The organism is Paenibacillus sp. 7541 (assembly GCF_002276395.1).
Taxonomy (GTDB): domain Bacteria; phylum Bacillota; class Bacilli; order Paenibacillales; family Paenibacillaceae; genus Paenibacillus_AQ; species Paenibacillus_AQ campinasensis.
The window spans coordinates 115,344-163,565 of the sequence record NZ_NQLZ01000024.1 but is presented as its reverse complement, the minus strand read 5'-3'; the positions used below and the strand labels follow the sequence as shown (position 1 = coordinate 163,565).

The window sequence follows — 48,222 nt, the reverse complement described above, 5'->3', positions numbered from 1 at the left end:
AGACATACACCGGCAGCCCGCATGAAAAAACAAACGGCTTAACGCCTGGATGAGGAGCTTGATCATCCTCGACCCAGGTCAGCATAAAGTGTAACTCCCAATCTTATACTCCCCCGAAGGTGATCGAGACAACTTCTCGATCACCTTTTATATTAGGGTGGGCTACCATCATCACCAACCGAATGCCTATTAATCGGAAGTCGAGCCGCCTTCGCAGTGCTGAACACGCATTGTTCCGTAAATTACCCAGTTCGGCCAACTCCCGCTCCTTACGCGCACAACAAAAGCCGAGCTTGGATAACCAAGCCCGGCGCCTTATCATCTCTTATTCAAATGACCAGCAGTTCAAGCTCAAACTGCCATATTGGTAAGATTGGAACAATCGCTTTGCCTTGCGGCCATTATCGGCAGCTCCCATCGCATAGAACAGAGGAACAAAATGCTCCATTCCGTAAGAAGGCACGGCGTGGCGGGCATGGGGCGCTTTTTTGTCATAATTAAACAGTGAAGGGAGATTCCAGCTAGCCAGCTGCTCCGCAATCCACTCATCAAATTCCACTGCCCAGTTATCCGGCTCCTCGCTCTCATGGATCATTCGCAAATTATGAACCAGGCCGCCGCTCCCGATAATCAGGATGCCTTCCTGCCGCAATTCGGACAGCATTGCGCCAATATCATATTGCTCCTTCGGAGAACGCTTGGAATCCACCGATAAGGCGATAACCGGGATGTCGGCCGCCGGGTACATCTTCTTCAGAACCACCCAAGCGCCATGATCCAGTCCCCTGCCGGTTACGGTCTTGGCATGCAGATTGCCTGCCTCGAAACAGGCGCTGATGCGAGCCGTCAGTTCCGCGCTTCCTGGAGCTGGATACGTCAGTTGGTACATCTCCTCCGGAAAGCCGTAAAAATCATGCATGGTCTGATGCTGCTGGTCTCCGGTCATTCGTTGATCCGCATCATCCCAGTGGGCCGAGAAGACGGCAATTCCTTTTGGAGTCGGCAGCTCTTGGCCCAGACGTTCCAGAAAACGGGTATATTCGTTGTTCTCAAGCGCCATCATCGGCGAGCCGTGGGCAATAAATAAAGCGGATAACGTCATCGATGCCACCTCCAGCTTCATAATCAAGGGACAACTCTATTGTAACCGTTAACCGCCCGCCATGCCAAATACGTTTATATCATCCAGTGCTGCCATTCCTGCTGGGCCGACTCAAGCCCGTTCAGCCACGCTGTCGTGCGGTTGAGAAGCTGCTCCCGCTGCGGGCCCGCCGAGAATGTATGGTCGCCCTGGAAGATGATCTCTTTATCGCACCGGCCCTCCTGCCGCATCCAGAATACCTTCTGGTACAGAAATGCGTAGTCGACCGGAATGATTTCATCCGACGTCCCGTGAATGACCAGCACATTCCCCGCGAATCGCACCGCTTCCTGGAACGGCTGCACCGTTGCCAGCGATTCGAAGAATACCGGCGTCAGCTCATAGCCAAGGTAATCCGCTTTGCCTTCCTTCACGGACGTGTCGTAGACGTCGCGTCCCGTGATTTTCACAATATCGTTAAACGGATAGCCTACCGCCGCCCAGAGCACCAGATTTTTAACCCGGCGGTCTCTGACCGCTGTGTGAATCGCCACCGCACCGCCAAGACTGTGTCCGATCAGTGTCACGCGGGTCGGATCGACATCGGCGCAGCTCACCCCGTAATCAAGAACGCTTCGCGTCTGGGCAATCATCGACTCCAGTCCTTCGCTGCCATAGCAGCCCGAGCTCTCGCCACAGCCGATGTAATCGAAGCGGATCACCATATACCCCTCCGCGGACAGCTGGCGTGCCGTCTTGACGAACAGCCGATCCACCCCGATGCGGCTCCCGACGAAGCCATGGCAGATGACAACCAGCGGAATGCGGCTGCATCTGCCTGTCTTCTCACTTCCCCCCGCAGCGGGATAATGTATCGTTGCTGTCATTTCCTCCTGATTGTGCCGGATTGTAATTTGCCGCTCCATGCCGAATCCTCCCCACGATCAACTTCAATTTCCAATTAAACAAATTCCGATAAGTTTAATAAGATTAATATTTGAACTTATCTTAGCATTGGGATCGCGGGATTGTCAATGCGGAGGGTTATGCCTGATGAAACGACGGCCTCTGCTTATTCATAGCTTTGACGGAACATGGCGTGTGTCTCTTCGCGCCCGTTCCATTGTCTCATCCAGCTTTCGTCATTCTCTCCGGCGTTGTCTTCCCCCCACAGCGTTTCTTTGGCGAATTCCGTGTCTTCGATCTGCTCGACATCGCCCTCCACCGGCCGGCCAACCTTCCAGTCGCCGGTATTGCTGCGCCGTGCATCCGCCGAGCTGCCAGCCTGCAAAGTGTTCAAACCTTGCCCGGTATCCTCTCTGCCTGGAAAACGCTCCTGGTGATTGTGAAACTGATCGTTGTCATTGTCAGCCATGTTAATCCTCCTTTACCGCCCTGTAACTTAGGGCTTTATCATGATTCCGAATAGTTATTATTGTGAAGTAGGAATGTCGGAATTATACTCCGTTCACAAAAGTGACACCCTCCCCGCCTTCGGTCCTCGCCTACCATCTTGCATGGCAGGACCCGATCCCATTATGCTATTACAGGTCGCTTCAAACGCCCTGACGAAAAAAGGAAACGCGTCGCCCCGGCCATTCCAGGAACGCTGGGGAACGCTTAAAACAAGGATAAAACTCATTTTACACCGTGGAGGACAACAGCCATGAACATAAGACAGATGATACAAGAAAACAACAAGCTTCAGGAAGCCATGACGCCCTCCAACCTGGCGTACTATACAGATATGGTCGTATACATCCGCACCACAAGAGGGCAGGAAGCAAGGGGCGAGGCGCTTCTGCTGGACATCGCCAAGCAGCTGCTTGAAGCACAGGCTGAAGGCAAAACAGCTGAAGAAGTGTTCGGGGAACATCCGGAGGCCTATTGCCGCAAGCTCGCCCAGCAGCTCCCGGAGAGAAAGAGCATGTCCCGGCTTCAATACCAGCTCATGATTCCCTGGATCGCATTGACGTGGTTTTTTCTCATTCATGCCTTGATCGGCTTTGTGACGTTATGGATCGGCGGTCCGCTTGAGCGAGCGCGCCAAATTCCGATTTCGACCCTGATCCTGCTGGCAGCGGGCGCTTCCGTGCTGATCAATCTCGTGATGAATGGACTTACAAAAAGCAGTGCTCAGACCGACCCCAAAACCAAGCCGACGGTCCATGTGCGCGGAATCGCCATCTATGCCGTTATCGCAATCGTCATTATTGCCATAGGCTTCTGGCTCGATCAATGGCTCCCGGTACTGAGCCTTCATCCCGGAACCAGTCTGCTCCTCTTCCTGATCGGACTTCTGGGCACGAGACTGCTGTTCAGAAGAACCTGACCGGTGGCATGACTGCATCCGACAGAATGACAAAAAGTTCAACTTTTGTCACCCACATTGTCATCTTCTTAAGCTAAGATAATGTTAAGATAGGGGAAATGTGGAAAATAGGGAGTGTTCCATGATGAAATCAAAAATGTCAGCAGCAGCCATGATTGTTGTACTCGCCTTATCTTTTCAGACTTTCGCTGTTTCCGGTGCTGCAATAGCCGCATCCGCCACAGATCAGACGACATCGTCGTCAAGCAAAGCAGCAGCTTATGCCAAGGCCGTATATAACAAAGCGGTCAAGCTGCTGAAGGAGAAGGACATTCCTTACGCCAAAGCGTATATTACGAAGCATATTCGAAGTGTCAGCCAGTACCAGGCTACCCTGCTTGTGCTGAGGCTTGAGAATGCCATGAATGCAAAGCTTGGCGCATATACCGACAGGATGTTCACCCCCGGCACCCAGGAAACGATTATGAAAGTGTACAAGTACGGGGAACCGATCAATACAACCATCAGCAAAATCAAGGACACGAACCTCCGCAGCCTGCTAGCGGATTTGAGGGATAGCGGCTATCGGCTTCATACCGCCGAGGGGGTTGTGTTCCCGATTATCGACTACAAAACCTTGCTGCCCTACAAGCCTTATATCAGCAAGGATATTCAGGATTACATCGACATCATGGTGGTGGAATCCGAGAAGGTCGCCGTGAGTGATGCAGCGCTGGTCATCCCATGGTCGGAGGTCATTGAGCGCGCGCTTGCGCAGGAGGTGTTCCTGAAGAACCATCCGAACTCCAACCGTGCCAAAGACGTGAGACAGATGCTGAAATTCAACGAGATCAGCCTGTTCTACGGCTATAACAACACCCCGCTGTTCCAGTACACCTCCAACACCGTCAATCCGGAAGCGCTGGAAGCGATCCGCAAGGCGGTCAGCGGCGATCTATCCGGCAGCAGCTTCCTGACCAAGCTGAAGGGCTGGTATGATATCCTGAAGGACAATGACGGAAAGCTGACCCAAGAGGTATGGAAGTATCGGGCCGATCTGGTACCGAACAGCTAAGCGGCAAACCAACTCATACGTAAAAAGCGATCTATCGCGCCGGAAACACCCGGGGGCGATGGATCGCTCTTTTTTCGTTCAAGAAATCCCTTGAATCCGCATCGGAGACACCGCGTCTCAGATGAGCAGATTGAACAGATTCATATTCTTGTTCAGTTCCGTATATTGAATGCCCTTGCGCTGCATGCGCTCGATCAGCGGCTCGTAATCCTCCGGCCGAAGCAGCTCGATGCCGACAAGGGCCGGGCCGTTCTCCTTGTTGTGCTTCTTCGTATATTCGAAGCGGGCGATGTCATCATCAGGCCCAAGCACTTCCTCCAGAAACTCGCGGAGTGCCCCCGCACGCTGCGGAAAGTTGATCATGAAGTAATGCTTCAATCCTTCATAGATCAGGGAGCGCTCCTTGATCTCCTGCATCCGGTCGATATCGTTGTTGCCGCCGCTGATAATGCAGACGACCTTCTTCCCTCGAATCAGCTCCCGGTTCAGGTCAAGCGCCGCCACCGCCAGCGAGCCGGCCGGTTCCACAACGATGGCATTTTCGTTATACAGCTCCAGAATGGTTGTGCACGCCTTACCTTCCGGGACCGTCACGATATCGTCCAGCAGCCCGCTGCAGATGTCATAGGTCAGCTGGCCGACACGCTTGACGGCGGCGCCATCGACGAACTTGTCGATTTCGTCCATCGTCACCACTTCCCCCTGCTTGAGCGCCTCCATCATGGAAGCCGCACCGGACGGCTCGACGCCGATCAGCTTCGTTGAGGGACTGACTGTTTTCACATACGTAGCGACTCCAGCCGCAAGCCCGCCTCCGCCAATCGTCACAAACATATAATCCGCCGGCGTGTCCATATCTTCCATGATTTCCATGCCAATGGTGCCGTTGCCCGCAATGATCTTCGCTTCATCAAACGGATGAATGAAGGTCATCCCGTGTTCATTGCACGCTTTCATCGCTTCATGGTAGGCATCATCAAACGTGTCCCCGATCAGAATGACCTCGACATAACCGCCGCCAAAACGCTTGACCATCTTCACCTTCTGGTTCGGGGTTGTGCTCGGCATGTAGATTTTGCCCTTGATCTCCAGCGCATTGCAGGAAAAGGCCACGCCTTGGGCATGATTCCCCGCACTGGCACACACGATGCCCGCCTCCCGCTCCTGCTCGGACAAGCTGCGGATCATATTGTAGGCCCCTCGAATCTTGAAGGAGCGAACAACCTGCAAATCCTCGCGCTTCAAATATACGTCACAATCATACTTGGCCGACAGCACGGCATCTCTCTGAAGCGGCGTCCGCACAATCACTTCGCGAAGGACGTGATGGGCGCGCACGATGTCTTCCATGCTGACTAGCCTTCTTGATGTATAGGTTTCTTCCATTTCTCCTGATCACACTCCACTTCGCCGCCATGTATGCATGAAGCCATGTTGCAGCCTTGAATCGTTCTTTCCTACCATTGTAACACTTTTCATGAAAATTTCTCGCCCTTTCTGGCATATTCCCGCCAGATCATTGCCGGATAGCCTAAGAGTACCCCACCACGATACACAGAACAGCGCACACCTCGAGGTGCGCGCTGGTTCTTAGCGTCCTTATGATAGAAGAGCGGAACCCTTAATTCCGGATGTCCACCTTCAGCGGAACCGACTTCTTGCCTTTGTCCGGTTTGAATTCAAAATGCAGCACATGATTGCCGTTCTTCAGGCTGTCCAGGAAGCTCCGGGTCAGATCAATCCGCACATTGTTCACCGTGTAGTCTACCCCTTCCCGGAGATCGGCGCCCTTGTATTTAATGCCTGCAAATTCATTCCCGTTCTTCTCCAGGAACACCTTCGTGGACGTATTCCGGTCCAGGGCGCTCTTGGAATATTCCAGCTTCGTGATATCGAGGCGCGGCGCCATCGGCGTCCGGTCATACAGCTCCACCTCGTTGAACGGAAGCGAGCCCCGAGCGCGGGCCGACGTCACGTTCAGGCGGAAGTACCGTCCCTTCACATTGTCGAAGTCAAGCACATAATCCCGGATATTCACGAGCGTCCCGGTTCTCACCGTTGTCCACGCATTGCCGTCTGCGGAATACTGCAGCTCATAATCGCCAATTCGCGGCTCCTGCTGGCGAATCACGAAGCGGCCAAACGTCTGAGGCGAGCCTAAATCGAAGGTGATCGAGGTCGGCGACTCGACCGTCGGCACCCGGTCTGACGTCTGCCATCTCGTGTCCAGATCCCCGTCAATCAGTAACTTTTTGTCCTGCCCAGGCGCCTCATGCGACACCGACACATCCTCCGCATTCAGGCTTAACAGCAGATTGTCCGGCCGGGCATAGCTGAGCTGCGGCTGATAATCATACACGACCCGGTCTTCCGGAGCCGCGTAGCTGCCGATCTGCACCTCATGAATCCCGATATCGATGCCGCCATCGCGATAGTTCGGATTACCGTAATAATCGACCGTCCCCACCTGCGGAACATACCGCCCTTGATTGATAAGCGGGGACGTTTCCTTCAGCTTGAAGCTCTGCGTACCCTCGTACAAGCCCGTGCCATATTGGGTCGGATCACCCACGAATTGCGGATCAACCGTGATTTTGTACAGATCCACCGGCTCATGCTCCCCGCGAAGGCCGCTCGCTTCATAGATCGCATTGTTCTGGAAGATCATGTTCTGCGTGCCCGGGATGCCGCCGGAAACTCTGCGCGCCCAGGTGGTCGGCGTCTCCGTATTGTAGTTATAGAAGATGTTGTTATAGAAATACATCGGCGATTTGATCTCTTCATCATGCACTTCCGCAATCGCCCCGTCATACACAAACACGTTATTCACAAAATAAGCCGGGGTCCAGTTCACATGCAGCTGATTCTTGATCAGCACCCCGTTATCGTTGACACTCAGGTTGTATCTGGCGACATTGCCGGCCGCCCGTCCCATGTAGGCCATCCAGCCAGCCGGATTGTCATGGGTGTAATTGTATTGGTACACCACGTTGCGGCTCGTGAACTCGAAGTCAAACGCCGTCCCGTCATAGAATGCCGAGGTGCCGCCGTACACTTCGTTGAACTGATGCACGACATCCTGGCTGCACCAGGCGTACAGGCCAGCTGATATCGAGTCATACCGCTGCAGAAATCCGTTCACGACGTTGTATTCCACCGTCATGTTCTTGGTGTTGGCGAGCTGGATCGCCCCTTGGCCGATACTTTCCGCATAGTTGTGCCCGATGTAGACGTCGCGGCTGTACATGTTTTTGCTCCAGATCCAGTCCTGCTCCCAATTGCCAAGGTCATCGAACCAGTTGAAGGCGAACTGAATGGCATGCAGCTCTGTTTTGTAGAAATGGTTATTCTCGATTCTCACATCCTGAAAATAGTACGCATCATCCTCATACGCTGTGTAGGGCTTGGACCCGAACACCTGAAAGTTGATCCCGCCATAATGCATGCGCTGCCAGGTCGTCACCCCGTCAATATCATGGATGTAGTTATCCGAGATCCGAAAATAGTTCATCACCTTGTCGTCCCCGTCTTTCAGCAAGTCCGCATGGATGGAAATGCTGATCCCGTCCCGCACCACCTGCCGCTCCGTTCCCGGCACGTTAATATCATGCTCGAAATCATCATCATTGGAAATTTCCAGATTGCGAATTTCGTAATACTGCTGATTCATCAGCACGACGGCTCCCGTGCGTCCCACCTTGTCATAATCCTTCTTCCAGGTGGTGCCCTCCAGGTAGACCGGTGTCGGCACGTTGCCGTTGATCGCAATGTACGGCTTGCCAAGCTCCGGATCGCCGTACATATCAATGATAATCGGCGCGCCTTCCGCTCCGCTGCCCTTCGGCCACAGCTGCTGATTCTCCCACACCTCGCCGGCCTTCAGCAGGATGCGGTCTCCCGGCCCAAACGTCTTGGCATTGACCGGCTCGAACGAGCGCCATGCCCGCGCCGGAGATGTTCCGTCATGACTGTCGTCCCCGCCGGTGGCGTCCACATAATAATCGGTACCGATCGTGTTCACTTCATCCTTCACCGCAGACGGACCCTCCTCCGCATAGGTGGCCCCCACCGGGGCGAAGGCGGCGGTGGACGTAGACACAAGGGTGATCATTAAGATATAACAGAGCCATTTTCTCAATCGTCTCATTCTCCCTTCCATGCGTTTTCATAGCGTTCATCCCGAATTTCAACCATTGCCGTGTGCATGAGTTCCTCTACGTAAGCTTCATACTTCTCATCAATAACGCTCCTTCGGACAGAATCAAGCCTGCGCTGGTGGTCATCCCCCCCTTCACTGCTTCTGTCGGTCAACTGCACAATGTTCCAGCTGCCGCCGCTTTCCACCGGCTCCGGGCTGTATTGCCCCCGATCCAGCCCCTGGGCGGCGGTCAGCAGGTTATAGGAAGCCCGAATATCCTCCTTGTAGGTATCCGGGGTGAAACGCCGGGTCAATATCTCGCCTTCGCGGTTGTATTTGCGCGATACTTCCTCGAAGCTGATCCCCTGCTCCAGCTCCTCTGCCGCGCTAAGCGCTGTCTCGTAGGACGACGCCCGCTCCTCTGCCGTATGGTACGGCACCGAAATGATGCGGATCGTTATCGACTCGGACGTGGCATCCCACTGCGCCTGATGGGAGAGGTAGCTCGCCTCCGCTTCGCCATCAGTTACATAGAGCGGATCGTCCGGCGATTTGCTCATCTCCGATTTCAGCCGGATGCGCACATTGCTGATCAAGTAATTGGCATACTCGATTTCGCTATAGGTTACCGGGCCGTAGATAACCTCCCCGCGCGCCACCGCCTCCTTGCGGCGTTCGTTCTCCTGCTGGTGGGCCTGCTGCAGCTCCGCATAGGTCGTGAAGCCGATCAGCCCATATTGTTTCGCCAGCACCGTCTCCAGCTTCCGGCGGACCGCCTCCTCCATCGCCCGCGCCCGCAGCACCTGGATCGGCTGCTCCCCGCGATGCTCCTGCTCCCAGAACGCCGCCGAATCCACCTTCAGCCCCTGCCGGCTGAAGTAATTCCGCACCTCCGGCTTCAGCCGCTCCATCAGGGCTTCCACCTCGCCCTCGGCAATCGGCTCGCCGTTCACCGTGGCCACTGTCCGGTGTTCATCCCGGGACGCCGACAAGGTCAGGCTGAGCCCGGCCGAAGCCGCGAGAACGATCAGCAGCAGGGCGCCCCATAAAGCGCCCTTGCCCAAGATCGGCCTTCGGTCCCGAATCGGAGTGCCGCTATGAAGCGGTGTGCGGTCCCGAATCGGGGTGCGGCCGTGGACCGGGGTGCGGCCCTGCAGCGGCCTCCACCCCCGAGCCCGCGCGGACAGCCCCGTCCCCGCCTTCGTTCCGTCCGTGCGCTTCCGGGCAAGCCTCTTGCCCTCGGCGCGTCCGGAATCGCTTCCGGCAGTCCCGGCCCGAGCCGCTTCGGTGCGTCCGGCCTGAGCCCGGCCTTCGGTCTCCATCCTGCCCCCGGCCGGCCCGCTGCTCGGCGCACCGCTGTGCTTCCTCGTCTGTTTCGCACGCGACATAAGCGATCTCTCCCTTCTGCGATTAGATGATCAAGTCTTCCTCACCCTTTCAGTCCGCCCATATTGAGTCCGGCGGTGATGCGGTTTTGCAGCAGCGCGTAGATGAGCAGCGTAGGAACCATGACCAGCACCAGCCCGGCGAACAGCGCGCCCCAATCGGTCGCGTAGCGCTGCACCTCCATCAGATAAGCCAGCCCCAGCGTCAGGGTGCGCTTGCCCTCCGAGGAGATGAAGGACAGGGCGTAAATATATTCGTTCCAGAAGCCCATCACATTAAAAATCGTAATCGTAATGATCCCCGGCTTCGCCATCGGCGCAATGATCCGGATCAGTACGCCGAACAGCGAGCAGCCGTCGATGGTGGCCGACTCCTCATAGTCCTTCGGAATGCTGGCCAGAAAGCCGGACAGCAGATAAATCGTGAACGGAATCGCACTGACCGCGTATACGATGCTGAGCCCGGCGCTCGAATCGAGCAGATGCATCTGGTTCAGCAGCATAAACAGCGGCACAATGCTGAATGCGGCCGGGAAGAACAGGCCGGCGATATAGAATCTTTTGATCACGGCGAGAAAGCGGAACCGATACCTTGTCATCACATAAGCTGCGGCGAATCCCGCCGCATTGCACAGGATAAGCGCCAGCACAGTCACCACAACCGAATTGACAAAATACTCCGCCATCCGCGACCGCGCCAGCGCGTTCACATAATTGTCCAGACTCAGACCCTGCGGCAAAGCGAAGGGACTGGCATAGAACTCCTCTGTCGTTTTGAAGGACGAATATACCGTCCACACGAGCGGATACACGACGACAATGGTATACAGCGCCAGCAGCAGCGTGGTGAGAATACGCCAGCCTTTGGCTGCAATCGCGTTCGTTGTCATATCAATCACCTAGTATTCAACGGAATCCCTTTCCGTAAGTTTTTCGCTGATCAGTGCCAGGCCGACCGTAATCAGCAGCATAAATACGCCGATGGCCATCGCATATCCGAAATTGCCGTTGTTGAAAGCCTGGGAATACATATACGTCATCAGCACCTCCGACCCGTGGTTCGGTCCGGCATTGGTCATCACCTTGATAAAGGCAAAGCTCCCGTTAAACACGCCAATGAGGAAAAATACAATCGTCACCCGCACCACATTCCAGATCAGCGGAAATGTCAGGCTGCGAAATTGCCGAAACGCCGACGCCCCGTCGATGCTGGCCGCCTCATACATATCGGTCGGCACGCCCTCGATGGCGGCGATGTAGATGATCATGTAATAGCCGATCGACTGCCAGATCATCGGGAACGCGATTGCCCACAGCACCGTGCTGCTGTCGCCGAGCCAGGCCCTCGTCCAGCTCTCCAGCCCGATCAGCTCCAGAAAGGAATTCAGGATGCCGAAGGTCGGGTGGTACACAAAGGACCACAGTACGGAAATGACAACAATCGACAGCACGTTCGGAAAGAAAAACACGGTGCGGTACAGCTTCTTCCCCTTGATCTTCCGCTGTGTCAGCAAAGCCGCAAAGAGCATCGAGGCCCCCATGGTCAGCACCGGAACAACCAGCAGCAAGAACAGATTGTTCACCAGCGCCTTCCAGACGATATCGTCCTGCCACAGCGTCTTGAAATTGTTCAGTCCGATATAACGGGCATGCTCGCTAAGGCCGCTCCAGTCATAAAAAGCCATCACAAACGCTTTGCCAAACGGGTACAAGGCGAATACGGCAAACAGGATCAAGGCCGGCAGCGTACAGGCCGTAATGAATAGATTGCGCTCGCGGTGCTTCATCACTCCACTCCTAACCGGGCGGCTCGCGATGCAGAAGGGGTGCAACCAGGCGCCAGAGCTGCCGCCCTGACCGTCCGTTGCCGCCCTTCCAATCTCTCAAACGCCCTCAATCTGACCCTTGTACACTTACGACTGATTCAGCAGGTTTCTCAGCTTGGCGGAAGCCTGCTCCACTTTATCTGCCCACTGGTCTGCCGTCATTTTTTTGTTCATCACATCGCCCAGCGGATTAAACAGCTCGTCATTGATGATGACCTCGGACTTCGGCGTCTGCTTCCACTGCACCATCATCGGCAGCGCCCCCTCGTCATACACCTTGAAGGCTTCATAGGCGGAGGCCGGGATATAGTCCTTGGCCAGCTCCACCGCGCCCTTGACCGCCATCACGCCATTCGATTTCTCCGCATTCAGTTGCACGATGTCGTCATTGTACTGGTAGCGCAGAAACTCCTTGGCCAGCTCGGGATTTTTCGCTTTGTTCGGGATATACATCGCCTCGAAGCTGCTGAGCACATAGGCCTGGTCACCCTCGCTGAACACCGGCACCCCGAGGAATCCGAACTCGAATCCTTCCTCTCTTGGCGCATCCGCCATCTCGCTCTCGAACCAGCTGCCGTTCGGAATGAACAGCGCGCCGCCTTTCAGGAACTCCGTTTGCGCCTGAGTATGATTGAGCGCCACCGTGCCTTTCATCACGTCATCGTTCTGAGCCATGCGTTCGAACACACCCATCACCTGCTTCACCGCGTCCTGCGTGAAGCCGCCTTCTTCGTAAGACAGCGCTTTGTTCATCGCCTCCAGTCCTCCAGCCGAAGCGACCGCCGGCCAGAAAACGCTCTCATTATAGCTTGGGTAAATCCCTTGATAGGTGTAGAGCGCTCTTCCTTCCGCCTTAGCCACCTCTCCCAAGGCGAAGAAATCCTCCCAAGTGACCGGCACTTCCCATCCCTTTGTTTCAAACAGATGCTTGTTGTACCACATGCCGAGCACGGACATGTAGTTCGGCGCGTAATAGATGTTGCCGTCTCCGTTCGGCTGCATATACGCCATCAGGCCGTCGGTCAGTTTGTCCTTCAGCGGACGGTCCGAATCCAGCGCAGGGCCATCAAATACGTCATTCAGCTCCATCAACGCCCCTTCTTTCACCAGCGCCTTGATCGTTCCGGTGTTCTCGTCGGGGCTGACATAGATGAAATCCGGCGGGTTGCCCGCGACAAGCTGAGGCTTGATAATGTCCATAATTTTAGGATTGGAGGTCATGTTCACCTTCACACCGGGATAATCCGCTTCGAATCTTTCGATGACCGCCTTCCAGTATTCGCTGCCGTATCCGCCCTCGAACACGGCGATGTTCAGCTCCTTATTCTCAAACGTTGTACCGCCGGAGGCCGATTCCTCGTTCGGGGCAGAGCCCGCCTCTCCTCCGGATGCCGCAGGCGTTCTGCCGCTCCCTGAACTGCACGCCGTCAGCATGACGGTACAGATCAGCACCCAGGCCAATTGCCTGAACCCCCATTTGCTCAAGCCAACACGACTCCTACGCATACGCAAAGCCACCTCATTTCTTATATTTGGACTTATCCACAATTATAGGGGGCCCCTATTCCGGCTGAAATGAACTCCATTTACTTTTTCATATCTTTTATTGATAACTTTGCAGGGGGCGGGCATTCGAGGGAGGGCATTTTGCTATACTGGGGTCAAAAACAAAGGAAGGGGCCCGCCATATCAGATGAGCCGACATTGGAATGCGCTTGGCAAGTGGATTCGACGTATCAAAATCAGGTCCAGACTGCTGTACTCCTTTCTCATCCTGTCACTGTTTCCGCTGATCACCATCGGTTTCTTCTCGATCTCCAAATCCAGTGACGCCATCTTCACCAAAATGAACACCTCCTCCTATCAGATCATGAGCCTGCTCAAGGACAAGGTGCGCGCCGAGAATCAGAAGTTCGTGCTGCTGTCCGAGCAGCTTACGCTGAACCCGGTCATCCAGTCGGCCATGCAGCATTACTTGAGCTATGACGATACCGCCAAGCGGGATATTGCCGTGAAGATCGACGCCATCCTTCGGGATAAATACGAAATGCTTAGCAGCATCAAGAATGTGATCGTTACAACAACGGCGGGCGACACCGTGTTTGATCTCGGCTACGATGCGGTGGATGTCCGCTATCTGACCGCCCAGAACGAGATTATCGACGCGAGCGGCAATGGCGGCTATGTGCTTGGACATGCCATGACCAAAAGAGGCGTGCCCTGCATCCTGCTGTCCCGCCCGGTCAATTCCACCTCCAATTGGTCGCAGCGGCTGGGCTATGTCCATATTCTGATCGACGAAGCCTTCTACTCGCAGAAGCTGTACCATGAGCTGGATATGGGCGAAGGCTCCATGACCTTTATCACCGACAGCGAGGGCCAGATTCTGTCGAGCCGCAGCTCCGCGCTGCCGGTCGGATACGGGATTGTAGACGATGGCCTGCTCGAGCCCATCATCCGCAGCGCCATGGACACCGAGCAGATGCATTCGGTGGAGTTCATGTCCGGAAAATATCTGGTGTCCGCATCGTTTGATATTTTTGCCGATTGGTATCTCGTCAGTCTCATTCCTTACGATTACTTGAACAGCGAGACCTATGCGATTCGGCTGGACATCGCCGTCGTCTGCCTGATCGTGCTTGTGCTGGCCTGCGGCTGCTCCTACTACCTCTCCTCCACGATACTCCGGCCTCTGGCGCGGCTCGTTTCCTCCATGAGAAGAATCCAGGACGGAGAATTGTACGTGAAGGCCAAGGACGACAGCCGTGATGAGGTGGGCACGATCCATCAGATTTTTAACGACATGGTGCTGACAATCCAGCGGCTTCTGGCGCAGACCGAGGCAGAGGAGAAGGCCAAGCGGGAGACGGAGCTGCAAATGCTGCAGGCCCAGATCAACCCGCACTTTCTGTTCAACACGTTGAATTCGCTCAAATGGGCGGCCATGATCAGTCAGACCGGAGGCGGTGTTGCAGATGGTCTTGGCGCGCTGGCCCAATTGCTGCGCAATACGATTGTGGACAAAGCGGAGTTTGTTACCCTTGAGGAGGAACTCGACAATATCAAGAACTACATCATCATCCAGAAGATTAAATACGGCTCCTTCGAGGTTCATTATGAGGTGGACCCGGATCTTCGGCATTATCGCGTGCTGAAGTTTCTGCTTCAGCCGATTGTGGAGAACAGCATTATTCACGGACTAAGCGAAGCGGAGGGCGGCGGTGAAATTCGCATCATTTGCCGCAGCCGGGGCGGCTGTGCGGAGATCGTCATTATGGACAACGGTGCAGGCATGAATGAGATGCAGCTGTCCAGGCTGCGCCGGGAGCAGCGCGGGCATGGAGAGCGGCTTGCGAATATCGGCATCCATAATGTGGAGGAGCGGATCAAGCTCTATTTTGGCAAGGAATATGGATTACACATCGAGAGCGAGGCGGGACGGGGAACAACCACAACGCTGACGCTGCCCCTGAACCCGGACATGGGCAGGCCGGTGCAATACGGCACGTCATGATGCACTTGACTGCACTTGGCTTGGATGCACGTTAGCGGGCATCGGGATATACGCAGCAACCTACCGCAACCTCCCCTTAGCAAGCGCGGCATATCATCCCGCCACGGCCGCCGGGGCATGGCAGGACGAGCTGCCAGATGACTGCACCTGGCTTAGCTGTGGCTGCCTCGGTATTGGTTGGGGCTTTGCCCCACTCTTTTTTTGAACAGGCGGCTGAAGTAGAAGGGATTGTCAATGCCTACCCGTGCCGCGACCTCCTTCACGGACAGCGCCGTGGAGCGGAACAGCCGCTTGGCCTCCTCGATCCGAAGGTCGCTTAAATACTGGAAGAGGTTGTGTCCGGTCTCCTGCTTGAAGAGGCGGCAGAGATAGCTCTCATTCAGCGCCGCCACCCTGGCGATGTCCTCGAGCGTAACTTTGTCCTGCAGGTGGGATTCCATGTACAGGATGACATTGCGGATTTCCTGACGGTACTGTCCCCGGAACTGCTCTTTCCTCATCGCAAGCAGCTGTTGAACCGCATCCTGCCAGTGCTGCTCCAGCTCCTGGACAGTGCGGGCTGCCTCGAGGGACTGCTGCACCGATTTGAGCCATGCGCCGTCAGGTTCCGAAGCACCGAGCATCAGCTCCCTGGCCGCTGTCACCGCATTGACGGCACACTGCTTTAGCTGCCTGATCTCGGTCCGCTCCGCCGCCGCCAACGCACCTATTTGGCTTATCACTGTCTGGAAACGTTCTGGCTCGGACGATTGCAGCATCTCCAGCAGCTCCTTAACAAGCTTGTTGAAATCGCTTTCGCGGAAGGATTCGGCGCTAACCGCCGGCTCCACAAATCCGTATCCCTTGTAAAAGGTGACCCGCACCGCTTCCCGGCACTGACGAAACACCTGCCTGAGCTGATCCAGGCCTTCGGTGGAAACGCCGACGACCGCGCACGGGTTCAGCCCGGTATATAAGCGGGCCGTGTCGACAAGCGACCTGGCCATCTTCATGCCTTGGGCATGGGAATCAACGCCCATTGGCACCACGGCGAGCCACTGCTCAGGCCCAAGTTCAACCAGCTCCGTCCCGCTTCGGCCCGCGAACACCTCATCCGCAATGTTGCGGATGACCAGCGACAGCAGCTTGCGCTCGGCATACTTCCCTGATACGAGCACCGGATCCTGACTGTCCAGCTCCAGATAGATGACGGATACCGGCCGTTCTGCCAAGACGATGCCCAGCTCGGCCGCCTCCTGCTCCGCAGATGCCGCCGAAGTCTCGGGACGCAGCAGAAATGTTCTAAAAAACATGTTCTTCATAATGGCCTGACGTTCTCTTTGCGTCATTTCCTGCCGGATGTCCTCTTCGATCTGTCTGCGCTCATCAGACAGCTTTGTCATCATTTTGTTCAGGACGACCAGCAGGTCATCCGGATTCAAGGCAACCTTCAGCAGGTAATCGGAAGCTCCAAGCACCATCGCTTCCCGGATCAGCTCGTATTCGGCATAATTGGTGAGCGCGACAATCTTGCCTCTGTAACGTCGCCGCTTCAGCTGGCGAATCAGCTCCAGACCGTCCATCTGCGGCATTTTCAGATCGGTGAACACGATGTCCGGGCTATACTGCTCGACCATATCGAGCGCATTCGCCCCATTCTTGGCCGTCCCGACCAGCTCGAAACCATGCTGGTACCAGTTGATCATCGATTTGAAACCGATCCGTACAATCCTTTCGTCATCCACAATGAGCACCTTGTTCATTGGAAGTTCCCTCCCTTATCTTGGGCTAGCCTGTTCGTCTGCCTATAGAAGAGAAATCAGTGACCTGTCTCGCTAAATTGCGGTTATTATATCATAATTGTCTTCGAAAATACGTAGGCTTGACGCACTATCCATCGAAAAAAATCCAGGCTTAGCAGCCGTTCACAGATGGGTCCTGGCATCATGAGCGAAGATGTGAACAGCAAAAAACGGAGGCGAATTTCTCGCCTCCGTCTTCGCCATCCATGTGATCGGCCCATCTCTCACAATCGCTTGTCAGCTCGTGAATGAATAGGGGCCCCTGTCAGAAATCCGTTGTTCCATTTCCAGCAAAGTATGCCGCTGCGCGGAATGAAGGGTCCCTACGATCACTTCAACAAAGCATGGGTTGAGCCAACATGATTATGCTTCAAACTTCTCCTGAAACCATTGTGCTGCCGCCTCCACTTCGGTTCGGGTCAGCTGATGTCCGCCATTCACCCAGTACAGCTTCACATCCGCGCCTGCGCCCGCCAGCAGCTCGTTCAGATCCTCCGACTCCTGCGGAGGGCAGATCGGATCCCGCTTCCCGGCCGCGATGAACACCGGCACGCCGCCAAGCTCCGGCAGCTCCTTGTCTCTCAGCGGCACCATCGGATGATGCAAAATCGCGCCCATCAGCGCATCCCCTTGATGAAACAGCAGGCTGGCCGCAATGTTCGCCCCGTTGGAATAACCGACAGCGACGACACGACGGCGATCAAATCCATATTCCTCCGCAGCCGAATCGAGAAATGCACTCAAATCCCATGTCCGTTTAACAAGATCCTCGATATCGAAGACCCCCTCAGCGAGCCGCCGGAAAAACCGGGGCATGCCGTTCTCAAGCACATTGCCGCGTACCCCAAGCACGTTCGAGCCGGGTGAAATCATCTCCGCCAGCGGCAGCAAGTCCCGCTCGTTCCCTCCGGTCCCGTGCAGCAGCAGCAGTGTAGGGGCATCGGGGGATGACCCCTTTTGGTAAATATGTTGATGTTCCATCTGTATGATCTCCTTTCATCGATCAGGCATATTGAATAAGCCCAAGCCCAATCCATCCTTAACACCAGATTCCTTCTTCTCATTCCCGTTACGGTACTTCTTATACCACTCGACATATTTATCTTAATTTCGAGATATTCAACAACATGTTACCATAACGGTTCCCGAAAAAGCAAATTCCGAACAAACGAAAGCAAGGGAGCTTCTGAGCAGAAGACTCCCTTGCTTGCTGTTCTCTATATAGTCCGTACGTGTTCCCCCGTAACAACACTCATTATACCAAAAGACCTATAGGTTGTCAGCGGATCATTTGTTATTTTTCACAATTTTTTTCGATGTTTTTAGTCAATCCTCCAGTTTTAGCAGCATTCTGGCAGCTGAACGGGCATGACCTTCATATTGTGGTGTGGTTGAACTTAGATGATTGATGTAACTTTGCGGTACATATGACGTCAGAAGAGTATTACCCCTGAATGATATGGAGGAACAATTATGAGCCGAAAAAGGATCTGGATAGTGCTATGGGGAGTTATCCTGACGTTAGTCGTTTCTTGTGGCAACGCATCAGACACGACAAAGCCGACTTCAGAAGAACCGGTCATACCTGAGTTCAACGTCCCATTACAAGATGTAGCTGCTGTAATCATCTTAGGTGCTGAAGGAAACGAGACAGAAATGACCAATCCGGATGACTTACAGACGTTCATTAACTTCATAAACACGGCATACCATGCAGAGAGTCCGGGCGCGGTAACGGAAGTAGGTTATCGAAATGTCATCATTAAATTGAAGGATGGGACCGCGAAAACTCTTATTTTTGGCGGGTATGGAAGCTACTTTGTCGTATCAGATACGAATTTTTCCTATTTTCTTCAACCTGGGCAATCCGCTGATGCCCTGAGAGACCTGATAGATCGAATTGAGGCAAAGGAGTGAGGAGAGGGAAAATAAATTACCCCCCATTGGCTAATAATAAGCCAAAAATTAAGGGGAGTACGATTATCCATGAAAATTACAGCGGCAATCACACCGGATCAAGGTAAAGATTTTGTATTAGATGAGATCGAGCTTGCAGAGCCCAAGGCCAATGAGGTATTGGTCAAAATCGTTGCTTCCGGCGTATGCCATACTGATGCCGTGGCACGTGATGCGGCCATTGCCCCGCTTCCAGCCGTATTAGGCCACGAAGGAGCAGGCATCGTGGAGAGGATCGGTGACAATGTTACCCAATTCAAACCAGGAGACCACGTCGTTCTCTCCTTTGCACATTGTGGTCATTGCCGCAACTGCCTTACCGGACACCCAACGGTCTGCGAAACCTTTAATGATCTTAATTTTGGCGGCGTGCATGATGATCATACCCATCGGTTGTCGCAGGATGGACGGCCGTTATCGACATTCTTCGGCCAATCGTCATTTGCTACCTTTGCCATATCACACGAGCGCAACATCGTGAAGGTTGATGAAGATGTGGATTTAGCCCTCCTAGGACCGCTTGGGTGCGGGATCCAAACCGGTGCGGGAACAGTATTAAACAAACTTCAGCCTCCATTTGGATCATCGATCGCGATTTATGGTACGGGCGCTGTCGGATTAAGTGCCATCATGGCTGCTAAAATTGTGGGCTGCAAAAACATCATCGCTGTGGATGTGCACGAGAATCGGCTTGAATTGGCTAAGGAGCTCGGTGCCACCCATTCGCTTAATGGCAAAGAAGTTGATGTCGTCAAGGAAATCAAAGCCATCACGCATGGAGGAACCGAATTTGCCATCGATACAACCGGGGTTCCGCCTGTCGTTCGTCAGTCCTTGCAAGCACTCCGACCGCTAGGAATTTCCGCCATTGTTGGCGTTACGCCCGAAATGACGATCGATGTGCATAATGATATCATGGCCGAAGGAAAAACCATGCTGGGGGTCATTGAAGGCGATGCCATTCCTCAAATCTTCATCCCTCAGCTCGTCGATTACTATAAAAGAGGGCTGTTTCCTTTTGATAAGCTCGTGAAGTTCTTTGATTTCAATGAGATTAATGAAGCATTCTCGGCTTCCAAATCCGGTGAGGTCATCAAACCGATTTTAAGGATTCAGTAAAGCCCATCCTCTAATCTGAATTAGCAAAGCACCCCTTCCACACCGTTTCAAGTCTTTGCACTTGAAGTCCGTTTGCTGTGCTGGAAGGGGCCGCTTTGCCTGTACTCTCTATTTCATTGAACCGCCGTAACTATCCACGAGTCACTTGAAGTCTGCGAAAGCAGCCTTACCCCTTGCTCGCTCCCGCCGTCATGCCGTCTACAAGCAGTCGCTGCAGGAAGACAAACAGAAGTGTGATCGGCAGCGCAATCAGCACCGATGCTGCCGCGAACAAGGTGAAGTTGCTGTCCTGCATCGAATTGACCAAATCCCACAGTCCGACCGCCAGCGTCCAATTCTCTTTCGTGCGCAGCACGAGCCGGGCAAAAATAAAGTCAACCCAAGGCCCGACAAACAGCGTAAGCGACATATACGTGATCATCGGCTTTGACAGAGGCAGAATGATCTGGCGGAAAATCTGAAAGTTCGTCGCCCCATCCATCTTCGCCGCTTCATCCAGACTTCGCGGGATCGTGTCCAGGAAGCCCTTCATAATCAGCGTACCGCCAAGCGGCGCCCCCGCGGAATATACGATGATCAGCGCCATATGCGTGTTCAGCAGATCCAGGGAATGCAGCAAAATATACAAAGCGATCATGCTCATGAATCCTGGAAACATCCCGAGCACCAGAATGATGGACAGCGCGTTCTGCCGTCCCTTGAACCGGAAACGGGAGACGGCATAGCTTGTAAGCAGCACCAGAATCGTCCCGATCACCATCGAGAAAAAGGCGATTTTCAGCGTGTTCATATACCAGGTCCCGAACAGAAACGACTGCGAGGTGAACAGTTCCCTGTAATGATTCAGCGTGAACGTCTCGGGAATCAACGTCGGGCTGTACAACGATTTTCCCGGACGGAGTGAGGACAGCACGATCCACAACGCCGGGTAAATGCAGCCGATCGCCAAGATAACCAATGCAATATAGCTCAACGTCAATCGAATGGCATTTCTCATTTTCATTCCCATTATTGAATCATATCCTCCTCTTTAAAGGATCGGGTTCGACGATAATTGTAGATCGAGAAGGTGGCAATAATCAGGAAAATAATGATCCCGATCGCCGAAGCCATATTGTATCTCTGCTGATCCAGCGTCAGCTTATAGAGCCAGGTTACGAGCAAGTCGGTCGCCCCCGCGTACTGATAATCGCCTACCGCCGGATTGCCGTTGGTCAGCAGGAAGATCAGGTTGAAGTTATTGATATTCCCGGCGAACTGCGCGATCAGAATCGGAGCTGTGGAGAACAGAATCATCGGCAAGGTAATAATCCGGAACTTCTGGAAGCCCGTCGCTCCATCCACCTCCGCCGCCTCATACAGATCCTTCGGAATCGTAGTCAGCACACTCATCACCAGCAGCATGGATACCGGAATGCCGACCCACATGTTGACAAGGATGACCGTCACTTTCGCCCAGAACGGATCGGTCAGCCACGGCAGCCCGCCAAGACCAAAGTAACCCAAATATTGATTGATCGGGCCGAATTGACCATTGAACATATTCCGCATCACGAGCAGCGAGATGAGCTGCGGGATCGCATACGGGATAATGAGGATGACGCGCCATACGCTTTTGAAGCGGATGCCCTTTTGCTGAATTAGCAGTGCAACGAGAACCCCGCCAAAATACGTCGTCACCGTTGCCAGTACCGCCCAGATGAGCGTCCAGGTTAATACGCCGAAGAAGGTATGGCTCCATGATTTCAATGCCACCAGATTTCTGAAGGTTTCAAATCCGACCCAATCCACCAGCTTGGCCGGCGGCAAATTGTTCGGTGCCGAATAGTTAGTGAAGGCAAGCAAAATCATGAAGATAATTGGCATGATCGTGAAGAACAGAATGCCCGTGGCCGGAAGCGTCAGAAAAGACTGGGCAAACTTCTGTTCAAAAATATAATTCAGCGTCTGTCTGAAATTGTTCGGCGCGATTCCTTCTTCTCTCTTTCTGCCGGTATTATACGCATTTCGAATATTGGCATAATGTCCGATCAGGAAAATAGCAAGCGCCATTAAGGTGATCAACCCTTCAATCAGCAGATTGATCGAATGGTCTCCCGGGACCATCTGGGTCAATCCGTTCACCTTTTCCAGCCGGCTGCCGTGCTCCCCAAGCGTAATCATTCCCCGGATCGCCGGCCCAAGGTTGTTGGCAAAATAATACGTTGCGTATCCACCGACCAGGACCATCATAAGGCCCTTGATCCATTGACGATTGTACAGCTGGCCCAGCCCCATGCAGAAAGCCGATAAGACAGCTGCTATTGTTCGATGCTGACGCATGCTCCCTCCATTCTCCTTCCCATCCATCGAGGAATCACCCGCCTGTTCCAGGCGGGCGCGATTCTTCCTATTCATTATTGGCGAATGGTCTGTTATTTGGCGGCTCCGCCGCTATTCAGATCCTTGATCTGGGATACCGCTTTATCGAGCGTTTCCTTAATATCCTTGTTGTTGTCCCAGATTTCAGCCAAAGCCGCGCCTACAGGCGACCAGACGTTGGCCATTTCCGGGATAGACGGCATCGGCACAGAGGAACGGAACTGCTCCGTAAAGGCCGAGATATACTCGTCATTCTTGATCTGGTCATCTTCCTGCGCCTCATTGTTCGTTGGCACCGATCCGACCAGCGCACTCAGCTTCAGCTGGGCTTCCTTCGAGATGGCAAAGTCGGCGAACAAACGGGCCGCTTGCGGATATTGGCTGTATGAGTTGACATACCAGGCTTTAATTCCGGATAGGGATACGGCCGGCTGCCCGCCAATGCTCGGGATTGGAGCAACACCCAGATTGTCGCCGAGCGCATCCTTGTAGCCGCCAAGCTCCCACGGACCGTTGATATCCATCGCCAGATCACCGGATGTGAACAGACCGCGTTTAATGTCCGGCGTGATGTCGCCTGACTTCACCGGCAGAATCTCCCGCAGGCTGGCGTAGACCTCCATGCTTTGCAGGGTCTGTTCGGAGTTAATGCCGATGTCGTTAATGTCCGTGCCACCGTTTCCATAAATGTAGCCGCCAGTGGAAGCAAGGAACGGATAAGCAAAGTACAGGTTGCCGGTTTCGAACATGAAGCCGTACCGGTTTTTGGACTTATCGGTAAACGTCTTGCTGAACTCAATGACTTCTTCCATCGACGTTGGCGGTTCACTCACCAGCTCCTTGTTGTAGTACAACAGGTATGTCTCTGCCGCGCGAGGATAGCCATACAGCACACCGTCATAGGATACGCCCTGAATAGCCGCCTCGGTGTTGTTGTTTCTTGTCTTCTCCTCAAAAAAATCATTAGGCATAACCAGATTAGAGGTAACCGCCTTACCTAGGCTATCATGTGGAAATACGACCACATCAGCAGCCAGTCCCGCTGGTCCGTCCTGTCCCAGCTTGGTCAATTGGTCGGTAGGGTTAACTTCCTCAACCAACACCTCAACGCCATATTTCTCCGTGAATTCCTTGGCCACAGCGTCCGTGTAGGCGCGTTCATCGCGACTCTCCCACACGACCAGCTTGGCTCCTTCTTCCGGCAGAAGCTCAGGTACTGCCGTCTCGCCCTGCGATTCCTGAGCAGGGGGAGTCTCCGTATTCCCAGGTGATTCCGGCTGTGCTGCTCCTCCGCCACCACCGCATGCCGTAACCAATGCCAGCGTAAACGTTGAGATCAGCGCCAATATCTTTTTCATCTTCATTCCCCGATACCCCTCTCAATAAATATGAATAAGTTCGAATTCAGCGCAAACGATTTCACAAAAAGCCAGACGTATTCTGTCAATATCGCTTCAATGTGGATAACAGCCGAAAAAACCGATCAAGAAAGCGCTTCATTCACTGAAATTATCATACAACATTCCTTTCAGTTGTAAAAACGTTTGCATAAGGCAGAAGTGCTTGGTTATCTGCTGTTATCTTCCGTTTTCTTTTAATATCTGGCTTTTTCGTATACTACTTTAAAAATACCGCGTTTGCACAAGAAATATTGCATTCGGCTTGGACTCCTATGTTTCCTCATTGCTTATGGTTTGCACAACATAACGGCATAACCCCGGCGCATCGTCGCACCGGGGCTTATTACGGCAATATATTCAGACTATAACCAGTCTCTTCGCTCAAAAAAACGCTGGCCCAGCCACAGATACAGGCCTCCTGTGAAGAATACAATCGCCCACAGGCTGTACGGTTCAACTCTTGGTGCATAAATGGCCTCTTGCGGCATCATTACATAATAGGGAATCGTGAACGGTAGCCAGGCACCGATGGTGGAGTGAAAGCCTGTGAATACAATATTGGGAACAACATAACCAATCGCCAAGGCCAGCGAGGCTCCGAAATTCCGCACCTTGATCGACACGATCAGCTGCAAGGCAGCAAGCGGCAGAATACCCAGCCATCCTCCGAACCCCGTGTAGGCCAGCGTGCCCCAAGGAATGCTGCCTGGCGCATGAGCGAGCTTCCCGGCTGCCAGATAACCCAGCATAAACACCAGCTGTACCACCGCCAATATGCCGATCAACACCAGGTATTTGGCATAAAATATGTGATATCTCGGGCCAGGAAAGGCCAATGCGATCTTCCACCCCCCGTCCCTATGCTCGTACATACACAGCAATGAGGCGATTATGCCGCAATAGAGCGGATAGAAAAACATCGCGTGAAGATTGACGCTGTGGATATACAGACTCATCCAGCTTGGCGGGAAGAATTCTTTTAAGCTATCCAGCTGCTCCATCCCCATCAATGCGTTAATCAGCGTATCCAGCAGAATGAGCAGTATGACGACTCTCCATTGCGTTTTCATCGTTTCTGCACGTAACAGCATGTTCATGGATCCCGCCTCCCCTATTCAAACTCTCTTCTGGTAAACATCAGCGTTCCCAGAATCGATAGCATGAGTCCTACACCAAGCGAAATCCCGATCCACTGCATATGGCCAGGGATGAGCGGGCTCGATAACGCGGGATAGGACCAAGGAAGAAGATGAATGACCGGTGAACTGCTGCGGGCCAGAAACAGACTGGAGACGGAGCCGAATATTCCCAGAGCGAGCGGCAGCGCCTGATTGGCAAACACAGTGGACAGCCACAACTGGATCGCCATCATCGGCACGGACGACAAGCAGACGAACAGCGGCTGCAATATCATGATTTTCCACGGGATCGGTTCATTGGTATACAGCACCCAGATGACACACATGCCCACAACCGTGATCACCACGGTACATAGCTGCAACAGAAAGATCCACACCAATTTTGCTAAGTATATTGATCCCTTAGGAACAGGCATAGCGAGCAGCTGCTTCCACGCTCTCGTTTCATGCTCCGTGCCTGCCATAATGCTGGCAAGCAGCGTAATGCCTAGTAAAAAGACAAACGACAAAAACATATACATCACCGCAAAGCCTGCATAGACTCCCCCGGGTCCTTGACGGAAATACAGATACCACTCCAGCGCCGTCATGCTGATGAGAATGATGCCCTGAATAAGCGGAATAAGACGGCATAATCGCTTCAGCTTGAGACCTTCCGCATGCAATAACGTAAGCTTCATAAGCTGTTCTCCTGACCGGTTAATTCCAGGAAAATCTCCTCCAGCGTCTTCTTCTTCTCCGTTACCCGGTAAACATCGTAATGCTGCTGGACTAGAAATCGAATCATTTCGGCCGATTCCTTCCGGTAGGTCACGGAGGTTCGAAGCTGGCCTCCTGCTTCATCCGGCTCCGCATCCCATCCTTGACCGTTTAACGCAGCAGCGGCCTCCCTTGGTCGGTCCGTTTCCACCCATACATAAGGCTTGCTACGTTCCGTTAACTGCTGGAGCGGTCCTTGAAAGATCAGCTCCCCCTGATTAATAATCCCTACGTAGGTGGCCACCTGTTCAATCTCGCTTAAAAGATGGCTGGAGAGCAAAACCGTAATATCAAAGTCACGCGGCAGCCGCATGATCAACTCGCGAATTTCCTGAATACCGGACGGGTCCAATCCGTTCGTCGGCTCGTCCAGAATCAGCAGCTTAGGGTTCGTAATAAGCGCCATCGCGATGCCGAGTCGCTGCTTCATACCAAGCGAGTAGCTCTTTACCGGACGGTGTGCCGCCTGCTCGAGCCGAACCCATGCTAACACCTCGTTGATTCTGGACTCCGGCATTCCGTGCATCAGTGTAACGATTTTCAGATTTGTATAGCCGGATAGATGTCCGTAATAAGATGGTGACTCGACCAGAGAACCAACATCCTTCAGAATCTCCATACGATTCCCGTTCAGATCCTTGCCCAGAATGCGGATATTCCCTGATGAAGCTCGAATCAGCCCGAGAAGCATCCGAATGGTCGTGGTTTTCCCCGCACCGTTCGGTCCTAGAAATCCATAGACCTCCCGCTTCGGAACCTTCAAGTTGATCCGCCTGACCGTCTCTCGTTGTCCAAACTTGCGTGTTAGCTGATGTGTATCGATCGCATATTCTTCTGTCATCCCTTATTATTCCTCCCTCAAGAAGTAGCATCGTCGACACCTCAAGTGTAGCAACGCAGGGTAAATAACAGGTAAATAAGGAATAAACATCAGCATAATTCAGACCTACGTCAATACCAACCCTAATTGGCATGCCTACTTCGCAGTCCTACATGGCAGTTCAACATCGCAGTCCAACATCGGCAATGTGATTTCCACCCTCGTACCCCCGCCGTCCGATTTGACGATATTCATATGACCGGAGTGCGCTTCAATAAAGGCTCTGGCAATCGCAATTCCTTTACCGGAATGATATAAAGCCCGCTTCAGCGCCTGCTCATCGATCCCCACTCCATCGTCTTCGACAACAAGGAGGCAGCTGTTCTCTCGAAAGCCCAGATCACATGTCACCTGGGTTCCTGGCGGATTGTGAATCGCAGCGTTCATCAGCACATTTTGAACCGCTCTGCCGAACAGCTTGCTGTCAAACTCCATCATATGCACAGGCTCGGAAGCCGTAAATGTGAACAGCGTATGCTCGGCCATAGGATGGTTCGCAATATCTATGACCGTATCACGAACAAAGTCCACGATATTATCCTGCTGCAGGTTCATTGGAAAGTTCACACTGCTCGCAGCACCTGGCGTTCGCTTCTTAGCTTCCTGAAGGCTGTCGGTCTCCCCCCGCTCCTGCTGCACCTGCCACCGGCTCGTCTGGTTCAATTCCTGGATCAGCTGCTTCATCTCCGCGGTCTTGCTTCTGATCTGTCTGCTGAAATCCAGCTTCTCCTCATCGCTCCAGTGATACTCGGCTGCCGTCAGCATGTGGGCGTAGCCTTCGATATACGACAACGGCGTCTTCAGATCATGACTGATGGAAGCAATCCATTCCTGCTTTTTAGCCTCCAGATTCAGCCGCTCCGCTTCGCTCTTATACAGCTGCTCCGTCAATCGGCTCATTTGCTCCAACAATTCCTTATATAAGACAAATGGGTAACGGTAGACAGGTTTTTCGGTCAGGTCGTCATGTTCTTTATCATGTTCTTTATGATCATGTTTTTTACGGTAGTGTTTTATACGGTAGTGCTCTCCCGGCTCGGTGTAGTTCCCCTTGGACAGCCTGTTAATCCAGCGGATGAAATAGATGAGCGGCTTGCCTACGAGCCAGCCGTAAGCACAAACAAATGCAATTGTTAGGATAAATCCTAGGGACAGCAATAAAGTTCGCGGCGAAACCGGGTTCAGCCAATCCAGATGCTCTTGAATATATAACAATCCAACCGCACATATAATAAAACTAATGACTAAAGCCGTTACAAACAGAAGGGTAAGGCGTAGAAAGCGAAACGCCATTTTCACCATAGAATTCATGTCGGCTCCTTCCTCGGAACCATCATCTTGTACCCCAGACCACGAACATTAACAAGAAACTGCGGCTTGCTCGGATCAGGCTCAACCTTCTTTCTAAGCCGGGAGATATGTATAACAACCGTCTTCTCATCCCCTAGATACGGCTCCTTCCACACGGCTTCATATAATTGACGTGTGCTGAAAATTCGATTGGGATGGCTGCACATATAAACCAGCAGCTCCCATTCACGCGCCGGACATTCCACATGCGCTCCATCTACAATGAGCTCCCCCGATTCCAGCTCAACCCTGAAGTAACCAAAATCCATCGGCGCCAAGCGGGCAATCTCCGGCTTTTCCCGCTGCATTTTATATTTCACGCGGGCTTTAATCCGGGCAACCACCTCCAGCGGATTAAAGGGCTTGGTAACATAGTCGTCCCCACCAATGCCAAATCCCATCAGCTTGTCCAAATCGGTATCTCTGGCTGTCAAAAAAAGGACGGGCACCTCGGTGATTTTTCGTATTTTCCGGCACACCTCGAATCCGTCCTCGTCCGGAAGCATCACATCCAGCACGATTACATCAATATCCGACTCTATCACTGCTTCCAGCGCCTCACGTCCGGTTCCCGCAGTCCGAATATGCCGAAAGCCTTCCTTCTTCAGCACAGCGGCAAGCATTTCACACAACCCCTGCTCGTCATCTACCAGCAAAACGGAAATATGGTCCATGTCCTCTGCTCCAATACATCTTATAATACATGTATTATATAACAGATCAGGGAGAATGAAACAATTTATCAACCTCTGTTCACTTTTGAAAATAAAAAGAGCTCATGCTTGGAAATCTATCCATCATGAGCTGCTTCTATTATATTCTATTCAGCCGAGGTTCTTACTAATGGCGATAAATACTCACTTTCCTCCAGAGATTCGGAATCATCCGTTGAGAGATAGGAGGATGCTTGAATTTCAAACATTTCATTATAAGCACCATTCAATCTCATCAGACGATCATGGGTGCCCGCTTCGATAATACGGCCGTTTTCCAGCAAAATGATTTTATCCGCCGTTCTGGCAGTAGAGAGTCGGTGAGAAATAAAAATCCCGATTTTATCCTCTGTGAGCTGCTCGAACTTCCCGAAAACCTCCTTCTCCGAATGAGGATCCAAATAAGAGCTCGGCTCATCCAAAATATATACATCAGCATTACGCATAAAGGCTCTGGCAATGGCAACACGCTGCCATTGACCTCCGGATAATTGCTGTCCCTCCTCAAACCATTTGCCCAACACGGTATTCAGTTTATTAGGCAGGTTGTGAATCAATTCGGTAATCCCCGATTGTTCAACAGCTTTCCATACGAGTTGATCATTGTCTTTTCCCTTCACATCCCCAAAACCAACATTGTCTTTAACTGTCATTTCATATTGTACAAAATCCTGGAATACGACTCCCATTTTCTCTCGGAAGCTATCTTTATTTAGCTCCCGTATCGATTGGCCGTTAATTAATATATCTCCTTCAAAATCCGAGTACAATTGTGTAATCAGCTTCACAATCGTCGATTTGCCAGATCCATTCTTGCCTACAATAGCTAGCTTCTCGTTTTTATTCAGTGTAAAACTAATATTCGAAATGGCGTATCTATCGGTATTCGGATATTTAAAGGATACGTTACGAAATTCCAAGCTCTGTATACCGGAAATACGTTGCCCCATTCCTTGCACCTCTTCTTCCTCCGGCAAATCCAGAAAATCAAACAGCTGTTTGACGTACAGATTATTCTGACACAGACTCAGAATGCCTTGGACGATATTTTGTGAGGTAGATTGGGTTAGGCCAATTGCTTGAATAAAGCTTATAAGATTCCCGAGCATAATTTGCCCCATATAAGCGGCATGAACAGCAAGAAATATTACGATTCCGCATGCCCCTTGATTGATTGTCTGAAAAAATAACGAAGTATACGATCTGCGGGCAGCAAGAAATTTATCTTCCTTATAAAACTCCTTAAGAATATCTAAATATCTCCCGCGCAGATAATGTCCCAGTTGAAAAATTTTGATCTCTTTAAAGCTGTTATCCCGTGTCACCAAGAACGAAAGGTACCAGGACTCCCGCTGCTTCGCCGCTCTCCGATAATAAGTATTGAATTCTCGTTGTCCAATCTGCAAAAAAGAATAGAAGGACAGACATGGAATTAGGAAGATTACAAATATAACCCACCACTTCCAGGCAACAAGAATTGCGCAAGCAGAAAACAACGTTACGACACTGCTAATGATAGCCAGCATCTGCACAAATATTTCGAATGGTCGATAATTCGCTTCGGCTTGCGCACGTTGAAGCTTATTTTGAACATCTGCGTCTTCAAAAGATTGCAGCGTCATTAGATGCGCCTTCTCAATAATCTTTAAGTTCACCCGGTTGGACAGAAGACTCTGAAACATTTTCCGGAAGTATCCGTCAACGATATTAAACAGATCCGATAAAATGTTAAGGAAGATCAGAAAACCGAAAGCAAGCAAGACAGGTCTAAAGTCTCCTGCAGTTACTCCCCCGATTACAGAATTAATTAATTCTCTTGTTGCAATAAGGACGACAGCCGGTAGAATGCCCTTAAGCAAGCTTACGATTAGAATACCGATCAAATACGCAGCGTGGGTCTCCCATAACAGCTTAAATATTCGCGGCCAAAACAGAAATGTCCGCAATATATTTTTAGAGGAAAACGACACGTAATCATCCTTCATAGTAGTATCAGGAGATAGCATTTAGAGCTCCTTTCGCATGATAAAAATGAGCTGCTGCAAATTTAGCCAATGCCATGCATTTCATTTCAAGCTCGCGATCTATACCAAGCAAACGATTGATATGCATATGCACCAAGCTGGCCAGAATATCGCTCGGGTCATTGGTTAATCCTGAGCGCCTAGCGTTCTCTTTATTAATAAATTCAGAATATGTTCTAATCAGCGACTGTCTCTCATATAATGCCTCAAGGAGAGGATTCGGAGCTTCAGCCTTAAACAATTGCCCCGAGTCTTTGGCCTCCATAGCTTTGATGATGTCCGATTTCAATTCCCGGTAGGCTTTCATATGCTCTTTACCATCAATTCGCTGTTCTAGCCAATTCATCTGCTCTTCCATGTTCAGACCAAAGCTGGAAAGGATGTCCAAAATATTGATGACTGCTGACACTTCATCAGCTAGTTGTATTTGCTTTTTTCGGACTTCCCCCAGATACAGACTTACGAATTTGCTATCTGCAGCAAAAACAGACTCTGCCATTTCCATACACTCCATACCGCCATACCTTTCGATTTCCGGAACGTAGGTGTCAATAATCATTCGATTTAGAAGGCCTTCATCTCGTAATTTCTTGCTCCATTGATTCAAATCTCGAATCCCTTTTGACCACAACTCTTGCGAATCTCCGTAAAACCTTAACCTGATATGATGTTCCTGATCCTTATAGCGAACAAAATAAAACTTTTGCCCCCACTTCTCCAATGCCATTCGCCCCCACAGATCCGCCAAATGCAAACCTATCAGGTCGTTCTCCCTTTCATAAGTACCGTACAATTTTATATAAAGCCACTCTTCGCCTGGGAACACCCCTCTGGCTACGAATGGTGAACAAGCTTTCTTATCTGTTGACCTTCCTGCTTCATCACGGTTAGGAGAAGGCTTTACATCCACCTTACTTTGGAGCAGAGGAAAAACAAATTCCCCGATATATTTTTCGCTGTTAGAGGTTATAGGCGTAGAGCTTGGATGCGATATACACTCTGTTAGAAGAAGCTCCTGGCCGTTCTTAAGCTTCCCGAATTCCCGTCGCAATTCTTTGACGCATAGAGGATTGTTTAAATCAAGAAGCAGCCGGTTATCCCCCATCGTCAAATATACATACCGTGGGACTCTCCATCTGTTCTTCCATACGTTAAATTTAGCGTCCCATTCCGACTCTTCTCCTGAGTGTGACCAATCAAGAGTGATGTTAGAAAGCCTCCACTGCGCAGTGCTAATAATAATATTTTTGTATCTGAGCCGCGGTAAAAAGGGGGATTGCTCAACCGGACCCCAATTAAAATAAGACCACGTTCCTGTCGATGTTCTGGATACATCACTAAGGAACCGAAAAATAAAAGGAGAAATTCGATGATTAAACATATGTGTTTGCATCGGAATAATCTCTTTACCTAACCTTTTGGATTTAATATAAAAGCGGTCATATGTAGCTCCGACCAGCAAGTCGTCAATATGCAGGGTGTGCTCCTCATCCTTAGAGGATGTTGTGCCTGATACGATTTCGTATTCCATCACATTTCTACCCATCATAATGTTTGCTACCCTGCCATTGGCGGGCATAAACACCATTTCAGCCATCACAGCATCCGGATGACATCGTTGATGATGCGTATGGGCATGCTTTAATTTTTCTATAAACGTCGGATCCAGCATATCCAGAAAGCGTCCCATCGTTTTCCCCGCCCCGCTTGACCCTGCACTTGCACCCAGTACCAGCATATAATCCCCCTGATCGACATGCTGAGCTGAATCTGCTAGCAAAGTGTAATAAATCTCTAGCGATTCCGGAGCTTTATCGGGACTGTCAACAGCCGTTAGCTGCTGAATGTGTTCATCTGTAAGCTGAATTTCAACAGCCCCCTGACATATAGCCTCAGTTGCCAGCTGGAATAATACCGAGTTACGTGCATATAAGTTCTGCTGCGGTTCAGGACGCATTCCGGATTGATAGGCCTCAGGAATTCCTAGCCCCCAATCTGGATCAAACAGTTCTTGAATCGGAACTTCCTGATATACTCCATACTTCTCGAGAAATCGGTTTAAGTACTCTGTTAATCCGGTACCTTCATCAACGAACATCTTACACATAAGTTCAGCTCCTAGCACAACATCATCCGCTACGGATCGAGGAAGCATCACATTCTTTTTGAGCTTAACATCCACTTGAACCAAATTATCCGTCTTTACAACATCTTTCATAGTTTTTGTGAGTTGACGATATATAAGCTCGCCTTCTCCGATAGGACATTCCTCATAATGAGAGAGCAAGCCTTTAATATCACTTAAAAGCTTAACCCACTGCTCAGAACCGTTCTTCCCGGACAGCACACCTTGTATATGTTCCAGCGGAGAAATATCCATGAAGGGCGGACGAAGCTCACTTAAGAGAAACTCCTGCTCTAACAACTGGGACAAAAAATGGTGAACAATGTCCGTTGTGGCTTCCGGGAAAGCTTTTAGAATAGCATGCTTTAGCGTCCCCACCTCTATTGGCTCCTCAGCAGTTTGAAGTGTAAAGTCAACGACCTCGGATAATCCAATGGATGTTGTACCGGCAGGAGATGTTTCAAGGTTCAACATCCCATACTGGGGACGAACAGGCAATTTGACTCGATTTCCTTTGAACATCATTGTTTTATTGCGGCAAACCATTATTTCATCAACAATAGCAGGATCAGACTCGATGAGTTTGATTATATGAAAAATCCATTCCATATCAGGTCTAGCTCTTTTTCGATTATTCCATACAAAACCAATATCCAGATCGCTGCGATCTCCGAAGTACCCCTGACCCACTCTTGAGAATAATCCGTAAGGCGTCGTCCGGGTCGTCATTCTAATAAAATATCGAAGAAAACTAATCAGTGTCTTCTCATATTTCTGCAGGGTTTTTCGGTCAGCTTCATCTGTTCTCGTATTCAAGCAGTCTAAAAAAGACCTCAAGGATGGAGATGCAACCGCTATAGCCTCTTGAATGATAGAGCTGGCCGCTTCCTCTATTATTCGTTCCTCCGTCTTTCGGGCTGCCTCGGATTGACAATCCTGTCGCGACAGAACCTCCAGGTAGGCATTCAGAGAAAGCAAGGGAATTCTCACTAAAAAGAAATCACACGACTTAAACCATCTCTCCGATTTCAAATGATTTATACTGGAAAGCTCCTTCATAACTAGCCTACCTCCAAATTATTGTTTACGACATTCAATCGATACCCTAGCCCATGGCAAGTTACCAGTATTTTCGGATTACTGGGATCTTCCTCAATTTTTTCTCTCAGCTTCCGAATATGAACATATACAGTGTTAGATGAAGTAAAAGTATCTACACCCCACACTTTATTGATGATGTGATCAATATCGGAAACCCATTCACCGCATTCCAGGAAATATTCCAGCAATCTGTATTCCATCAGTGTAAGCATTTGCCCCTCGCCCTGCTTCCAAATCATTTTGACATTGGGATCAAAAATGACCTCTGGCGATAAATAAATCAGATCTCTTTCCTTCTTTACCTGTTTATAATCACATTGTGAGGAAAGGGAAAGAAGTTGATGCAGAATATCGAGTTCTAGCTGCTCGTTATTGCCTGGTGTGAGAAATACAAATGGAATACTGCTTTTTTCTCTTAGACTTGACCAGATTGATAATTCCTTCAGCGATAGGTCCAACTGACATACAATGACGCCAATACATCGATGATCAACCGCATGTTCAATTTCGTGAAAGAAGTCATAAAACATAATTTGAATACTATTGGATTTATTCATTCGGCTAAAAAACGTCTGGATCGGACTATCGGGTGCAACAACAATTATTGTTTTTTTCATATAATCCCCCTATTTAAATAGCCCTGTTTGCTTTGCTAGAATGGTTCTGCTGCATGTTATGCAATAAAAAATAGTTCTCTCCATTTACCCGAATACTGAGGATCATCCCGCCTTCCATACTCAAGTAAGCTTAACGCAATCCCGACAGCGCCCTGAAGCAAACCTGGGCTATCGAGCAAGACGCGATCTTCCATGTCTTGATAACCGAAAGGAACCGATTCGTCATATCTGTTGACCAGCTTATCAGCCACGATGTCAGAAAACAGCGCAGCGTCTTTACTTCCACATAGTGCATAAATAGAATTTGAGAGTTGTAATAAACCAGCCAACCCATGACAGAATGAAGATGTCATACTATTCAACTCGTAATCACCCAGCTTGAACACGGAGCCCGCAGCTTCCTGTGCAATCGCTTTCCAATGATCATTGTCGCAAATTAATCCTGTTCTTAATAATGTTACCGCGATCCCTAAGGTGCCGTGACACCAGCCCTCAATTTCCCTCGACTCTTCCTCACCATCGTTTAAGGAAAAATGACGCTCAGAAGAAATAGGCCAGTACAATCCGAATCGATCTCTCCGAACGTGCTTGGCCAGATAGTCAGCGATATTGTGAATGACTGCCTGTAAGCCATCCACTTCAAAGCCTTTGTGTAGAGCTGTAGTGAATAGAGCAAGAATTCCTGCTAGACCATGAGCAACCCCAAGCTGAACCACTTCTGTCCGGCTACAGGATATATCCTCCATACATGAGCTGGCTTCTGCAATTAGCATGGAAAAAAAAAGATCGGCAATATCGCGAATACCCTCATCTTGACTGCATTCTAATATATATCTGCCGGCTCCGCTTAAACCATTGACGACCTCCAGAGCATTCCATTGAGATGCTTCTAATATAGTTGTGGCCAGATGTCTTACTATATAATGATTAAGATTTGTCATGGCCTGTCTATAATGAGTTCGATTATCCGATGCTAACAACAGCCCGTAGGATAATCCCGTTATTCCTGCAAAAAGCGAAAGATTAGGAGTGCTGAACGTTAAGTCTTTTGTTAAGGACAGAACATGTTGGTGAATCAGCATCCTCCACTCTTTTTCTGGTTCAAGATGATCCCACTCCGCAAATAACACCCATATTCCAGGAATTCCATCTGCTAGGGAAGCCGGATTCCATGGGGCATCTCCTCTGGAAGGGGACATATTTTCAGGTTTCTTAACTATGCTTTCTATATATGATAGGTTAGCGACTCTTTCCGCTATAGATCGGCTAATCCGGACAGATTGCTCCTTCAAGTGAGTCATCACATTCCCAATGTCTCCTTTTCGTCTAACTGTAATGTGAGAAAAAGACACGGTTTGAATAACCGTGTCTTTTGTTGCGTGTCTGCCTTAACTTAGCAAGTTCTGCAGAATGTCAAGCTGACTTTGCAGTTAAGTGTTCCGGTTAAACAAGATGGAGTACAGATTAGGCCGCTAGCAGGTTGTACTTCCTTAGGAGCAACCTCATCTTTCGCTACTTGCAAATCCAGATCGAATTGGTTCTTCATGGAATATCACCTCCTTCATATTTACAACTCAATAATATAAACCCATTTATTAAATGGTCTTTATTTATTCCTTAATTAATCCTTAAATAAAAAGTCATTATTAAAAGCTTATTAATTAACAATTAATTACATTTTAAAGACAAGAATGGTATTTCGTAACATAATGAAGTATAGAGCAATTAAGGAGGTTACCCGCGTGAATGACTATATATCGATTGTCAAAGAACAAAAGTCTGTTTCCTTACATAATAAAGCAGTAGAAATTAGTAGAGAAATCGCCGTTCGTCTAAGCGATCCCAAATTCGTAATAGAAGCTGTCCATTCTAAAGACAACGTTTTGAGCGGTTCCGATGTATTCCCATGGGGTGACATTTCCCTATCTCATGGCTATCCAGGTAATATTCATCTGCTATCATTATGGAGGGAAATAGACAATACGTTTAATTGGAACGAAGCAATACACTCGAATTTGATAGCGATTCAATCCTATCTTGCTGAATATGGAACACGAGATATATCACTATTTAGCGGCTGGACCGGTATTGCATCATCCGTAGTGGCCGCATCAAATCATGGTGAATTTTATACACAATTTCTAGATAAAATCCATCGCTGGATGGCCCCCTTAATTGAAGAATGGCTGCAGGCCTGTTCGGAGTTAGCAAAACAAAAAAACGGAGTGCCTGTACAAACGTTTGATACGATCTCAGGCGCGAGCGGTCTCGGCAGATATCTGTTAAAAAATTGTGCCGCCCCCCACCTAGCTCCGTTAATAGAACCTCTTCTTCAATTTCTGATCACTCTTACCCAACCGATACAGGTGCATGGCAAGACTGTTCCAGGCTGGTTTACACCTAGCGAGCTTCACTTGACGGACAGAGACAAGCAGATTTTTTCTATGGGCAGCTTTAATTGTGGGATGGCGCACGGTATCCCCGGGCCCCTCGCTTTATTATCCATTGCTTATAACAGCGGAATTGAAATTCCCGGACAGCATAACGCAATTGAATATATGACAGAATGGCTGCTTAGTTCACAAGAGGAAGACGAATTGGGTTCCTACTGGCCCCACATTATTCCTTTTGAATATGATAAAAAGACAGTCGGACATACATTACAACGCCAAAGAGAGGCTTGGTGCTACGGCACACCTGGGGTGACATCCGCTTTATATACAGCCTCACTGAGTTTAAAGAATCCAAGCCTAAAACAGCATGCACTTCAGACCTTTATCCAATCCGTCACCTATGAATGTGAAAAGAATGAAATGAGCTCCCCTTCAATATGCCATGGCTTGTCGGGACTCCTGCTGATGTGTCAGCGTATGTGGAGTAACAGCAAAGCTCCGGAACTTGAACCTTTAATCCAACGAATAACTACCGAATTGCTCCAACGCTTCAATCCCAACCATCCACTATGTTTTAAGGATGCGGAACCGGAATCGGCAGAGAGCACGCGTTGGCTAACAAAAGCTGGGCTTCTGGAGGGAGCTGCTGGAATTGGTTCGGTTCTGCTCAGCGTAGCAGAACAACAGAGTAATGACTGGGATTATCTCCTAATGCTCTCCTAGCCGTACTTCCATTAAACAATATATTTTAGGATAATAAGGTAATTAAATTATTATTTATAAATAAATTCTATCTAGGAAAAATAAATTCTAGATAAACAACCAATAAATAGAAAGCAAATTAATATAATAGTCTAATATAAAGGAGCTCCCATTAATGAGAGCTCCTCTTTTTTATCATTTTCTATTACTGCCAATAATTATACCAACGCTTTCAGCGCAATATCCGACCGGCAGTGCTTCCCTTCAAATTGGATCTGCTCCGCACGCTGATAGGCAATCGCACGCGCAGCCTCAATGTCCGGACCGAGGCCGACGACACCCAATACCCTTCCGCCGTTCGTTCTCCACGTGCCATCCTCATCCCGGGAGGTTCCTGCATGGAAGACAAGGGTATGCTCCGTCTCCTGCTCTAGGCCGGTAATCGGCAGCCCCTTAGGATACGAAGCCGGATAACCGCCGGATGCGAGAATGACACAGACGGCCGCTTCATCGCTCCATTCCAGCTCCAGCTCATCCAGTCTGCCTTCCACTGCTGCAAGGAATACCTCCAGCAGATCGGTCTTGAGACGCGGGAGCACGACCTGCGTCTCCGGATCGCCGAATCGGGCATTGAACTCAATCGTCTTCGGCTTGCCGTCCGGCGTAATCATCAGTCCGGCGAACAGGACGCCGCGGAACGGACGACCTTCCGCAACCATCGCCTTCGCGGTCGGCTTAATAATCGTCTCAACCGCTTCCTCAATGATGCTCGGATCGATATGAGGCAGCGGGGAGTAGGTTCCCATACCGCCCGTGTTCGGCCCCTTATCCCCGTCATATACCGGCTTATGATCCTGGGCCGCAGACATCGGCTTCACTGTCTCTCCGTCAACGAAGGCCAGAATCGACATCTCCTGCCCTTCCAGGAATTCCTCGATGACAACCCGGCTGCCGGCTTCACCGAACACTTTCGACTGCATCATATTATGGAGCGCCTCCTCGGCCTCCTCCATCGTACGAGCAACGGTAACCCCTTTGCCAGCCGCCAGACCGTCGGCCTTAATGACAATAGGCGCTTTCTGCAGCCTTAGATAAGCCAGCGCATCGTCATAGTTGTCAAACTTCTGATAAGCTGCCGTCGGGATGCTGTATTTCTGCAGCAGATCCTTCATGAAGGTTTTGCTGCCTTCAATCTCAGCGGCATTTTTCCGGGGGCCGAAGACAGGAATGCCTGTTGCGTCAAACGCATCAACGATGCCGTCAGCAAGCGGATCATCCGGTCCGACTACGACCAGTCCCACCTGCTTCTCCGCTGCAAAAGCCGTAAGCTTGTCAAACTCCGAGACGGCAATCGGCACGCACTGTGCCAACTGGGCAATCCCCGCATTGCCTGGTGCGCAATAGATCGTTCCCGCTTTCGGGCTTTTGGACAGCGCCCATACGATGGCATGCTCGCGTCCTCCGCCTCCGATAACCAAAATGTCCATGCTCTACCTCCGGTTCATATTAAGATCTTCGGATCGGATCGATCCATCAGCCGCATCGCATCATTCACGGGCTGAATGATTCATGTATTAAAAGGAACTCCCACGGTTCATATGGGCGATGTGTGCTCATTAGTGTTTGAAATGACGCACGCCCGTGAACACCATAGCAATGCCATGCTCATTGGCGGCCTTGATGGATTCCTCGTCCTTGATGGAACCGCCAGGCTGAATGATGGCCGTAATGCCGGCTTTCGCCGCAAGCTCAACCGTATCTCCCATCGGGAAGAACGCATCGGATGCCAGCACAGCTCCCTTGGATTTCTCACCGGCTTGCTCGATAGCGATACGGGCAGCGCCGACGCGGTTCATCTGTCCTGCGCCCACGCCAATCGTCATATTATCGGCCGCAAGCACAATGGCGTTCGATTTCACGTGTTTTACAACCTTCCAGCCGAACAGCAGCTGTTTCAGCTCCGCCTCCGTAGGCTCGCGATCGGTAACCACTTTCAGATCCGCCGGATCGAGGGAATGCACATCGCTCTCCTGCACAATCATGCCGCCTTCGATGGTTGTAACCGCCAGCGTGCTTTTCCGTTCTTTAGCCGAGGCGAATTCACCCATCTTGAGCAGACGGATATTCTTCTTCTTGGTCAGAATTTCAAGCGCTTCCGGGGTGAAATCCGGCGCAAGAATAATCTCAAGGAAAATCTCCTTCAGCAGTTCGGCCGTCGGTGCATCAATCGTACGGTTGGCAGCCACAATCCCGCCAAAGATCGATACCGGATCAGCGTCATAAGCTTTCTGGTATGCCTCCAGCACATGGTTACCGATACCGACTCCGCATGGATTCATATGCTTCACGGCAACGACAGCGGGCTCGTCAAATTCTTTGACAATTTGCAGCGCGGCATTCGCATCATTGATGTTGTTGTAGGACAGCTCTTTGCCATGAAGCTGCTCAGCGGTTGTCAGCGTGCCGGCCGGAGCAAGCGGCTTCTTGTAAAAGGCCGCCTTTTGATGCGGATTCTCCCCGTAGCGAAGATCCTGGATCTTCTCATAAGTAACGCTGAAACGCTCAGGCAGCGGATCGCCGGTCACATTCGACAAATATTCGGAAATGAGCGTGTCATACGCGCCTGTGTGACGGAACACTTTGGCCGCAAGCCGCTTGCGCGTTTCAAGCGTCGTGTCTCCGGCACTGCGAATTTCCTCAATGACCGTGCCATAATCCGCCGCATCGACAACAACACTGACAAATGCGTGGTTTTTTGCAGCCGAACGCAGCATCGTCGGGCCGCCAATGTCGATATTCTCAATCGCATCCTCGTAGGCCACGTCAGGCTTGGCAATCGTCTCCTGGAACGGGTACAGATTCACCACCACAAGGTCGATATAATCCAGGCCCAGCTCCTGCATTTGCCGCTGATGCTCTTCACTGTCACGGATCGCCAGCAAGCCGCTATGAACGGCAGGATGCAATGTTTTCACCCGGCCATCCAAAATCTCCGGGAACCCAGTTACGTCCGAAATCCCGATTACCGGCACCCCTTCTTTGGCTAAGAGGCTCTTGGTGCCTCCTGTCGAAATAATCTCCACCCCTAGTGCAGACAGTTCCCGGCAAAATTCCACGATCCCTGTTTTATCCGAAACGCTGACCAATGCTCGTTTGATTCCCACGTCTATACCTCCTATATGGAATGAAAAATCCGTTGTTTTGCAATCTCATGCCGTTCATGCTCACAGATGCTGTCGATAAACCGAACGGTTAAAAATATTTCCCGAGAAATATCGAACATGTCGATTATTCCACAATCGTCACCTTACGCCCATCAAGCGATACCCGGCCTCCGGTAAACCAGGACACGACCTCAGGATATAGCTTGTGCTCCACCGTATGAATTCGCTGGGCCAAAGTTTCAGCATCATCACCAGCCAGCACTTCGACCGCCCGCTGCGCGATCACCGGCCCCGTATCCATACCGCCATCCACAAAGTGAACGGTAACGCCGGTCACTTTCACACCGTATTGCAGCGCTTGTCCGATCGCATCCTTGCCTGGAAATGCCGGAAGCAGCGAGGGGTGAATATTGATGATCTTACCGCTGTAGGCTTCGACAAGCACAGGGCTCAGCAGCCGCATATAACCAGCCAGCACAATCAATTGAACGCCTTTTCGCGCAAGCTCCGCAGCGACCCCGCGTTCATAGTCCTCCTTCGAGGCGTAATCCTTCGGCTGAAACACATAGGTGTCCACCCCCGCAGCCTGCGCCAGTCCGACGACCGGCGCTTGCGGTTTGTCACAGACCAGAACACAGATGTCGCCGCCGAGAACACCAGCTCGCTGCGCGTCCACCAAAGCCTGAAAATTGCTGCCTCTGCCGGAAGCGAACACCGCGATCCGATACGCGCTCATTATACTTCAGCCCCCGTAAAGGTAACCTTCTGATCTCCGGATGTCACACGCCCGATCACATACGCTTCTTCCCCTGCAGCACGCAGAGATTGAAGCGCAGTCTCGGCATCCTGCTCCTTAACGACAAGCACCATCCCGATCCCCATATTAAATGTCGTAAACATATCGCGGTTCGAGATGCTGCCCTTCTCCTGCATCAGCTGGAAAATCGGCAGAATCGGCCAGGAGCCGTAATCGATGTCGACATTGACGTTCTCTGGCAGCATGCGCGGAATATTCTCAATAAATCCGCCTCCTGTAATATGCGCCATGCCTTTGACCTCGATCTCCTTCATTAAACCGAGCAGCGGTTTCACATAGATTCTCGTTGGCGCCAGCAGCACATCACCCAGCCGACCGCCAAGCTCTGGAAGCTCCTGCTCCAGCGAATAGCCGCTTTGCTCCAGCAGCAGCTTGCGCACAAGCGAGAAGCCATTGCTGTGCACGCCGCTGGATGCCAGTCCGATGACCGTGTCGCCTGCCGCAATGCTTGATCCGTTGATCATATTCTTACGGTCCACAATACCAACGGTAAAGCCGGCGATATCATACTCGCCTTCACTGTACATGCCCGGCATTTCAGCGGTTTCGCCGCCGATCAGCGAGCAGCCAGCCTGATTGCATCCGTCCGCAATGCCTTTGACAATCGCTTCGATTTTGGCTGGGATGACTTTGTCACAGGCCAAATAATCGAGAAAAAAGAGCGGCTCTGCCCCCTGCACGACAACGTCGTTGACACACATCGCCACCGCATCGATGCCGATCGTGTCATGCCGGTCCATTGCAAAAGCAAGCTTCAGCTTGGTACCAACCCCGTCCGTGCCGGAAACAAGCACCGGCTCTTCATATAAATCCTTATTCAGCTTGAACAGCGCGCCAAACCCGCCCAGATCGGTCATGACCTCCGGCCTGAACGTCGTTTTGACATGCTTCTTCATCCGCTCTACGGCTTCATTGCCCGCTGCGATATCCACGCCTGCGTTTTTATAAGTATCCGACACGAGCTCAACACTCCTTTAGCTTATTGAGAACATCGGTGATCGAAATCGTCCAACATCCTGATATATTTCATCTGATGAATCAGCAATTTGCTTAACTCTTCGTCTATATAGCACCCCAGGCGCTTAAGATACTCGATAACTTGCCGCTTAGGGTCACTGTGCTTTGTACACTGTATATTTCACGGGCTTAACCTTTCACCGGGCTCCGTAAACTCACGGGGTCATGCGCTGCATTCATCCAATCCTTCACCCGCTTAACCATCTAAATCAAGCATTGTGCCTGGGTTTGTACGATGATTCGCACAAACCGCGCACAAACCTTCAATCCGGAGGCCACACACGACCCGGATGGCACTACAGGAGGATCAGCAGCTGCAGCTCATCTTCTCGTCGCCGCCGAAATCAACCGGGGTCGGGTAATCATTGTCAAAGCAGGCCAGGCACAGTCCACCTTTGAAACTGGCCTCATCATAGCCTCCGATCGCTGTAATCAGCCCTTCAGGACTCAGGAAGGAGAGCGAATCGGCATTTATTTCCTGGCAAATCTCTTCCACCGTTTTGGAGGAAGCGATCAGCTCCTTGCGATCCGGCGTATCGATACCGTAGAAGCAAGGATTCTTGAACGGAGGCGACGTAATGCGCACATGCACCTCGGTCGCTCCCGCCTCCCTCAGCAGATTGACGATCCGGCGAGAGGTCGTGCCCCGCACGATGGAGTCATCGATCATGACCACGCGTTTGCCTTCAACCACCCGGCGCACGGCGCTCAGCTTCATCTTGACGCCCTGTTCGCGCAGCTCCTGGCTTGGCTGGATGAAGGTCCGGCCGGTATATTTATTTTTGATCAGGCCAAGCTCGTACGGAATGCCCGTCTGCTCAGCATAGCCGATGGCCGCCGAGATGCTGGAATCCGGCACGCCGGTCACCACATCCGCATCGACAAAGGATTCAATCGCCATCCGGCTGCCCATCCGTTTGCGGGCCGAGTGCAGATTGGAGCCGTTCAGATCACTGTCAGGCCGGGAGAAGTAAATGTACTCCATCGCACAGAGCGCCTTGCGCCCCGGAGAGGTGTAACGCTCTTCGCGCAAGCCATCCTTGTCGAGAATCAGCAGTTCCCCTGGGGCAATATCCCGAACGGTCTCCGCCCCAATCACTTCAAACGCACAGGTCTCGGATGCGAATACATATGCATCCCCCAAGCGTCCCATCGTCAGCGGACGAAGTCCGTTCGGATCGGAAGCGACGAGAAGCCTGTCATTCGTCATGAGCAGAAAAGCAAATCCGCCCACCAAACGCTGCAGCGCATCCTTGGCTGCCTCGACAAAATCCTTCGGCGAGCGCGCAATCAAATGCGCAATCACCTCGGTATCGCTCGTCGTCTGAAAGATTGAGCCCTGCTGCTCCAGCTCCCGCCGCAGCTTAGGCTCATTCACGATATTGCCGTTGGTCGCAATCGCCAGATTGCCTTCCCGATATTTGAATACGAGCGGCTGGGCGTTCGCAAGTCGGCTGTCTCCGCTGGTGGAATAACGAACATGCCCAATCGACATGCTCCCCTTCAGCGACTCCAGCTTATCCCGGTCAAACACTTCCTTGACCAGTCCCATGCCGCGATGATAATTGAAATCCTCGCCTTCCCCATCCGACACGCAGATTCCTGCGCTCTCCTCACCGCGGTGCTGAAGCGCGTGAAGGCCGTAATAGGAAAGGGAGGCGGCGTCAGGGTGTCCAAACACCCCGAAAACGCCGCACTCTTCTTTTAACGTATCAAAAATGTCGCTTCGACCTGTTCCCTCATTGTAGTAATCCCCTGTCCACAGTGCATCGGGTATCAGTTCATGAGACATGGAATGGCATCCTCCCAGACGGATTTCAAAGCCTCCACGGATTCTTCCAGCGCAGAAGCACCGTTAATCGTAATGCTAAGCTTGTTTCCTCCGACCAGACCTACTGGGGTAAATGGCACACCCGCTTCCTGCACCAGCTGTTCAAACGAATTTTTGTGATCCGGCGAAATGGATAGCACGATGCGGGACTGGCTTTCGCTGAAGAGCATAATATCACTCCGCAGCTCACTTGCCAGCGCAATCGATGCGCCGACATTGCCGCTGATGCAGCTCTCGGCAAGCGCAGCCGCAAGCCCGCCTTCGGACACGTCATGTGCGGATTGCACCAATCCGGACTGAATCGCCTTCAGCACAGCGGAAAGCAGTTTCTTCTCGGTAGCAAGATCAAGCTGAGGCGGTCTGGCTTCGGACACGCCGTGCACAACAGCCTGGAACTCACTGCCGCCAAGCTCTGCATAAGTCTCACCGAGCACATAAACAAGGTCGCCTTCGGCTTTAAAGCCTTGGGTTGTAATATGATCCGTATCGTGGATCAAGCCGACCATACCAACCACCGGTGTCGGGTAGATCGCGCCTTTGGCATTCTCGTTGTACAGGCTGACGTTGCCGCCGATAACCGGCGTCTCCAGCTCGCGGCAGGCTTCCGCCATGCCGTCCACCGCTTGTTCCATCTGCCAGAAAATATCCGGCTTCTCCGGACTGCCGAAGTTCAGGTTGTCCGTAATCGCCAGCGGCTCGGCGCCTGAGCATACAATGTTGCGCGCCGCTTCGCTGACTGCAATTTTGCCGCCCAGCTCCGGATCCAGATATACATAACGCCCGTTGCAATCCGTCGTCATCGCCAGCGCCTTGCGCGTACCTTCAACGGTCACTACCGCTGCGTCCGAACCCGGACGAACGGCCGTGCTGGTGCGAACCATATAGTCATATTGGTTATAGACCCAGGCTTTGCTTGCCAGGCTCGGGGAACCGAGCACCTTCTTGAGGGCGCCGCCCAGATCCTTCACTTCCTCATAACGCAGCGTGTCGACAGAAGCCTGCTCCTTGTAATAGGCAGGAACCTCAGACGGCTTGTTGTAGATCGGGCACTCGTCCACCAGCGCTTTGACCGGCATGTCGCCAACCACTTCGCCGTGATGGAACAGCTTCAGACGTCCATCGTCGGTTACTTTGCCGACTTTGGCGCAGATGACGCCCCAGCGCTCGAAAATTTCGCGCGCCTGCGCCTCATGCCGCGGCTCTACGACAAACAGCATGCGCTCCTGGGACTCGGACAGCATCATTTCATAAGGCGTCATGCCTTCCTCGCGCTGCGGCACCTGATCCAGGTACAGCTCAAGCCCGTTGCCGGCCTTGCTCGCCATCTCGGCGCTGGAGCAGGTTAAGCCTGCGGCGCCCATATCCTGAATGCCGAGCACAATGCCCGAGTTAATCAGTTCCAGGCATGCTTCCATGACCAGCTTCTCCATGAACGGATCGCCAACCTGAACCGCTGTCCGGTTCGCTTCCGATTCCTCGGTCAGCTCGACGGAGGCAAAGGTCGCTCCGTGAATGCCGTCCCGGCCCGTAGGAGGACCTACGTAGAAGACCGGATTGCCGACCCCTTTGGCCACGCCGCGCTGAATTTTGTCATGCTCGATAATGCCGACACACATCGCGTTGACCAGCGGGTTGCCTTCATAACTCTCGTCAAACACCACTTCCCCTCCGACAGTCGGAATGCCGATACAGTTCCCGTAACCGGCGATGCCGGATACGACATGCTCGAACAAATATTTCACCCGGTCGCTCTCCAGCTTGCCGAAGCGAAGCGAGTTGAGGATCGCTACCGGTCTTGCTCCCATCGAGAAGATGTCGCGGATGATGCCGCCGACACCTGTCGCTGCGCCTTGGTATGGCTCGACTGCCGAAGGGTGGTTATGGCTCTCAATTTTAAATACAACGGCCTGATTGTCGCCGATATCTACAATCCCTGCGCCTTCACCAGGTCCCATCAGGACGCGCGGACCGCTTGTCGGAAAGCGGCGGAGCAGCGGCTTGGAATTTTTATAAGCGCAATGCTCGGACCACATGACACTGAACACGCCGATTTCCGTGTAATTCGGCTTGCGTCCCATGAAGGAACAGATCAGCTCATACTCGCTGTCCGAAACTCCCATCTGCTTGTAAATCTGATGTTCTGCGATCTGCTCTGCGGTCGGTTCCTTAGCGGACGTATGCTGCGCCATGAGTATCCCTCCAAGCTTGTAATATGGATGTGAACATTGCCTTGCCGTCGACCGATCCGAGCAGACTGCTCACGGCCCGCTCCGGATGCGGCATCATGCCGATCACATTGCCGCGCTCGTTGCAGATGCCTGCAATATCCGCCACCGAGCCGTTCGGATTATCCTTGTACGTAAATACGATTTGCCGGTTGTCCCGGAGCTGCTTCAGCGTTGCTTCATCACAGTAATAGTTGCCCTCGCCATGTGCAATCGGGATCACAATCTCCTGTCCCTCTGCATAATCACGTGTAAATGGCGTCGTATTGTTGACTACCTTAAGCACACTGTCATGACAACGGAACTTCATCGATTCATTGCGGCGGAGCGCTCCCGGAAGAAGTCCTGCCTCCGTCAAAATCTGGAATCCGTTGCAGATGCCAAGTACATATTTGCCTTCTTCAGCCGCTTTGGCCACTTCGTTCATCACCGGGGCGAACCGGGAAATCGCACCACACCGCAGGTAATCCCCATAAGAGAACCCGCCAGGTACCAAAATGCAGTCGTAAGGGGAGAGATCCGTCGCCGTATGCCACACATAATCCACCGGCTGGCCGATCGTCTCTTCCACCGCCTTGTAGCAGTCAATGTCACAGTTGGAGCCGGGAAATACCAGCACTGCAAATCTCATTCGTTTAGCCCTCCAATTCGTACCGGTAGTTCTCGACCACCGTATTCGCCAGAAGCTTCTCACACATTTCCTTGACGCGGCGCTCCGCCTCTTCGCGGTTGTCCGTGTTCAGCTCAAGCTCCATATATTTACCGATGCGCAAGCTTTCCACTTCCTTATAGCCTATCGAATGAAGCGCTCCCTGCACCGCTACCCCTTGAGGGTCCAATACGCTCTGCTTAATCGTGACGTAAACCTTTGCTTTCAACATCTTATCCAGTTCCTCCTCGGTATATATGAATGATGGCAAGCTTCAGATTCTTACAGACTGGCCGCCGTAAGACGGCGGTAAATATCGGTGTAGCGGCGCGTCGTTTCCTCCACTACATGCGGCGGGAGCGGGTCGGGCTCGCTGTTCTTATCCCAGCCGGAGGAAGCAAGGTAGGTGCGCACAGGCTCCTTGTCCATGCTGTCAATTTCAATGTCCAGCGCGTAATTCGCCTCGTCCCAGAAGCGGGAAGAGTCCGGCGTGAAGATCTCGTCGATCAGGATGAGCTCTCCGTCCAGCAGACCGAATTCAAACTTGCAATCTGCCAAAATGATGCCGTGCCGGCTGCAGTACTCACGAGCGAACGTGTACAGTTCCAGGCTTTTCGCCTGAAGCTGCTCTGCGAGCTCTTCGCCGACAAGCTCCTTCATGCGTTCAAACGAAATGTCCTCGTCATGGCCGACATCATTTTTGGCTGCCGGTGTGAAGATCGGCTCCGGAAAAGCCGCATTCTTGCGCATGCCCTCCGGCAGCTGAATG

Annotated in this window: 39 protein-coding genes (1 of these 39 cut by a window edge); 6 read left to right on the top strand and 33 right to left on the bottom strand. The window is 51.6% G+C overall.

The features are described 5' to 3' along the window. Positions 1-325: 325 nt before the first annotated feature. The 3 genes from CHH75_RS15985 to CHH75_RS15975 form a co-directional block, all read right to left on the bottom strand. The gene (locus CHH75_RS15985; RefSeq protein ID WP_095398653.1) at positions 326-1,102 is read right to left on the bottom strand and encodes a DODA-type extradiol aromatic ring-opening family dioxygenase; all 777 of its coding nucleotides are present in this window, start codon (positions 1,100-1,102) and stop codon (positions 326-328) included. A gap of 74 nt (positions 1,103-1,176) precedes the next feature. Continuing rightward, complete coding sequence (locus CHH75_RS15980; protein ID WP_095398652.1) at positions 1,177-2,007, bottom strand: alpha/beta hydrolase family protein; 831 nt, start codon at positions 2,005-2,007, stop codon at positions 1,177-1,179. Between the two features lie 146 nt (positions 2,008-2,153). Continuing rightward, on the bottom strand, positions 2,154-2,456 hold the full coding sequence (locus CHH75_RS15975; protein WP_095398651.1) for a hypothetical protein: 303 nt from the start codon (positions 2,454-2,456) through the stop codon (positions 2,154-2,156). A 291-nt stretch (positions 2,457-2,747) separates the two neighbouring features. On the opposite strand from CHH75_RS15975, the gene CHH75_RS15970 reads away from it, so the two are divergent. Both CHH75_RS15970 and CHH75_RS15965 read left to right on the top strand, forming a co-directional pair. After that, positions 2,748-3,413 (top strand): DUF1129 family protein, encoded by a 666-nt coding sequence (locus CHH75_RS15970; protein ID WP_095398650.1) that lies wholly within the window; start codon positions 2,748-2,750, stop codon positions 3,411-3,413. Positions 3,414-3,534: 121 nt separating this feature from the next. Continuing rightward, entirely contained in the window at positions 3,535-4,467 is a 933-nt protein-coding gene (locus CHH75_RS15965; RefSeq protein ID WP_095398649.1) for a hypothetical protein, read from the top strand. 117 nt (positions 4,468-4,584) lie between these two features. On the opposite strand, the gene ilvA is transcribed toward CHH75_RS15965, so the two are convergent. The 6 genes from ilvA to CHH75_RS15935 all read right to left on the bottom strand — a co-directional run bounded on the left by ilvA (position 4,585) and on the right by CHH75_RS15935 (position 13,322). Next, the gene (ilvA, locus tag CHH75_RS15960; RefSeq protein WP_095398648.1) at positions 4,585-5,853 is read right to left on the bottom strand and encodes a threonine ammonia-lyase IlvA; all 1,269 of its coding nucleotides are present in this window, start codon (positions 5,851-5,853) and stop codon (positions 4,585-4,587) included. A gap of 235 nt (positions 5,854-6,088) precedes the next feature. After that, on the bottom strand, positions 6,089-8,566 hold the full coding sequence (locus tag CHH75_RS15955) for a discoidin domain-containing protein (protein ID WP_176475594.1): 2,478 nt from the start codon (positions 8,564-8,566) through the stop codon (positions 6,089-6,091). Positions 8,567-8,610: 44 nt separating this feature from the next. Continuing rightward, complete coding sequence (locus CHH75_RS25480) at positions 8,611-9,993, bottom strand: peptidylprolyl isomerase (protein ID WP_095398646.1); 1,383 nt, start codon at positions 9,991-9,993, stop codon at positions 8,611-8,613. 41 nt (positions 9,994-10,034) lie between these two features. Continuing rightward, positions 10,035-10,880 carry a carbohydrate ABC transporter permease gene (locus CHH75_RS15945; RefSeq protein ID WP_095398645.1) on the bottom strand — a complete coding sequence of 282 codons (846 nt, stop codon included), beginning with the start codon at positions 10,878-10,880 and terminating at the stop codon, positions 10,035-10,037. Positions 10,881-10,889: 9 nt separating this feature from the next. Continuing rightward, on the bottom strand, positions 10,890-11,777 hold the full coding sequence (locus tag CHH75_RS15940) for a carbohydrate ABC transporter permease (RefSeq protein ID WP_095267196.1): 888 nt from the start codon (positions 11,775-11,777) through the stop codon (positions 10,890-10,892). Between the two features lie 126 nt (positions 11,778-11,903). Then, positions 11,904-13,322 (bottom strand): carbohydrate ABC transporter substrate-binding protein, encoded by a 1,419-nt coding sequence (locus CHH75_RS15935; RefSeq protein WP_095398644.1) that lies wholly within the window; start codon positions 13,320-13,322, stop codon positions 11,904-11,906. A gap of 187 nt (positions 13,323-13,509) precedes the next feature. On the opposite strand from CHH75_RS15935, the gene CHH75_RS15930 reads away from it, so the two are divergent. Next, positions 13,510-15,330 (top strand): cache domain-containing sensor histidine kinase, encoded by a 1,821-nt coding sequence (locus CHH75_RS15930; protein WP_095398643.1) that lies wholly within the window; start codon positions 13,510-13,512, stop codon positions 15,328-15,330. A gap of 152 nt (positions 15,331-15,482) precedes the next feature. Here CHH75_RS15930 and CHH75_RS15925 read toward each other — a convergent pair whose 3' ends face one another. Next, on the bottom strand, positions 15,483-17,072 hold the full coding sequence (locus CHH75_RS15925) for a response regulator transcription factor (protein WP_095398642.1): 1,590 nt from the start codon (positions 17,070-17,072) through the stop codon (positions 15,483-15,485). Between the two features lie 402 nt (positions 17,073-17,474). Then, positions 17,475-18,092: an alpha/beta hydrolase gene (locus tag CHH75_RS15920; protein ID WP_095398641.1), complete on the bottom strand. Its 618-nt coding sequence runs from the start codon at positions 18,090-18,092 to the stop codon at positions 17,475-17,477. A gap of 492 nt (positions 18,093-18,584) precedes the next feature. On the opposite strand from CHH75_RS15920, the gene CHH75_RS15915 reads away from it, so the two are divergent. Both CHH75_RS15915 and CHH75_RS15910 read left to right on the top strand, forming a co-directional pair. Next, positions 18,585-19,028: a hypothetical protein gene (locus CHH75_RS15915; RefSeq protein WP_095267191.1), complete on the top strand. Its 444-nt coding sequence runs from the start codon at positions 18,585-18,587 to the stop codon at positions 19,026-19,028. A 69-nt stretch (positions 19,029-19,097) separates the two neighbouring features. Next, a complete protein-coding gene (locus tag CHH75_RS15910; protein ID WP_095267190.1) occupies positions 19,098-20,186 on the top strand; it encodes an NAD(P)-dependent alcohol dehydrogenase in 1,089 nt (362 codons plus the stop codon). A 166-nt stretch (positions 20,187-20,352) separates the two neighbouring features. Here the strand turns inward: CHH75_RS15910 and CHH75_RS15905 are convergent, their stop codons facing one another. From CHH75_RS15905 to CHH75_RS25060, 13 genes are all read right to left on the bottom strand, one after another. Beyond that, positions 20,353-21,195: a sugar ABC transporter permease gene (locus CHH75_RS15905; protein ID WP_095267189.1), complete on the bottom strand. Its 843-nt coding sequence runs from the start codon at positions 21,193-21,195 to the stop codon at positions 20,353-20,355. Continuing rightward, positions 21,195-22,508 carry a carbohydrate ABC transporter permease gene (locus CHH75_RS15900; protein ID WP_095267188.1) on the bottom strand — a complete coding sequence of 438 codons (1,314 nt, stop codon included), beginning with the start codon at positions 22,506-22,508 and terminating at the stop codon, positions 21,195-21,197. Before CHH75_RS15900 ends, CHH75_RS15905 begins: the two co-directional genes overlap by 1 nt. A gap of 92 nt (positions 22,509-22,600) precedes the next feature. Next, complete coding sequence (locus CHH75_RS15895) at positions 22,601-23,911, bottom strand: sugar ABC transporter substrate-binding protein (protein ID WP_095267187.1); 1,311 nt, start codon at positions 23,909-23,911, stop codon at positions 22,601-22,603. A gap of 398 nt (positions 23,912-24,309) precedes the next feature. Continuing rightward, positions 24,310-25,044: an ABC transporter permease gene (locus CHH75_RS15890; RefSeq protein ID WP_095267186.1), complete on the bottom strand. Its 735-nt coding sequence runs from the start codon at positions 25,042-25,044 to the stop codon at positions 24,310-24,312. A 14-nt stretch (positions 25,045-25,058) separates the two neighbouring features. Next, entirely contained in the window at positions 25,059-25,766 is a 708-nt protein-coding gene (locus tag CHH75_RS15885) for an ABC transporter permease (RefSeq protein ID WP_095267185.1), read from the bottom strand. Then, positions 25,763-26,686 (bottom strand): ABC transporter ATP-binding protein, encoded by a 924-nt coding sequence (locus tag CHH75_RS15880; RefSeq protein WP_095267184.1) that lies wholly within the window; start codon positions 26,684-26,686, stop codon positions 25,763-25,765. The genes CHH75_RS15885 and CHH75_RS15880 overlap by 4 nt, the downstream gene beginning before the upstream one ends. A 135-nt stretch (positions 26,687-26,821) precedes the next feature. After that, positions 26,822-28,036, bottom strand: coding sequence for a sensor histidine kinase (locus tag CHH75_RS15875; protein WP_095267183.1), 1,215 nt, complete (start codon positions 28,034-28,036; stop codon positions 26,822-26,824). Further along, positions 28,033-28,749 carry a response regulator transcription factor gene (locus CHH75_RS15870; RefSeq protein WP_095398640.1) on the bottom strand — a complete coding sequence of 239 codons (717 nt, stop codon included), beginning with the start codon at positions 28,747-28,749 and terminating at the stop codon, positions 28,033-28,035. The genes CHH75_RS15875 and CHH75_RS15870 overlap by 4 nt, the downstream gene beginning before the upstream one ends. 146 nt (positions 28,750-28,895) lie before the next feature. Then, positions 28,896-30,671 (bottom strand): ABC transporter ATP-binding protein, encoded by a 1,776-nt coding sequence (locus CHH75_RS15865; RefSeq protein ID WP_244908269.1) that lies wholly within the window; start codon positions 30,669-30,671, stop codon positions 28,896-28,898. Positions 30,672-30,780: 109 nt separating this feature from the next. Further along, positions 30,781-33,996, bottom strand: coding sequence for a lantibiotic dehydratase (locus CHH75_RS15860; RefSeq protein ID WP_095267180.1), 3,216 nt, complete (start codon positions 33,994-33,996; stop codon positions 30,781-30,783). Positions 33,997-33,998: 2 nt separating this feature from the next. Next, complete coding sequence (locus CHH75_RS15855) at positions 33,999-34,655, bottom strand: winged helix-turn-helix domain-containing protein (RefSeq protein ID WP_095267179.1); 657 nt, start codon at positions 34,653-34,655, stop codon at positions 33,999-34,001. A 56-nt stretch (positions 34,656-34,711) separates the two neighbouring features. Further along, a complete protein-coding gene (locus CHH75_RS15850) occupies positions 34,712-35,947 on the bottom strand; it encodes a lanthionine synthetase C family protein (protein WP_176475593.1) in 1,236 nt (411 codons plus the stop codon). Between the two features lie 101 nt (positions 35,948-36,048). Continuing rightward, positions 36,049-36,201: an FDLD family class I lanthipeptide gene (locus tag CHH75_RS25060; RefSeq protein ID WP_095267177.1), complete on the bottom strand. Its 153-nt coding sequence runs from the start codon at positions 36,199-36,201 to the stop codon at positions 36,049-36,051. A 196-nt stretch (positions 36,202-36,397) separates the two neighbouring features. Between CHH75_RS25060 and CHH75_RS15840 the strand changes: the two genes are divergently transcribed. Beyond that, positions 36,398-37,771, top strand: a complete 1,374-nt coding sequence (locus CHH75_RS15840; protein WP_255223044.1) for a lanthionine synthetase C family protein — start codon at positions 36,398-36,400, stop codon at positions 37,769-37,771. 197 nt (positions 37,772-37,968) lie between these two features. Here CHH75_RS15840 and purD read toward each other — a convergent pair whose 3' ends face one another. The 9 genes from purD to CHH75_RS15795 form a co-directional block, all read right to left on the bottom strand. Next, a complete protein-coding gene (purD, locus tag CHH75_RS15835; RefSeq protein WP_095398639.1) occupies positions 37,969-39,237 on the bottom strand; it encodes a phosphoribosylamine--glycine ligase in 1,269 nt (422 codons plus the stop codon). Between the two features lie 129 nt (positions 39,238-39,366). Further along, a complete protein-coding gene (purH, locus tag CHH75_RS15830) occupies positions 39,367-40,914 on the bottom strand; it encodes a bifunctional phosphoribosylaminoimidazolecarboxamide formyltransferase/IMP cyclohydrolase (RefSeq protein ID WP_095398638.1) in 1,548 nt (515 codons plus the stop codon). A 124-nt stretch (positions 40,915-41,038) separates the two neighbouring features. Next, positions 41,039-41,650 (bottom strand): phosphoribosylglycinamide formyltransferase, encoded by a 612-nt coding sequence (gene purN, locus CHH75_RS15825; protein WP_095398637.1) that lies wholly within the window; start codon positions 41,648-41,650, stop codon positions 41,039-41,041. Beyond that, on the bottom strand, positions 41,650-42,690 hold the full coding sequence (purM, locus tag CHH75_RS15820) for a phosphoribosylformylglycinamidine cyclo-ligase (RefSeq protein ID WP_095398636.1): 1,041 nt from the start codon (positions 42,688-42,690) through the stop codon (positions 41,650-41,652). The genes purN and purM overlap by 1 nt, the downstream gene beginning before the upstream one ends. 365 nt (positions 42,691-43,055) lie before the next feature. Next, positions 43,056-44,540: an amidophosphoribosyltransferase gene (purF, locus tag CHH75_RS15815; RefSeq protein ID WP_095267169.1), complete on the bottom strand. Its 1,485-nt coding sequence runs from the start codon at positions 44,538-44,540 to the stop codon at positions 43,056-43,058. After that, on the bottom strand, positions 44,525-46,768 hold the full coding sequence (gene purL / locus CHH75_RS15810; protein ID WP_095398635.1) for a phosphoribosylformylglycinamidine synthase subunit PurL: 2,244 nt from the start codon (positions 46,766-46,768) through the stop codon (positions 44,525-44,527). Before purL ends, purF begins: the two co-directional genes overlap by 16 nt. Then, positions 46,746-47,435, bottom strand: coding sequence for a phosphoribosylformylglycinamidine synthase subunit PurQ (gene purQ, locus CHH75_RS15805; protein WP_095398634.1), 690 nt, complete (start codon positions 47,433-47,435; stop codon positions 46,746-46,748). The genes purL and purQ overlap by 23 nt, the downstream gene beginning before the upstream one ends. A 4-nt stretch (positions 47,436-47,439) precedes the next feature. Then, positions 47,440-47,685: a phosphoribosylformylglycinamidine synthase subunit PurS gene (purS, locus tag CHH75_RS15800; protein WP_095267166.1), complete on the bottom strand. Its 246-nt coding sequence runs from the start codon at positions 47,683-47,685 to the stop codon at positions 47,440-47,442. Positions 47,686-47,735: 50 nt separating this feature from the next. Then, a protein-coding gene (locus CHH75_RS15795; protein ID WP_095267165.1) for a phosphoribosylaminoimidazolesuccinocarboxamide synthase crosses the window boundary here: on the bottom strand, positions 47,736-48,222 show its 3' portion. Its footprint extends 404 nt past the window's final position; the window shows 487 of its 891 coding nt (coding positions 405-891); the start codon falls outside the window, past its right edge; the stop codon is at positions 47,736-47,738.

Coding starts and splice junctions, on each gene's coding strand:
- CHH75_RS15910 (WP_095267190.1), top strand. CDS start 19,098: ATGAAAATTACAGCGGCAATCACACCGGATCAAGGTAAAGATTTTGTA.
- purQ (WP_095398634.1), bottom strand. CDS start 47,435: ATGAGATTTGCAGTGCTGGTATTTCCCGGCTCCAACTGTGACATTGAC.
- CHH75_RS15920 (WP_095398641.1), bottom strand. CDS start 18,092: ATGGAACATCAACATATTTACCAAAAGGGGTCATCCCCCGATGCCCCT.
- CHH75_RS15880 (WP_095267184.1), bottom strand. CDS start 26,686: ATGACAGAAGAATATGCGATCGATACACATCAGCTAACACGCAAGTTT.
- CHH75_RS15930 (WP_095398643.1), top strand. CDS start 13,510: ATGAGCCGACATTGGAATGCGCTTGGCAAGTGGATTCGACGTATCAAA.
- CHH75_RS15980 (WP_095398652.1), bottom strand. CDS start 2,007: ATGGAGCGGCAAATTACAATCCGGCACAATCAGGAGGAAATGACAGCA.
- CHH75_RS15945 (WP_095398645.1), bottom strand. CDS start 10,880: ATGACAACGAACGCGATTGCAGCCAAAGGCTGGCGTATTCTCACCACG.
- CHH75_RS15890 (WP_095267186.1), bottom strand. CDS start 25,044: ATGAACATGCTGTTACGTGCAGAAACGATGAAAACGCAATGGAGAGTC.
- CHH75_RS25060 (WP_095267177.1), bottom strand. CDS start 36,201: ATGAAGAACCAATTCGATCTGGATTTGCAAGTAGCGAAAGATGAGGTT.
- CHH75_RS15900 (WP_095267188.1), bottom strand. CDS start 22,508: ATGCGTCAGCATCGAACAATAGCAGCTGTCTTATCGGCTTTCTGCATG.
- CHH75_RS15940 (WP_095267196.1), bottom strand. CDS start 11,777: ATGAAGCACCGCGAGCGCAATCTATTCATTACGGCCTGTACGCTGCCG.
- CHH75_RS15975 (WP_095398651.1), bottom strand. CDS start 2,456: ATGGCTGACAATGACAACGATCAGTTTCACAATCACCAGGAGCGTTTT.
- CHH75_RS15855 (WP_095267179.1), bottom strand. CDS start 34,655: ATGAAAAAAACAATAATTGTTGTTGCACCCGATAGTCCGATCCAGACG.
- purS (WP_095267166.1), bottom strand. CDS start 47,685: ATGTTGAAAGCAAAGGTTTACGTCACGATTAAGCAGAGCGTATTGGAC.
- CHH75_RS15895 (WP_095267187.1), bottom strand. CDS start 23,911: ATGAAGATGAAAAAGATATTGGCGCTGATCTCAACGTTTACGCTGGCA.
- CHH75_RS15935 (WP_095398644.1), bottom strand. CDS start 13,322: ATGCGTAGGAGTCGTGTTGGCTTGAGCAAATGGGGGTTCAGGCAATTG.
- CHH75_RS15875 (WP_095267183.1), bottom strand. CDS start 28,036: ATGAATTCTATGGTGAAAATGGCGTTTCGCTTTCTACGCCTTACCCTT.
- purL (WP_095398635.1), bottom strand. CDS start 46,768: ATGGCGCAGCATACGTCCGCTAAGGAACCGACCGCAGAGCAGATCGCA.
- CHH75_RS15870 (WP_095398640.1), bottom strand. CDS start 28,749: ATGGACCATATTTCCGTTTTGCTGGTAGATGACGAGCAGGGGTTGTGT.
- CHH75_RS15970 (WP_095398650.1), top strand. CDS start 2,748: ATGAACATAAGACAGATGATACAAGAAAACAACAAGCTTCAGGAAGCC.
- CHH75_RS15905 (WP_095267189.1), bottom strand. CDS start 21,195: ATGGGAATGAAAATGAGAAATGCCATTCGATTGACGTTGAGCTATATT.
- CHH75_RS15925 (WP_095398642.1), bottom strand. CDS start 17,072: ATGAACAAGGTGCTCATTGTGGATGACGAAAGGATTGTACGGATCGGT.
- CHH75_RS15965 (WP_095398649.1), top strand. CDS start 3,535: ATGATGAAATCAAAAATGTCAGCAGCAGCCATGATTGTTGTACTCGCC.
- CHH75_RS15885 (WP_095267185.1), bottom strand. CDS start 25,766: ATGAAGCTTACGTTATTGCATGCGGAAGGTCTCAAGCTGAAGCGATTA.
- CHH75_RS15860 (WP_095267180.1), bottom strand. CDS start 33,996: ATGAAGGAGCTTTCCAGTATAAATCATTTGAAATCGGAGAGATGGTTT.
- purN (WP_095398637.1), bottom strand. CDS start 41,650: ATGAGCGCGTATCGGATCGCGGTGTTCGCTTCCGGCAGAGGCAGCAAT.
- CHH75_RS15985 (WP_095398653.1), bottom strand. CDS start 1,102: ATGACGTTATCCGCTTTATTTATTGCCCACGGCTCGCCGATGATGGCG.
- CHH75_RS15915 (WP_095267191.1), top strand. CDS start 18,585: ATGAGCCGAAAAAGGATCTGGATAGTGCTATGGGGAGTTATCCTGACG.
- purD (WP_095398639.1), bottom strand. CDS start 39,237: ATGGACATTTTGGTTATCGGAGGCGGAGGACGCGAGCATGCCATCGTA.
- CHH75_RS25480 (WP_095398646.1), bottom strand. CDS start 9,993: ATGTCGCGTGCGAAACAGACGAGGAAGCACAGCGGTGCGCCGAGCAGC.
- purF (WP_095267169.1), bottom strand. CDS start 44,540: ATGTCTCATGAACTGATACCCGATGCACTGTGGACAGGGGATTACTAC.
- ilvA (WP_095398648.1), bottom strand. CDS start 5,853: ATGGAAGAAACCTATACATCAAGAAGGCTAGTCAGCATGGAAGACATC.